59 protein-coding genes (1 of these 59 cut by a window edge) are annotated in these 54,412 nt (G+C 71.0%); 32 read left to right on the top strand and 27 right to left on the bottom strand.

What is annotated here, in order from left to right; translation table 11 throughout:
• Positions 1–1,073: the 3' portion of an asparagine synthase C-terminal domain-containing protein gene (locus DJ81_RS15240; protein ID WP_094590422.1), read on the top strand. Its footprint begins 121 nt before the window's first position; 1,073 of the gene's 1,194 nt are visible here — the last part of the coding sequence; its start codon lies off the left edge, out of view; the stop codon is at positions 1,071–1,073.
• A 404-nt stretch (positions 1,074–1,477) separates the two neighbouring features.
• Here the strand turns inward: DJ81_RS15240 and DJ81_RS15235 are convergent, their stop codons facing one another.
• The gene (locus DJ81_RS15235; protein WP_094590420.1) at positions 1,478–2,236 is read right to left on the bottom strand and encodes a uracil-DNA glycosylase family protein; all 759 of its coding nucleotides are present in this window, start codon (positions 2,234–2,236) and stop codon (positions 1,478–1,480) included.
• Between the two features lie 317 nt (positions 2,237–2,553).
• On the opposite strand from DJ81_RS15235, the gene DJ81_RS19350 reads away from it, so the two are divergent.
• Both DJ81_RS19350 and psmB read left to right on the top strand, forming a co-directional pair.
• A complete protein-coding gene (locus DJ81_RS19350) occupies positions 2,554–2,727 on the top strand; it encodes a hypothetical protein (protein WP_170938344.1) in 174 nt (57 codons plus the stop codon).
• Between the two features lie 248 nt (positions 2,728–2,975).
• On the top strand, positions 2,976–3,707 hold the full coding sequence (gene psmB / locus DJ81_RS15230) for an archaeal proteasome endopeptidase complex subunit beta (RefSeq protein WP_094524793.1): 732 nt from the start codon (positions 2,976–2,978) through the stop codon (positions 3,705–3,707).
• A gap of 127 nt (positions 3,708–3,834) precedes the next feature.
• Here psmB and DJ81_RS15225 read toward each other — a convergent pair whose 3' ends face one another.
• Both DJ81_RS15225 and DJ81_RS15220 read right to left on the bottom strand, forming a co-directional pair.
• A complete protein-coding gene (locus tag DJ81_RS15225; protein ID WP_094524792.1) occupies positions 3,835–4,587 on the bottom strand; it encodes a protein sorting system archaetidylserine synthase in 753 nt (250 codons plus the stop codon).
• Positions 4,588–4,689: 102 nt separating this feature from the next.
• On the bottom strand, positions 4,690–5,733 hold the full coding sequence (locus DJ81_RS15220; protein WP_094590418.1) for a Brp/Blh family beta-carotene 15,15'-dioxygenase: 1,044 nt from the start codon (positions 5,731–5,733) through the stop codon (positions 4,690–4,692).
• A 119-nt stretch (positions 5,734–5,852) separates the two neighbouring features.
• Here DJ81_RS15220 and DJ81_RS15215 point away from each other — a divergent pair, with 119 nt between their 5' ends.
• From DJ81_RS15215 to DJ81_RS15205, 3 genes are all read left to right on the top strand, one after another.
• Positions 5,853–7,856, top strand: coding sequence for a bacterio-opsin activator domain-containing protein (locus DJ81_RS15215; protein WP_094524790.1), 2,004 nt, complete (start codon positions 5,853–5,855; stop codon positions 7,854–7,856).
• 15 nt (positions 7,857–7,871) lie between these two features.
• Positions 7,872–8,312, top strand: coding sequence for an SRPBCC family protein (locus tag DJ81_RS15210; RefSeq protein ID WP_094524789.1), 441 nt, complete (start codon positions 7,872–7,874; stop codon positions 8,310–8,312).
• Positions 8,313–8,398: 86 nt separating this feature from the next.
• The gene (locus tag DJ81_RS15205) at positions 8,399–9,535 is read left to right on the top strand and encodes an SPFH domain-containing protein (protein ID WP_094526682.1); all 1,137 of its coding nucleotides are present in this window, start codon (positions 8,399–8,401) and stop codon (positions 9,533–9,535) included.
• A 132-nt stretch (positions 9,536–9,667) separates the two neighbouring features.
• Here DJ81_RS15205 and DJ81_RS15200 read toward each other — a convergent pair whose 3' ends face one another.
• Positions 9,668–10,912 carry an RNA-guided endonuclease TnpB family protein gene (locus DJ81_RS15200; protein ID WP_094590416.1) on the bottom strand — a complete coding sequence of 415 codons (1,245 nt, stop codon included), beginning with the start codon at positions 10,910–10,912 and terminating at the stop codon, positions 9,668–9,670.
• A 277-nt stretch (positions 10,913–11,189) separates the two neighbouring features.
• Here DJ81_RS15200 and DJ81_RS15195 point away from each other — a divergent pair, with 277 nt between their 5' ends.
• The gene (locus DJ81_RS15195) at positions 11,190–11,798 is read left to right on the top strand and encodes a MarR family transcriptional regulator (protein ID WP_094526680.1); all 609 of its coding nucleotides are present in this window, start codon (positions 11,190–11,192) and stop codon (positions 11,796–11,798) included.
• Between the two features lie 73 nt (positions 11,799–11,871).
• Here the strand turns inward: DJ81_RS15195 and DJ81_RS15190 are convergent, their stop codons facing one another.
• The 3 genes from DJ81_RS15190 to DJ81_RS15180 form a co-directional block, all read right to left on the bottom strand.
• Positions 11,872–12,126, bottom strand: a complete 255-nt coding sequence (locus tag DJ81_RS15190; RefSeq protein ID WP_094525324.1) for a hypothetical protein — start codon at positions 12,124–12,126, stop codon at positions 11,872–11,874.
• A 159-nt stretch (positions 12,127–12,285) separates the two neighbouring features.
• Positions 12,286–12,840 (bottom strand): DUF84 family protein, encoded by a 555-nt coding sequence (locus DJ81_RS15185; protein ID WP_094590414.1) that lies wholly within the window; start codon positions 12,838–12,840, stop codon positions 12,286–12,288.
• Positions 12,841–12,903: 63 nt separating this feature from the next.
• Complete coding sequence (locus DJ81_RS15180) at positions 12,904–13,686, bottom strand: cobalamin-binding protein (protein ID WP_094590412.1); 783 nt, start codon at positions 13,684–13,686, stop codon at positions 12,904–12,906.
• A 236-nt stretch (positions 13,687–13,922) separates the two neighbouring features.
• On the opposite strand from DJ81_RS15180, the gene DJ81_RS15175 reads away from it, so the two are divergent.
• The 6 genes from DJ81_RS15175 (at position 13,923) to DJ81_RS15150 (ending at position 18,933) form a co-directional block, all read left to right on the top strand.
• Positions 13,923–14,897, top strand: a complete 975-nt coding sequence (locus tag DJ81_RS15175) for a transcription initiation factor IIB family protein (protein ID WP_012659836.1) — start codon at positions 13,923–13,925, stop codon at positions 14,895–14,897.
• Positions 14,898–14,978: 81 nt separating this feature from the next.
• Positions 14,979–15,683 (top strand): type I 3-dehydroquinate dehydratase, encoded by a 705-nt coding sequence (locus DJ81_RS15170; RefSeq protein ID WP_094590410.1) that lies wholly within the window; start codon positions 14,979–14,981, stop codon positions 15,681–15,683.
• A 675-nt stretch (positions 15,684–16,358) separates the two neighbouring features.
• Entirely contained in the window at positions 16,359–17,321 is a 963-nt protein-coding gene (locus DJ81_RS15165; protein WP_094526676.1) for a rhomboid family intramembrane serine protease, read from the top strand.
• Positions 17,322–18,218 carry an endonuclease V gene (locus DJ81_RS15160; protein ID WP_094590408.1) on the top strand — a complete coding sequence of 299 codons (897 nt, stop codon included), beginning with the start codon at positions 17,322–17,324 and terminating at the stop codon, positions 18,216–18,218.
• 139 nt (positions 18,219–18,357) lie between these two features.
• Entirely contained in the window at positions 18,358–18,630 is a 273-nt protein-coding gene (locus DJ81_RS15155; protein ID WP_049906210.1) for a hypothetical protein, read from the top strand.
• 18 nt (positions 18,631–18,648) lie between these two features.
• Complete coding sequence (locus tag DJ81_RS15150; protein WP_094590406.1) at positions 18,649–18,933, top strand: hypothetical protein; 285 nt, start codon at positions 18,649–18,651, stop codon at positions 18,931–18,933.
• Positions 18,934–19,028: 95 nt separating this feature from the next.
• Here DJ81_RS15150 and DJ81_RS15145 read toward each other — a convergent pair whose 3' ends face one another.
• A complete protein-coding gene (locus DJ81_RS15145; RefSeq protein WP_094590404.1) occupies positions 19,029–20,363 on the bottom strand; it encodes a rhodanese-like domain-containing protein in 1,335 nt (444 codons plus the stop codon).
• A gap of 157 nt (positions 20,364–20,520) precedes the next feature.
• Here DJ81_RS15145 and DJ81_RS15140 point away from each other — a divergent pair, with 157 nt between their 5' ends.
• From DJ81_RS15140 to mfnA, 5 genes are all read left to right on the top strand, one after another.
• Positions 20,521–21,288, top strand: coding sequence for an AAA family ATPase (locus tag DJ81_RS15140; protein WP_094526673.1), 768 nt, complete (start codon positions 20,521–20,523; stop codon positions 21,286–21,288).
• Positions 21,285–21,953 (top strand): hypothetical protein, encoded by a 669-nt coding sequence (locus tag DJ81_RS15135; protein ID WP_094526672.1) that lies wholly within the window; start codon positions 21,285–21,287, stop codon positions 21,951–21,953. The genes DJ81_RS15140 and DJ81_RS15135 overlap by 4 nt, the downstream gene beginning before the upstream one ends.
• A 244-nt stretch (positions 21,954–22,197) precedes the next feature.
• Entirely contained in the window at positions 22,198–22,827 is a 630-nt protein-coding gene (locus DJ81_RS15130; protein WP_094525409.1) for a hypothetical protein, read from the top strand.
• Between the two features lie 318 nt (positions 22,828–23,145).
• Positions 23,146–25,497 carry a phosphoenolpyruvate synthase gene (ppsA, locus tag DJ81_RS15125; RefSeq protein WP_094590402.1) on the top strand — a complete coding sequence of 784 codons (2,352 nt, stop codon included), beginning with the start codon at positions 23,146–23,148 and terminating at the stop codon, positions 25,495–25,497.
• A gap of 132 nt (positions 25,498–25,629) precedes the next feature.
• Positions 25,630–26,697, top strand: coding sequence for a tyrosine decarboxylase MfnA (mfnA, locus tag DJ81_RS15120; protein WP_094590400.1), 1,068 nt, complete (start codon positions 25,630–25,632; stop codon positions 26,695–26,697).
• A 100-nt stretch (positions 26,698–26,797) separates the two neighbouring features.
• On the opposite strand, the gene DJ81_RS15115 is transcribed toward mfnA, so the two are convergent.
• From DJ81_RS15115 to DJ81_RS15090, 6 genes are all read right to left on the bottom strand, one after another.
• Positions 26,798–27,151, bottom strand: coding sequence for a nuclear transport factor 2 family protein (locus DJ81_RS15115; RefSeq protein ID WP_170938343.1), 354 nt, complete (start codon positions 27,149–27,151; stop codon positions 26,798–26,800).
• A complete protein-coding gene (locus DJ81_RS15110; RefSeq protein ID WP_094525336.1) occupies positions 27,148–28,353 on the bottom strand; it encodes a potassium channel family protein in 1,206 nt (401 codons plus the stop codon). Before DJ81_RS15110 ends, DJ81_RS15115 begins: the two co-directional genes overlap by 4 nt.
• Positions 28,354–28,423: 70 nt before the next feature.
• Complete coding sequence (locus DJ81_RS15105; RefSeq protein ID WP_094525337.1) at positions 28,424–28,972, bottom strand: hypothetical protein; 549 nt, start codon at positions 28,970–28,972, stop codon at positions 28,424–28,426.
• Between the two features lie 21 nt (positions 28,973–28,993).
• Positions 28,994–29,932, bottom strand: a complete 939-nt coding sequence (mch, locus tag DJ81_RS15100) for a methenyltetrahydromethanopterin cyclohydrolase (protein ID WP_094525338.1) — start codon at positions 29,930–29,932, stop codon at positions 28,994–28,996.
• 124 nt (positions 29,933–30,056) lie between these two features.
• Positions 30,057–30,386 carry a hypothetical protein gene (locus DJ81_RS15095; protein ID WP_094525339.1) on the bottom strand — a complete coding sequence of 110 codons (330 nt, stop codon included), beginning with the start codon at positions 30,384–30,386 and terminating at the stop codon, positions 30,057–30,059.
• Positions 30,387–30,468: 82 nt separating this feature from the next.
• On the bottom strand, positions 30,469–30,945 hold the full coding sequence (locus tag DJ81_RS15090) for a hypothetical protein (RefSeq protein ID WP_094590398.1): 477 nt from the start codon (positions 30,943–30,945) through the stop codon (positions 30,469–30,471).
• Positions 30,946–31,074: 129 nt separating this feature from the next.
• Here DJ81_RS15090 and DJ81_RS15085 point away from each other — a divergent pair, with 129 nt between their 5' ends.
• A complete protein-coding gene (locus tag DJ81_RS15085; RefSeq protein ID WP_094525341.1) occupies positions 31,075–31,713 on the top strand; it encodes a halocyanin domain-containing protein in 639 nt (212 codons plus the stop codon).
• 73 nt (positions 31,714–31,786) lie between these two features.
• Here the strand turns inward: DJ81_RS15085 and DJ81_RS15080 are convergent, their stop codons facing one another.
• The gene (locus DJ81_RS15080) at positions 31,787–32,833 is read right to left on the bottom strand and encodes a glycosyltransferase (protein ID WP_094526665.1); all 1,047 of its coding nucleotides are present in this window, start codon (positions 32,831–32,833) and stop codon (positions 31,787–31,789) included.
• A 142-nt stretch (positions 32,834–32,975) separates the two neighbouring features.
• Between DJ81_RS15080 and DJ81_RS15075 the strand changes: the two genes are divergently transcribed.
• Together DJ81_RS15075 and DJ81_RS15070 are read left to right on the top strand one after the other, a co-directional pair.
• Positions 32,976–34,853 carry a S9 family peptidase gene (locus tag DJ81_RS15075; protein ID WP_094525343.1) on the top strand — a complete coding sequence of 626 codons (1,878 nt, stop codon included), beginning with the start codon at positions 32,976–32,978 and terminating at the stop codon, positions 34,851–34,853.
• Positions 34,854–35,012: 159 nt separating this feature from the next.
• The gene (locus tag DJ81_RS15070; RefSeq protein WP_094525344.1) at positions 35,013–35,474 is read left to right on the top strand and encodes a pyridoxamine 5'-phosphate oxidase family protein; all 462 of its coding nucleotides are present in this window, start codon (positions 35,013–35,015) and stop codon (positions 35,472–35,474) included.
• Between the two features lie 57 nt (positions 35,475–35,531).
• Here DJ81_RS15070 and DJ81_RS15065 read toward each other — a convergent pair whose 3' ends face one another.
• Positions 35,532–36,317, bottom strand: a complete 786-nt coding sequence (locus DJ81_RS15065) for an aldo/keto reductase (protein ID WP_094590430.1) — start codon at positions 36,315–36,317, stop codon at positions 35,532–35,534.
• A 176-nt stretch (positions 36,318–36,493) separates the two neighbouring features.
• On the opposite strand from DJ81_RS15065, the gene DJ81_RS15060 reads away from it, so the two are divergent.
• Positions 36,494–36,736: a hypothetical protein gene (locus tag DJ81_RS15060; RefSeq protein ID WP_094590396.1), complete on the top strand. Its 243-nt coding sequence runs from the start codon at positions 36,494–36,496 to the stop codon at positions 36,734–36,736.
• Positions 36,737–36,756: 20 nt separating this feature from the next.
• Here DJ81_RS15060 and DJ81_RS15055 read toward each other — a convergent pair whose 3' ends face one another.
• From DJ81_RS15055 to DJ81_RS15040, 4 genes are all read right to left on the bottom strand, one after another.
• Positions 36,757–39,330, bottom strand: coding sequence for a cation-translocating P-type ATPase (locus DJ81_RS15055; protein WP_094590394.1), 2,574 nt, complete (start codon positions 39,328–39,330; stop codon positions 36,757–36,759).
• A 3-nt stretch (positions 39,331–39,333) separates the two neighbouring features.
• On the bottom strand, positions 39,334–40,176 hold the full coding sequence (locus DJ81_RS15050) for a sulfite exporter TauE/SafE family protein (RefSeq protein WP_094525347.1): 843 nt from the start codon (positions 40,174–40,176) through the stop codon (positions 39,334–39,336).
• A gap of 88 nt (positions 40,177–40,264) precedes the next feature.
• Positions 40,265–40,693: a plastocyanin/azurin family copper-binding protein gene (locus tag DJ81_RS15045; protein WP_094525348.1), complete on the bottom strand. Its 429-nt coding sequence runs from the start codon at positions 40,691–40,693 to the stop codon at positions 40,265–40,267.
• Positions 40,694–40,804: 111 nt separating this feature from the next.
• Entirely contained in the window at positions 40,805–41,536 is a 732-nt protein-coding gene (locus tag DJ81_RS15040) for a helix-turn-helix domain-containing protein (protein WP_094590392.1), read from the bottom strand.
• 136 nt (positions 41,537–41,672) lie between these two features.
• Between DJ81_RS15040 and DJ81_RS15035 the strand changes: the two genes are divergently transcribed.
• The 5 genes from DJ81_RS15035 (at position 41,673) to DJ81_RS15015 (ending at position 46,851) form a co-directional block, all read left to right on the top strand.
• A complete protein-coding gene (locus DJ81_RS15035; RefSeq protein ID WP_094526660.1) occupies positions 41,673–43,196 on the top strand; it encodes an NAD(P)/FAD-dependent oxidoreductase in 1,524 nt (507 codons plus the stop codon).
• 201 nt (positions 43,197–43,397) lie between these two features.
• Entirely contained in the window at positions 43,398–44,195 is a 798-nt protein-coding gene (locus DJ81_RS15030) for a bacteriorhodopsin (protein WP_094590428.1), read from the top strand.
• A 118-nt stretch (positions 44,196–44,313) separates the two neighbouring features.
• On the top strand, positions 44,314–44,652 hold the full coding sequence (gene pth2, locus DJ81_RS15025) for a peptidyl-tRNA hydrolase Pth2 (RefSeq protein WP_094525351.1): 339 nt from the start codon (positions 44,314–44,316) through the stop codon (positions 44,650–44,652).
• A complete protein-coding gene (gene truD / locus DJ81_RS15020) occupies positions 44,653–46,173 on the top strand; it encodes a tRNA pseudouridine(13) synthase TruD (RefSeq protein WP_094590390.1) in 1,521 nt (506 codons plus the stop codon).
• A gap of 123 nt (positions 46,174–46,296) precedes the next feature.
• On the top strand, positions 46,297–46,851 hold the full coding sequence (locus tag DJ81_RS15015) for a GMP synthase subunit A (RefSeq protein WP_094526658.1): 555 nt from the start codon (positions 46,297–46,299) through the stop codon (positions 46,849–46,851).
• Positions 46,852–46,876: 25 nt separating this feature from the next.
• Here the strand turns inward: DJ81_RS15015 and DJ81_RS15010 are convergent, their stop codons facing one another.
• The 7 genes from DJ81_RS15010 to DJ81_RS14980 all read right to left on the bottom strand — a co-directional run bounded on the left by DJ81_RS15010 (position 46,877) and on the right by DJ81_RS14980 (position 49,188).
• On the bottom strand, positions 46,877–47,302 hold the full coding sequence (locus tag DJ81_RS15010; RefSeq protein ID WP_094525354.1) for a universal stress protein: 426 nt from the start codon (positions 47,300–47,302) through the stop codon (positions 46,877–46,879).
• 24 nt (positions 47,303–47,326) lie between these two features.
• On the bottom strand, positions 47,327–47,524 hold the full coding sequence (locus DJ81_RS15005; RefSeq protein ID WP_094525355.1) for an HVO_0649 family zinc finger protein: 198 nt from the start codon (positions 47,522–47,524) through the stop codon (positions 47,327–47,329).
• Positions 47,525–47,734: 210 nt separating this feature from the next.
• Entirely contained in the window at positions 47,735–47,977 is a 243-nt protein-coding gene (locus DJ81_RS15000) for a DUF3194 domain-containing protein (RefSeq protein ID WP_094525356.1), read from the bottom strand.
• Between the two features lie 7 nt (positions 47,978–47,984).
• Positions 47,985–48,371, bottom strand: coding sequence for a prefoldin subunit beta (locus DJ81_RS14995; protein ID WP_094525412.1), 387 nt, complete (start codon positions 48,369–48,371; stop codon positions 47,985–47,987).
• Positions 48,372–48,499: 128 nt separating this feature from the next.
• Positions 48,500–48,763, bottom strand: a complete 264-nt coding sequence (locus DJ81_RS14990; RefSeq protein WP_094525357.1) for a KEOPS complex subunit Pcc1 — start codon at positions 48,761–48,763, stop codon at positions 48,500–48,502.
• 20 nt (positions 48,764–48,783) lie between these two features.
• Positions 48,784–48,918, bottom strand: coding sequence for a DNA-directed RNA polymerase subunit P (locus tag DJ81_RS14985; RefSeq protein WP_004049526.1), 135 nt, complete (start codon positions 48,916–48,918; stop codon positions 48,784–48,786).
• Between the two features lie 3 nt (positions 48,919–48,921).
• Positions 48,922–49,188, bottom strand: coding sequence for a 50S ribosomal protein L37ae (locus DJ81_RS14980; RefSeq protein ID WP_086220860.1), 267 nt, complete (start codon positions 49,186–49,188; stop codon positions 48,922–48,924).
• 482 nt (positions 49,189–49,670) lie between these two features.
• Between DJ81_RS14980 and DJ81_RS14975 the strand changes: the two genes are divergently transcribed.
• The 5 genes from DJ81_RS14975 (at position 49,671) to DJ81_RS14955 (ending at position 54,150) form a co-directional block, all read left to right on the top strand.
• Positions 49,671–50,606, top strand: a complete 936-nt coding sequence (locus tag DJ81_RS14975; RefSeq protein ID WP_094590388.1) for a thiazole biosynthesis protein — start codon at positions 49,671–49,673, stop codon at positions 50,604–50,606.
• Between the two features lie 105 nt (positions 50,607–50,711).
• A complete protein-coding gene (locus DJ81_RS14970) occupies positions 50,712–51,200 on the top strand; it encodes a metal-dependent hydrolase (protein WP_094590386.1) in 489 nt (162 codons plus the stop codon).
• A 103-nt stretch (positions 51,201–51,303) separates the two neighbouring features.
• Positions 51,304–53,061 (top strand): pyruvate kinase, encoded by a 1,758-nt coding sequence (pyk, locus tag DJ81_RS14965; RefSeq protein ID WP_094590384.1) that lies wholly within the window; start codon positions 51,304–51,306, stop codon positions 53,059–53,061.
• Positions 53,062–53,123: 62 nt separating this feature from the next.
• Positions 53,124–53,369, top strand: coding sequence for a hypothetical protein (locus DJ81_RS14960; RefSeq protein ID WP_094525361.1), 246 nt, complete (start codon positions 53,124–53,126; stop codon positions 53,367–53,369).
• A gap of 124 nt (positions 53,370–53,493) precedes the next feature.
• Positions 53,494–54,150, top strand: a complete 657-nt coding sequence (locus DJ81_RS14955) for an NfeD family protein (RefSeq protein ID WP_094526656.1) — start codon at positions 53,494–53,496, stop codon at positions 54,148–54,150.
• Positions 54,151–54,412: the final 262 nt, after the last annotated feature.

The raw sequence follows: 54,412 nt of genomic DNA, 5'->3' as shown, positions 1-54,412 counted from the left end.
CCGACCGCGACGGCCCGGTCCTCGTCCGCGACGTCCTCGGACGCCAGCCGCTGTTCGCCGAGCGCGAGGCGATCGGGGGCGACTCGGCCGCCGCGACCGATCGCGCGCCGACCGACCCGGACGCGTGGAGCTTCGACCGGGCCGCCCTCGACGACCCGGAGCGGGTCCCGGCGGGGAGCGTCGCGTCCGCGAGCGGGGTCGACCGCGTCTGGACGCTCCCCGTCGGACCGCCGGCCGAACCGGAGGCCGCGCAGGCGGCCGTCGACGCTGCGGTCGACGACGCGCTCGGCGGGCTCGCGGACGAGTCCGGCGGACCCGACGGACCCGGCCGGCTCGCCGTCGCCTTTTCCGGCGGCGTCGACTCCGGGCTTGTCGCGGCCGGCGCCCCGGACGCGCCCTGCTACGTCGCCGGCTTCGAGGGGTGTCACGACGTCGCGGCCGCACGCGAGGCGGCCGCGGCGATGGACCGCGAGCTCCGCGTCGTGGAAATCACGCACGAGGAGCTACTGCGCGCCGTCCGGGCGGTCGCCGGCGTCACGGGACGTCGCAACCCGATGGACCTCGCGATCGCGGTGCCGCTGTACCTCGCGGCCGAGGCGGCCGCGGCCGACGGGGTCGATCGGCTCGCGGTCGGGCAGGGCGCGGACGAGCTGTTCGGCGGCTACAGCAAGGTCGTCGAGCCGGCGACGGACGACCGCGTCGACGCGGACACAGTCCGTGGCGCCCGGACCGAGACCGTCCGGACGCTACCGGCCCAGCTCGAACGCGACGTGCTCGCGCTCCGCGCGGCGGGGGTCGAACCGGTCGCGCCGCTGCTCGACGACCGCGTCGTCTCGGCCGCCCTCGCGCTGCCGGGCGAACTGCTCGCGAGCGACGGGGAACGGAAGGTCGCGCTCCGTCGGGCGGCGGCCGGACGCGTGCCGGAGTCGGTCCGGACGGCCGACAAGAAGGCGGTCCAGTACGGGACCTACGTCTCTCGGGAACTCGACCGCCTCGCCCGGCGGGCCGGGTTCAAGCGGCGCATGGACGACCACGTCGGCCGGTACCTCGAGGACCTGTTGCCGGGCGACTGACGCCGCTCGCGTCGTCGCTAACGGGACGACTCGACGGCGCGGGCGCTCCGCGACTGAGTTATTTCGTCGGAAAACGGCCCGTGAGGGCCGCTGCTGACCAAGCCGCCGTATGGAGTACCAGTCCTACGGCCGACGCCCGATCGTTCGGGCGTCTGGTGACGAATAACGGGGACCGGTATAAAATTCGGGGAGTAGTGACAAATATGGCTGGCGCGGTAGAGGTATAGCTGACGATCGGGCACCGAATCGCCGCTCTCTATTCGGATGTGCCGATCCACACGTCGGAGGAGGGCCGAAACCGCACGCGTATCCGGCCGACGGTCGACGCGCGATCCGACGGTTGACGCGCGGTCCGACGGCCGACGCGCGATCCGATCGACTCCGCCTGGGTCGGCGCGACTCGCTCACCGAACGAGGTACGGGTCGCTCCCCGCGATGAAGCGTCCGAGGTCGCTCTCGCGACGGAAGTCCGTCGACCGCAGCTCCCGGAGGGCGTCGACGAGCCGTTCGGCGTCGCCCGCCGCCCACTCGGCCGGGTCCTTGACCGGGAGGACGAGCCACCCGGAGCCGAGGAGCTCCTCGCCGTGGAGCGCGTCCATGTCGATCTCGGTCTTCCACGCCCGCGCCGTGTACTGCTCGAGGACGTGTGCGGTCGCCCGGGCGCCGACCGGGAGGAGGACGTGCGCGGCTATCGCGCGGAGTTCGGCGTCGAAGAAGCGCTCCATGTCGTCGTACGACGCTTCGGTCGGCTCGCCGTCGGGCACGCACATGTGGAGGTACGAGAAGTACGTGCGCTCGGTGCGGAGCGGTTCGAACTCCGCGTCTCCGTCCGATCGCCCCCCGTTCGCCGCGATCTCGTTACTCGTCGCCGGCGCGGCTTCGTCGCTCGTCGCCGGCGCGGTCCCATCGGTCCCGCTCGTACCGTCCGGCGCCGCGCCCTCGGCGATCCCCGCGAGCAGTCCCCCCTCGGTCAGCGCCGAGAGGAACGCCGGCGACCACGGCTCGCCGGTGAACGGGATTCCCGTCTCGACGCCGCCGTGGATGTCAGGGTGGTCGCCGACGACGTGGAAGTCGGCGTTGGCGTCGCCGTAACCGGGGACGAACGACCGGCAGTCCGGGCGCATCCCGAAGGGGTTGCGCGTCCGGTCCGTAACGTTCTGCACGTCTCTCCGTACGCGACGCCCCGGATAAATCCCGTTCGGTCCGCGGCCGGAACGGGGTCCGCCGCCGCGTCTCGACGACGGTCGCGGGGACCCCTTCGCCCCCCGGATGCGAGGCGCACGAGGTGCGATGGTTACTCGTAACTTATGGAAACGAGCGGGGTTCACACCGCCGTGGATATGCCGATCGTGACAGTCCGCCGATTATATTTCATAATCGTTAATCTATGATACGAAAACGTATGACTGCGTCGGGGTAGCCGGTGAGCACGCGCCGGAAAGTATTTATATACAACTCCGTTCCGGTCGTTCGAAGACCCATGTTCGACCGCATCCGCTCGGCGGCCATCTTCGGGATCCACCAGGCGACCGTCGCGATTGGTATCTCGCTGTTCCCGGTGGCCGTCTTCGCCCGCACGCGCCTCGGTATCAACGTCCCCGTCGGCCGACTCGTTGAGACCACCGGCGAGGTGTACGAGCGCGTCGAGGAGTAGGCGACCGTTTTCGACCCGGACCGTCCGTTCCCATCGCCGAGCGACGGCGCTCGCGTCGGTTCGGCCGCCCGTTCGTCCCCGCTCGCTCTCCGTCTCACGTTCCGCGGAGCCGTGGCCTCGTCGCGACGATCGACCGACTCGACTGCGACGCGCGGGCCGCGACGGCCCGCGACGAATATGCCCGTCGGAACCGGCGGGCGGTCCCCGAAGGGTTGCCTTTATCTGCGCGCCGGGCCAACGAAGGCGTAATGCGAACACCGACTGGCGACCTCTCCGAGGGGACGGCCGACGAGCTGGGCCGCGACCAGCCCGTCTTCGGACCCGAGCTCGGCGAGTTCGAACACAGCGAGCGCCGCGCGGCGCAGGCCGACGGCGAGGGCGAGATGAAGACCGGAACGACGACCGTCGGCATCAGGACCGCGGACGGCGTCGTGATGGCGACCGACATGCGCGCCTCCCTCGGCGGCATGGTCTCCTCGAAGGACGTCCAGAAGGTCGAGGAGATCCACCCCCGCGGCGCCCTCACGATCGCCGGCTCCGTCTCCGCCGCACAGAACCTCATCTCCACGCTCAAGGCCGAGACGAGCCTCTACGAGACCCGTCGCGGCCAGGACATGTCGATGGAGGCGCTGTCGACGCTCACCGGGAACCTCCTCCGGACGGGCGCGTTCTTCATCGTCCAGCCGATCCTCGGCGGCGTCGACGACGAGGGCGCCCACATCTACTCCATCGACGCCCTCGGCGGCACCACCGAGGAGGAGTACACCGTCACCGGCTCCGGCTCCCAGTACGCCCTCGGTGTCCTCGAACAGGAGTACCACGACGACGTCACCGTCGACGAGGCGAAGACCATCGCCGCGAAGGCGATCCAGTCCGCCGTCGAGCGCGACCTCGCGTCCGGCAACGGCATCAACGTCGCCGTCGTTACCGAGGACGGCGTCGACATCACCCGACACAAGGACTTCGACGACCTGTTGTAAGCCGCTCCGACGCCGACGCCTCGACGCCGTTTTTCCGTTCCCCGATCCGCGTTCGCCGAGCCGCCGGCTCGGTACGCACTCCGCGTCGTCGGGCATCCGCCCCGGCGATCTCGCGGCCCGCCGCGGGTCAGACCCCGCGTTCGTCCGCGTCGTCGGGGGGTGATCGGATCCCGTCGCCCCAGTAGAACCGCGGGCCGAGGAGGAGGTAGCCGCACGCCAGGAAGAGGAGCGCGAACGCGAATCCCTCGCCGATCCACGCCGGGAGAGCGTCGGTCAACATGTGTCCGGCCGGAGTGAGGATGACGGCGGCCTGCACGACGCCCATCACGAGCGCGTCCTGCGCGTGGAGGTCCGGGTACGTGACCGTCGTCCCCATGAGGAGCGCGAACGCGGCGGTCGCCGCGATCAGGACGCTCGGGTCGGTGTAGCCGGCGATCACCGCCGCCGCGAGGATCGTCGCCGCCAGCGTGGTCGGCACGCCGACCGTCTCGCGGGCGTCGCTGTCGTACGCGGTGTACAGCCCGAGCCGGGCGACCGCCGTCGCGACGAACAGGGCGCCGGCGCCGACGCCGACGGCGACGAAGACGGGGTCGCTCGCGAACGACGCCGCGTCGAGGACGACGACCGCGACGAGGGTCGCCGGCGCGACGCCGAACGAGGCCACGTCGGCCAGCGAGTCGAGGTACGGCCCCGCGTCGGTCGAGCCGCGGTGTCTCGCGACCACCCCGTCGAGCCCGTCGGCGACGGCGGCGAGCAGCACCAGCCGGGCGGCGAGCTCGAGGTCGACGGCCGCCGCGACGACGGCGAGGAAGCCGACGGCCGCGTTCGCCACCGTCACCGCGTCCGCGAGCCCGAGCCGCTCGACGAACCGGAAACGCATACCGGATCGGTCGACGAGCCGGGTTTTAGTGCTTGTTATCTGTCGAGCGACCGGGCCGCAGACGCCGGGCCGCGGCCGGTCGAGACGCGTGCGGCCGTCGGCTCAGGGAACGTACCAGATCCCCCGTCCGAAGTCGAGCCACTCGCCGACGACGACGTGCGGGAGCGCGATGATGCAGACGAAGATCGTGTAGAAGGCGACCGCCCCCGGCAGCAGCGAGCCGCCGGCGAGCGGGTTCGGCGCGACCAGCCACAGCGCGCTCGCGACCGATGCGGTCACGAGCGCGCCGACCACGAGCACGCCCCACGCCATCACGACGGAGACGCCTTCGGTCCGACTCGGCCGCGCCTCCTCGACGACCATGCTCCGGGCGGACTGCCGCAGCGAGTACCACAGCGGGAAGTAGAGCCCGATGGCGATCACCACGGGCACGAAGACGAAGTAGCCGACGAGCAGCAGCGTCTCGGCGGCGTCGAGCACCCACGACCGCGTGACGCCCCCGCCCGTCGCGAGCCCGCCGCCGAGGTGGAGGAGGACGCCGAGCCCGTAGGCCGCGCCCAGCGCCGTGGTGAACGCCTCCGGCGAGCTCGCTGCGGGACCGACGAGCGACCCGTCGAACACGTTCAGCATGTAGCCGGTGAAGCCGTAGAACGTCTCCGTCCACGCGACGGCCGGGACGATCATCACGGCGCCGCCGCGGACGAGGGCGGCGAGCGCGCGCTGCGGCCGCGAGACGAGGTGGTCGGTGCCGACGAGCGCGTCCATCACGTGGAGGTCGCCGTTCCCCCCCTTCGCGACCGCCGTGCCGAACGCGAGCGCGAGCGCCGGCATCGGGGCGACGACGAACACCCCCACGAAGCCGACGACGAACGCGAGGTACAGCCCCACGTAGCGCGCGCCGAAGGGGAGCCCGCGGCGCCGGAGGTTCGAGAAGTGCTCGTACCCGCCGTGCGGGAGGTTCAGCGCGACCATCCCGACGAGGTACACGAGCATCTGCGTCCGGAGGCTCGGTTCGGTGCCGGTCGCGTACACGCCGGCGAACGCGACGGTGAGGACCAGTAGCGCGGCGCGCGAGGCGTCGATAGCGGTCCGTTCCGGTTCTCCGAAAAGTCGGCGACGGGCGCGGCTCACGGCTCGCGTGGACATGTCCGCATGTACGGGTCCGAGCGTGTTGTGTGCACGCCGAAATTATGGAGTCTTTTAAGTAACCCGGTCATCCTTCGCCGGTATCAAACCTTAATTCCTCGGCCGACGAAAGGCATCCTATGCCGGGTTCTCGGGCCCTTTTGGTCCATCCGGAGGAGGGGAGCGATCGAATCACGTCGGCGCTCGGCGCCGCGGGGTTCGACGTTACGACGGTCAACAACGCCACCGCCGCGGTGGCGAAGGTGACCACTGGCGAGTACGACTGCATCGTGAGCGAGTACTCCCTGCCGGGCGACGACGGTCTCGCGCTGGCGGAGGCGATCGAGGAGTCCGACGCTCGGATTCCGGTCGTGATGTTCTCCGCGGTGGAGGACGAGGAGGTGTTGGAGGCCGCCTTCGAGAGCGGCGTCGACGAGTTCCTCCACAAGAACGGCTCCGCGTCGATCGATCGCCTGGTGACCGACGTCTCGACGGTCTGCTCCGCGGAGGGCGCGCCGGGCGCCAAGCAGGACGTCTCGGGGCACGAGCCCAGCGTGGAGGAGGTCAGCCGCGCAGTGAGCGAGGCGCCCGTCGGGGTCAGTCTCAGCGACCCCGAACTGCCCGACTACCCGCTCGTGTACGTCAACGACGCGTGGGAAGATCACACGGGGTATCCGACCGAGGAGGCCATCGGTCGGAACCCCCGCTTCCTACAGGGTCCCGGGACGGACCCCGAGACGGTCGAACGGCTCTCGAGCGCGATCTCGGCGGAGGAGCAGATCACCGTCGAGATCCGGAACTACCGACGGGACGGAACCCCCTTCTGGAACGAGCTGACGGTCGCCCCGGTGTACGACGCCGACGGCGACCTGGCCCACTACGTCGGGTTCCAGAACGACGTCACCGACCGCAAGCGCGCGGAGCAGCTCGCGGAGGAGCGCGCGGAGAAGCTCGCCACGGAGCGACAGGCCCTCGACCGTGTCCTCGGCCGGGTGAACGGACTGCTCAGCGAAATCAGCAGGATACTCGTCGAGAGCCGGGACTCGGAGACGATCGCCGAGCGCGTCTGCGAGGAGATCGCCGACGAGCCGGGATACATGGGCGGCTGGATCGCGGAGGTCTCGTCGGCGACGGGGCGGCTGGACGTGACCGCGGCGAGCGGGATCTCGCTCGAGGCGGGAGCGTCGTTCTCCCTCGACGAGACGCCGCCGGAAGTCAGAGAGGCGATCGAGACCGAGGAGGTCCACGGGCGGGCCGCCGGGAGCGGCTCGGACGGCCGGCTCGCACCGAGCGCGGTCGGCGCGCCCCGTCTCCTCGTCGTCCCGATCACGTACGGCCACCGGCGGTACGGCCTCCTCGGCATCTACAGCAGCGAGGGGAACGCCCTCGACCGGCGCGAGCGGAAGGTGTGCGAGTCGGTCGGGAAGATGATCGCCAACGGGCTCCACTCGGTGGAGACGACCCGCATCCTCACGACCGACCGCGTCGTGGAGCTCCGGGTCGCGATCGGGGACCCCTCGTTCTCGCTCTCGCGGGTCGCCGCCGCGCTCGGCGGGGAGATCGAACACCTCGGCACCACGCGCCTCGACGACGACGCCTGCGAGCTGTACCTCAGGGCGTCGGACCCGACCGAGGACGTGAGCGAGGTCGAGGCGCTTCCGTTCGTCGAGTCGGCCCGGCTGGTTTCGGAGACGAACGGCGACGTCACGATCGCCGTGACCGCCACCCAGTCGCCGCCGCTGACGCGGCTCGCGGAGTACGGCGGCGTCGTCGTCGAGGCCACCGCCGACGCGACGAGCGCGAGCATCACCATCGAGGCGCCGCCCGAGCAGGACGTACGCGGGATGCTCGACGTGTTCCGCGCGGAGTACGAGAGCGTCGAGCTCCGCTCCCGCGTCGAGCGCGAGAGTCGCGACCGGAGCCTGACGGAGTTCGCGGCGGCCGTCGACGACCGCCTCACCGACCGCCAGCGGTCGGCGCTGAAGACGGCCGAGCTGAACGGGTACTTCGAGTGGCCCCGCCCGGTCGACGGCTCCGAGATCGCCGAGCGGATGGGGATCACCCGACAGACGTTCCACCAGCACCTCCGGGCGGCCGAGCGCAAGCTCGTCGAGGCGTACGTCGACCCGCGCTCGCGGAACTGAACACCGGTTCGCTCCATGTTCAGCGCACGCGACTCCGCCGATATCGACGCCGACCCGCAGTCCGTCTTCGACTTCCTCGACGACCCGCGCAACCACGCCGCCGTCACGCCCCGCCTCGAAGCCGTCAGGGACGTCGAGCGGCTCCCGAACGGCGGGAAGCGTCTGGCGTACACCTACCGGATGGCGGGCCTCGGAATCGACGGGGAGATCGTCCAGACGGTCCACGAACCGACCGAGCGAATGACATTCGAGCTCCGCGGTCGGCTGACGGGCGCGATCGACCTGACGTTCGAGCCGACGGACGGCGGGACGAGACTGACGTACGCGGCGGAGTACGACCTCCCGGAGAACGCGCTGACCGCCCTCGGAGAGCCCGTGGTCCGGCGGTTCAACGAGCGGCAGGTGCGGGCGACCCTCGACGCCGTCGCGGAGCGGTTCGAGGCGGACGGGGCGTGACCCGCGGCCGCGACTCGCGCCAGAATCGGCGGAACGAGCCCTCACGTGGGCGAAGTATTAAGAACGGGATGGCCTAAGTTCGGGGTATGGATCCGACTCCCCTCCAATCCGGTTTCGGCTTCGGCCTGGTGAGCATCGGCCTACTCTTCTTGTTGCTGGTGGTCATCACGCTCTGGCAGTCGTTCGAGATCGTCGACGCCTACGAGAAGAAGACGCTCACGGTGTTCGGCGAGTACCGGAAGCTGCTGGAACCGGGTATCAACCTCATCCCGCCGTTCGTCTCCCGGACGTACGCGTTCGACATGCGGACGCAGACGCTTGACGTTCCCCGCCAGGAGGCGATCACGCGGGACAACTCGCCGGTGACGGCGGACGCGGTCGTCTACATCAAGGTGATGGACGCGAAGAAGGCGTTCCTCGAGGTGGACGACTACAAGAAGGCGGTCTCGAACCTCGCGCAGACCACGCTCCGCGCCGTCCTCGGCGACATGGAGCTCGACGACACGCTGAACAAGCGCCAGGAGATCAACGCGAAGATCCGGAAGGAGCTGGACGAGCCGACCGACGAGTGGGGGATCCGCGTCGAGAGCGTCGAGGTCCGCGAGGTCAACCCCTCGAAGGACGTCCAGCAGGCGATGGAGCAGCAGACCTCCGCCGAGCGCCGCCGCCGCGCGATGATCCTCGAGGCGCAGGGGGAACGCCGCTCGGCGGTCGAGCAGGCCGAGGGTGACAAGCAGTCGAACATCATCCGGGCGCAGGGGGAAAAGCAGAGCCAGATCCTCGAGGCGCAGGGGGACGCGATCTCGACGGTCCTCCGGGCGCGGTCCGCGGAGTCGATGGGCGAGCGCGCCATCATCGAGCGCGGGATGGAGACGCTCGAGGAGATCGGCAAGGGCGAATCGACGACGTTCGTCCTCCCGCAGGAGCTCACCAGCCTCGTCGGCCGCTACGGCAAGGCGCTCTCCGGCTCCGACGTTCAGGACATGGAGGGGCTCGAGGGACAGGAGTTCGACGACGACACCCGCAAGATGCTCGGGCTCGACGACATCGACGAGATCCTCGGGCAGATCGAGGAGTCCGCCGAGATGGACGTCGAGGAGCTGGAGAAGGAGGCCGAAGCGGTCAAGGCCGGCGGCGCCGGCGCGGACATCAAGTCCGCGGACGAGGTCATTCAGGAGATGGACGAGGAGCCAGTCGACGAAGAGGTCGAGCGCGAGACGTAAACTACCCCACCCTACTCCCTCGGCGCTCCGCGCCTCGGTCCTTGAGGGTGTCGTCAGAACGTGCCGCGTTCTGACTGCTAACCAGAAATCAGAGATTTCTGGTGATGAGGCTTTGATGTAGACTCCCGGCAATCAGTCGCCAGCAATAGGCTGGTGACTCTCACCGTTCAACGTCCCACCATTCACACGCACGTCTACTTGTGCGTCTCCGCTCCCCGACTTGGGCGAGGAACGGAGTCTGTGTGTCCGCTTTCGAGCGTGCCGTAGCCCGATATTCTTTGCGCCGTTGTAATCCGCGTTCACCTCATACCCACACTTCTGGCATTCAAACTGTTCTCCATGGCGGTTATTCTCGTGCGTGAACCCACAGTCCGTCCGAGAACAGCGTTGGGATGTGTGGCTCGGCTCGACCTGTTCCACGGAGACACTCTGTTTAGGGGCTTTGTAGGAGACGTACTCAAACAAGCGTCGGAACGCCCAGACGTGGTGCCACTCTGCCTGTGGAAGTCGTTCTCGAATGTCGCTCAAGTCTTCGAACGCGATCACGTCGCAGTCGTGTTCGACGGCTTCCGAGACGAGTTCGTTGGCGATCGTGTGGATATACTGTTTGCGCCAGGCTTCTTCACGCTTCCCGAGGCGAAGCAGGGCCTTGTGTGCGGCCTGCGTGCCGCGCCGTTGCATCTCGCCACGTCGCTTCTCGAACTCACGACACCAGTGGTCGTAGTCGTCCCCCTGCCAAAACGTGCCGGTTGAGGACACGGCGAGGCTATTGACGCCGAGGTCGATACCGAGGACCGTTTGGTCGGAGTGCCCGGTATCTTCCGAAACCCCATCACCGTCTGTCCGTCGCATCGAAATGTTGAGATAGAACTCGTCAGTGGCCGTGTCGTACCGAAGCGTACTCTCGCGGAACTCGTAGTTCTCGGAGAGTACGTACCGCTCGTAGGGCGTCGGACTGTCTGCCGGGAGAACAAACGACGGTTCGACTCGGCCCTCAACAGTTGCCAGCGACACCTTGTTCCGGTAGAAGGTTGCGCTCCGGATGTCGTAGTCCATCGTTTCGGCGGTGAACGTCGGTTGAGAGACGCGCTGTCCCTTTTTCCACCGTTCGACACACGCTTTGACCGCTTCGACAGCGCGTTTGATAGCGGCTTGGACAAGTTGGGCCTGTAGGTCTGTCTCCTCTCGAAGTTCGGAATAGAGCGCGTCACGAACCTCTCGCTTGTTGGTCTTACACTCGGTGTAGGAGGTGTCGGACCAACAGTAGTCGGCGGTTCGGTTCGCGCAGTACAGGTATTGCTCGGCGGTTCGGTGGAGTGCGTCGCGTTGCTCGTCGGAAACGGCGAGTTTCACGACGGCGGTTCGACGCACATCCATGTTTTCAGAGGGTACCCGACGGTACTTATGGACACGGGAATCGGTCGGTCGCAGTGTGGCGGTTGTGTCGTACCATATCGGTTTCTTCCCCGACCTACTCGCTCACTCCGTTCGCTCCTTGAGGTCGGGGGCTCCACCTCGAAAATCCTTATCGGCCGCGACGCCGATACCGCCGTCGCCAGCGATACGTATCTCCCGTATCGCCGCCCGAACGACCGGATATTCTGACGCTGCCCCGAACGAAGTGCTTTTGTCGCGCGGCCGACTATCCTCTCGCGTGACTGATGGGTTCGACGGACGGAAGCGCGAGACGCTCCGGCGGTTCGCCGCCATCGGAGCCGCCGCGCCCTTCGTCGGGACCGCGAGCGCCGACGGCGGCGACGACGCCAACGAGACCCGCGAGGCGATCCGCGGCTACGTGCCGACGACCCCCGGCGCCCACTTCTCGAAGCTCCGCGACGACCTCAGGCTCGGGACCGGCGAGGCGCAGTACCACCTCCGGAAGCTGGAGGAGGCGGGCGAGATCGAGTCGACGAAGGACGCCGACTACCGCCGGTACTTCCCGTCGGGTCGGTTCGACGACCTCGACAAGCGAGCGCTCGGGTACCTCCGACGGGACACGCCCCGCGGGATGGTGCTCGCGCTGTTGCGCGACCCGGACGCGACGGGAGCGGAGCTCGCGGCCGCGCTGGACGTGTCGCGGCCGACGATCAGCGCCGCGGCCGGCGCGCTCGACGACGCCGGCTTGCTCGACCGGACCGACGGCTACGTGCTGACCGAGCCGGAACGGCTGCTCACGCTCGTGGTCCGATACGCCGACTCGTTCGACGCCGACGCCGTCGCGTTCGCCGACGACGCAGCCGAAATCGTCGCTTACGACCCGTAATCGACTGCCCGTAGTCGACGGGCTGTAGCCGACAACCGTAGCCGACGATGCTATTCTCCGACCCTTCCCGCCTCTACTCCGTCACCATCCACGTCGTGCCGGAGGAGTACCCCCACTTCTCGACATCGATGTCGGCGGCCGCCTCGGCGACGGCGCCCATGTTCGCGCCGACCTCCTTCGCGGAGAGGTCGAGGTCGTCGGCGATCAGCCGCGACTTGAAGTACGTCCGGTCGCCGGCGTTCTCGCGCAGGTAGCGCAGGATCCGCGCCTGCTTCGCGGAGAGGCCGGCGGGTTCGACGACGACGGCGTCCGATTGGACCGTGCTCATACCCGATACAGGCGACGTCCGCCCATAAGCGGGTTGGTAGACCCGGTTAACACGCCGCAGTCGGGTGATTCGTCCCCGAAAAAAGACCGTCGACCACCGGACCGGTCCCCGGTTTCGGTACGAAAACCGAACGCCGCGGGACCGAGACCCGTCGCCGACTCAGTACAGGTCGGACACGAACGGGCCGAGCGCCCCCGCCACCGCCGTCGCCAACGCGTCGGCGCGGTCGATCCGGCCGGCCGTCAGCGCCCCGGCGGCGCCGCCGCGTTTCGCGACGCCGGTCGTGTCGAGCACGTCGTCCATCACGGGACCGAGCTCCTCGCCGCCGGCTATCCGCGCGCTAACGTCCGCGGGGAGCGCGACGCTCGGTCCGCTCCCGCGGCCCATCTGCGACCCGTCGTCGATCGCCGCCCACATGACGAGGAACAGCTCCTCGGCGCCGTCGAACCGCGCTACGCCGCCCTCGATCCCGACGCCGAGGTCGTACCCGCCCGCGTCGAGGACCGTCTCGGCGCGGTTCTCCGCGCCGGCGATAGTCTCTGCGTGACCGGTCGGCTGCTCGCTCACTCCGGACGGAACGGGGACCGACTCGACCGCGACGGTCGTCGGGTCCGCGGAGCGCTCGGCGGCGAGGTCCCGCCCCCGCGACGACTCGAGGACCCGTTCGACCGCGCGCCGCTTCACCGGGTTGCCGCTGCCGACGCCGACTCGCATACCGGCGGTTGGGCGACGGAGTACGAATAGCCGTCGGGTCGGCGCCGCGGGTCGGTGCCGCGGCTACGACGTCGACCCCGGGAACGCCTCCGGGTGGAACAGTTCGGCCAGTCGCTCGACGCCGTCGATCAGCGCCGGGCTCGGCTGGTTCAGGAGGGAGTCGTCGATCACGTGAACGGGCGCGTCGACGGTCCAGTCGCGCTCCGCGACGCTCGCGGGGTCGACCCGGTCGCCGTGCCCGCAGACGTGGACGACGAGGTGGTCGGGATCGGCCGCCTCGACGCTCGCGAGAGTGACCTCGCGGGAGCGCTCGCCCGGGTCGACGAACGGGTAGCCGCCCCCCGCGGCGCGCACGGCGTCGGGCACCCAGTTGCCGGCGGCCATCGGCGGGTCCGACCACTCCTCGCAGTACACCGTCGGTCGGGGGCGGTCCGCGACCGCCTCGGCGACTCGATCGAGCCGCCCGCGGGCCTCCGCGGCGAGCCGCTCTCCCGCCTCCGGCCGCCCCACGTCGGCGCCGCGGGCGGCGAACGCCTCGACCGCCTCTCCGAGCGTCGCCGGCTCGCGGTGGCGGACGTCGAAGCCGCGCTCGCGACACGCGTCGGCGAGGTCGCTCTGAAGCCCGTCGCTCGTGAGGACGACGTCCGGATCGAGGTCGGCGACGCGGTCGAGGTCGGGGTTCAGCCACCCGCCGACGGCGAGCGGGGACTCCCTCCCGTGCGCCGACCCCGCATCCGCGGGCGGGTCGCAGTGGTGGGTGACGCCGACGAGCGCGTCGGCGGCGCCGAGAGCGGTCACGGTCGCGGTCGCGCTCGGGGCCAGCGAGACGACGCGGGGCGCGGTCATGGTCGCCGACTCGGGGCGCCGACGGCCCAAGCGTTTCGGTCGGTGCGAAGCCCGCGGTGCGTCGGCCGACGGTCGGTCAGGATCGGCGGTCGTGTCGCACCTCGAAAACACGTGATAGATCGTGTCCTTTCGTCGGGTTTCCGGCGACACGTTCCGGTCGTTTTAAGTTCGGTTCTACCGTCTATCGGGCAAGATCGCTCTCGGACCGTGTTCAGTTACCGAGAGAGAGTTTAGCCATGAGTGAACGATTACACACGCGGGGGAGTCGCTCCCGAACTGAGACCGACGAGAAGGAATCGGAACAGACCGACGAGACGCTGAGCTGTCCGGAGTGCGACGGCAACGTCATCAACGACGAGGAGCACGGCGAGAGCGTCTGCGCCGACTGCGGGCTCGTCGTGGAGGCCGACTCGGTGGACCGCGGGCCGGAGTGGCGCGCGTTCGACTCCCGCGAGAAGGACGAGAAGAGCCGCGTCGGCGCCCCGACGACCAACACGATGCACGACAAGGGGCTCTCGACGAACATCGACTGGCGCGACAAGGACGCGTACGGTCGGTCGCTCGGCGCGCGTCAGCGCCAGAAGATGCAGCGGCTCCGCAAGTGGAACGAGCGGTTCCGCACCCGCGACTCGAAGGAGCGCAACCTGAAGCAGGCGCTCGGCGAGATCGACCGCATGGCCAGCGCGCAGGGGCTCCCGGACAACGTCCGCGAGACCGCCTCCGTCATCTACCGCCGCGCGCTCGACGAGGACCTGCTCCCCGGCCGCTCCATCGAGGGCGTCTCCACCTCCTGCGTGTACGCCGCCGCCCGGATGGCCGGCGTCCCGCGCAGCCTCGACGAGATCGCCGACGTCTCCCGCGTCGAGAAGGCCGAGATCGCCCGGACGTACCGCTACGTCGTCCGCGAGCTCAAGCTCGAAGTGAAGCCCGCCGACCCCGAGCAGTACGTCCCCCGGTTCGCCTCCGACCTGGAGCTCTCCGAGGAGTCCGAGATGCGCGCGAAGAGCCTCCTGCGCAACGCCAAGGAGAAGGGCGTCCACTCCGGCAAGTCGCCGGTCGGCCTCGCGGCCGCCGCCGTCTACGCCGCCGCCCTCCTCACCAACGAGAAGACGACGCAGGCCGCCGTCAGCGAGGTCGCCGACATCAGCGAGGTCACCATCCGGAACCGGTACCACGAGCTGTTGGAGGCCGAGGACGGCCTCGTCGCGTAAGGCTCTCGCGTCCTCCGTTTCTGCGGCCCGTTCTCGACGCGCACGCACACAGCTAAGTCCCCGGCCGCGGAACGCCCTGGTATGTTCGAAGAGTTCGTCCTGACCGCGAGCACGGCCGACCTCTCCGAGGAGCCGCGCGCCCGCGAGCACGCCGACGCCGTGGAGTTCCGGATGGACCTCGCGGACGCCCCGCTCGTCCAGCTCGATGCCTACGACGGCGAGCTCCCGCTTCTCGTCACGAACCGCGCGTCGTGGGAGGGCGGCGAGGCAGAGGACGTGGCACGGTACGACGAGCTCTCGACCGCGCTCGGAGACGACGCGGTCGCCGCGGTCGACGTCGAGCTCGCGGCACTCCGCGGGAACGCGCCCCAGGGAGCGCAGTCGCACGCGACCGCGCTTCGCGACACGGCCCGCCAGGAGGGGGTCAGCGTCGTCGTCTCCGTCCACGACTTCGAGTCGACGCCGGAGCCGGCCGCGCTCGTCGACCTGCTCGGTGACGCGGCGAACGAGGGCGACGTCGGGAAGCTGGCAACGACCGCGACCGCCCCTCGGGACGCGCTCGCGATGATCGAGGCGACCCACGAGGCGACCGCGGCCGGCCACCGCGTCGCGACGATGTGCATGGGCGAGCCCGGCCGTCACACCCGCGCCGTCACCCCGATCTACGGCTCGAAGATCGGCTACGCGCCCGTCGACCCCGCGAACGCGACCGCGCCCGGGCAGTACCCGCTCGCGACGCTCCGCGGCCTCGTCGACGGACTGCGTGGCGACGACGTGGACGGGTAGATCACTCATAAACAGATCACTCATAAACCAACCAGCGGCGGCGCGTGCCGGCGAGCGCCCGACGGGCGCGAGTCGCACGCGCGAGGTCGCCGGCGGCGTCGCCACCGGCTGCCAGAGAGACCTCCGGTCTCTCGCTGGAGTCGGTCGCCCGAGCGAAGCGATGGGCGACCGACGAGGCTGGGGAGGCGTGAGGTGCGGTGCTGTGCGGGGCGGGACTCAAGCGGGCAGTCGCGAGGACGACGCCTGACGACGCAAGCACTGGAAGGAGCGAGCACCGCGAGCGACTGAAGCGCGTGGTTCGAAACGGCGGAGCCGTTTCGTCATCGCCGGAAATCAGAGATTCCCGGCTGGCAGTCAGAACGCAGGGCGTTCTGACGACATCACGAAAGGCGCTCCGCGCCTTTCGAACGACAGCGAGTCACGCGAGTCCTCGCGGCCGGGGCTTTGGAGGCGTTTGGTGTGGGGTCGTCGAAGACGTATCGCCGAGCGGCTCGGGCTTTGGAAGTGTCCACCGCGTCAGCGACGGTTTATATACAAACAGTCGGTACTAGGTCGGTGTTATCGGGTAAAACTCGTTCTCGTTCTTATAAATAGCCGTCCCGCTCACGAATCGTTTTCCCGCCCACCACGTCTGAGAGCCAAACCGCTTTAGGAAGGCCCCCGTAAGTAGAGGTAATGGCGACGTGCGACGTGTGTGGGGAGTACGAGAACCTCCCGTATCAGTGTAAGCGGTGCGGACAGACGTTCTGCGCCGAACACCGTCTGCCGGAGAACCACAACTGTCCGGGCCTCTCCGAGTGGAACGACCCGGGCGGGGTGTTCGACAGCGGCTTCGACGAGAGCGTCGAGGCCGGCGGATCGAGCGCCTCCGGCGGCGAGTCCGCGGGCGTCGCGGACCGCGTCAAGCGCCGCATCGACCGCGAGACGAGCACCGGCGGCCTGGTGAGCTACTTTCGGGGCAACGCCACGTACGCCCTGTTGGCGGCGATGTGGATCACCTTCCTCGCGCAGTGGGTCGTGACGCTCACCCTCGGCGACGCCGCCCACAGTCAGATCTTCGTCCTCCGGTCGGACGCGATCGGCCGCGTCTGGACGTGGGTGACGTCCGTGCTATCGCACTCCCGACTCCAGCTGTTCCACATCATCGGCAACAGCATCGTGATCCTGTTCTTCGGCCCGCTCGTCGAGCGCGCGGTCGGCTCGCGCCGCTTCGTGGCGTTCTTCTTCGGCGCGGGGATCCTCGCCGGCCTCGGCCACGTCCTGTTCGCGGTCGCGACCGGCGCGCCGACGACGGGCGTGCTCGGGGCCAGCGGCGCCGGCTTCGCAATCTTAGGCGTGCTCACCGTGTGGCGGCCGAACATGCAGGTGCTCCTCTTCTTCGTCATCCCGATGAAAATCAAGTACCTCACGTGGGGGATCGCCCTGATTTCGGCGGTGCTCGTGATCCAGAGCGGCACGGGCGGCGTCGGCGGCATCGCGCACCTCGCGCACCTGATCGGGTTCGCGATCGGCCTCGCGTTCGGGAAGCGCAACGAGAGCCTCGCGCGGTCCGCGGGCGGTCCCGGCGGGACGAACATGGGAGGCGTGCGCGGCCCGCGCGGTCCCGGTGGTCCGGGCGGTCCCGGCGGGCGATTTTAAATGGCCCCACCGGAGCGGTCGCCGGTCGATCCCGACGCCGTCGCGCGCCCTGAGTTCCTCCCGGACCCCGCGCTCTCCCGGGCCGAGATGGAGTCGCTCCAGCGCGACCTGGCCGCGACGGCGACGTTCGCGGACGACCACGGCATCGACCCGACCGCGGTCGCGATCGACGAGCCCGCGGATCTGACCGAGGGGCTTCCGGACGCGCGCCAGGAGTCGCTCCCGGGTACGCACCGAGACGCCGGCGATCCCGACGCGCCGGTCGTCGTCGGCGTCGATCAGGCGTTCCTGACCCCGGACGACGGCGAGGACAGAGCGGTCTCGGCCGCGGTCGCGATCCGTGACGGCGCCGTGATCGAGTACGCGAGCGCGACCACGCCGCTCTCGATCCCGTACGTTCCGGGTCTCCTCGCGTTTCGCGAGGGGGAGCCGATGCTGGCCGCGCTCGACGCGTTAGACGCCGAGCCGGACCTGTTGGTCTGCGACGGCTCCGGCCGGATCCACTTCCGGGAGGCCGGCATCGCGACCCACGTCGGCGTCCTGCTCGACGTCCCGAGCGTCGGCGTCGCGAAGCGCCTGCTGTGCGGCGAGCCCGAATCGACGACCGAGGAGCGGCCCGAGGGGTGGCGGACGCCGATCCGCGCGGACGACTCGGTGGAGACGATCGAGAGGGGCGCCGACGCGGGCGACGTCGCCCCCGTTATCGGTCACGCATTTCAGTCGCGGCAGTACCCGAACAGCCGCCGCGTGAATCCCCTGTACGTGAGCTCCGGACACCGGGTCTCGGCCGAGACGACCGTCGAACTCGTCGACGCGCTGTGCGCGGGGTACAAGCTCCCCGAGCCGACCCGGCTCGCGGACGCGTACGCGGACGCCGTAAAGAGCGAGTCCGACTGATCAAACAGCGAGTCCGACTGACCCGCGAGGCTGATCGGCTTGCGAATCCCTTCGACTCCCCGAGCGACCGGCGCGCCGGCCATGTTATCGGTTGTCACGGACCGCCGGTTTATATATCGTGGCCCGCGAACGTCAAGACATGGGAGACGAGGACACGGACGGACCGATGTCTGCCGAGGAGTTTCGCTCGCTGCGCGACGGGTTAGTGCGCCAGAGCTCCGGCGGGGGGACGACCGTTTACAAGAACGCCGCCGGCGTCGGCTGCCCGAATCCGGACTGCGACCGCGGCGTGTTCCAGACGCTGTTCGTCAGCGACCACGGCTGGCAGCAGATCGGCGCGACCCGCGACGGGATCGACCTCTGCCTGTGTAACACCGAGACGAAGCGGCTCGTGTTCATCCACGACGAGTGACGTGACAGTGACGGAACCGTGAGCGACGAGTTCGACCCGGCCGCGGCGCTGTACGAGCACCTCGCGGCCACCGAGGAGCTACCCGTGGAGCGCGAGGCCGGCTGGCGACTCGGGGAGGCACAGGCGCTGGCCGCGGAGATCGCCGACGGCGGCCTCGACGACGCGACCGTCGCCAGGCGAGCCGACGAGATCCGAACGCTGCTCGCGGAGGTCGACGGTACCGGTGACCCGGACGCCGACGACCGCGTCGCCGCCGCGCGCGAGGTCGCGACCCGGATCGCGAACCGGTCGGACGACGGATGACCGCGAGCGGGTGACCGCGGCGCTCGAACCGGAGCGCGCGTCGCGATACCGTGGAGGATCGATCAGCGACGGGCGGCGCCTCGACCACCGCCGACTCAGTCGTCCGCCGTCGACTCCCCGCCCGCGTCCGCCGCACACCGGTTCGGACCCAGCTCCAGCTCGATCGCCGCGGTCTCGTCCGGCGGCGACTCCACGCCGCGGTTCGCCGCGATGACGCGCTCGTAGTTCGGCGGCTTCTCCGGGAGCGTCGCCGTGATCCGGTCGACGAACGCCTCGCGGTCGAGTCCGAGCACGTCGAGCTCCCGGCGCGCCGCGCCCACCGTCGTCGTCACCGGCTCGCCGGGCTCGACGTCGCCGGTCGTCCCGTCGTTCCCGACCGCGAAGTGGCCGGGACAGACGACGACGCCGTCCGGCTCCGCGAGCAGGGTCGCGTGGAGCGAGTCGTAGAGCCGTTCGGCACCGGTCGCGGCGCCCGCGGACTCGCTTCCGCCGCCGGCCGCGTCGTCGCCGCCCGCCGCGAACTGCAGCTCCGTCCGACCGACGCTGTCGGTGAACAGCGTGTCGCCGGTGAGAACCGCCGACCGCCCGACGAGGTAGCTCGCGCCGTCATCGGTGTGGCCGGGGGTCGCGAGCGCCTTCACCGCCACGCCGCCGACGTCGAGCGTCTCGTTGCGCGCGAGGGGTTCGAACGCGTAGGCGACGTCGCGCTCGGCGGCCGCCGCGGGGAGGTAGTACGGGACGCCGAGCTCGTCGGCCAGCGCCCGACCACCGGAGAGGTGGTCGGCGTGGACGTGCGTGTCGAGGACCGCCCCTATCGACGCGTCGCGTTCGGCGGCCGCCGCCCGCCACTCGTCGCCGTGGCGCGAGACGTCGACAGCGACGGCGACGCGGTCGGAGCCGTCGGAATCAGCGACGGCGACGCGGTCGGAGCCGTCGGAATCAGCGACGGCGACGCGGTCGGAGCCGTCCCGTTCAGCGTCGCCGTCCGCCGGCCGGTCGCCTACCACGAGGTACCCGAGACACCCCTTCGCGCGCCGCTGGATCTGGACGACGTCGAGCGGGTCGTCGCCCGCGTCCGGGAGCGGGACCTCGGTCCGGTCGTACACGCCCGACCAGCCCCGCATCCCGTCCGCGACGACGGTCACGTCGTCGTAGCCCGCCGCTTCGAGCTCCTCGGCGAAGTCGAGCGAGGCCTTTCCCTTCGCGCAGACGGTGACGATCGCGTCGTCCGCGTCGACCCCGGTCTCGGCCTCGAAGTCGTCGACGTCGAACTCGTGGAACGGCTTGTAGAAGTAGTGGACCGAGTCGGCGATCCGCCAGCTCTCGTAGCTCCCTCGGGGCCGCGTGTCGACGAGCGTGAACGGCCGCTCGCCGCGTCGGCGCTCGTCGATCGCGTCGCGGAACGCGTCGGCGTCGATGACGGTTGGCATGGTCGGGGATTGGCGCCGAACGGCAAAACGCTGTCCGGTGGGGTTCGGCCCGCGCCCGCGGCCGCGTCCGGCCCACGGCGGCGTCCGGTCCGCGGTCGCCCGCTCGCTCGCACTCGCGATGGACAGCCTTTAGCCGAGCGACCGGACAGGTGTGCGCATGGTCGAGGCGTTCGCGGTCGCCAGCGGGAAGGGCGGCACGGGCAAGACGACGAGCACGCTCGCGCTCGGGATGGCGCTGGCCGACGAACACGACGTCACCGTCGTGGACGCCGACACGGGGATGGCGAACCTCCTCTTTCACGCCGGGCTCGACGACGCGGCGGTCACCCTCCACGACCTGCTCGTCGAGGGGACCGCGACCGGCGTTACGGAGGCGACGTACGAACGGTTCGGCCTCTCCGTCGTCCCCTGCGGCACGTCGCTCGCGGGGTTCGAGGCGGCCGAGCCCGAGCGGCTCCGCGACGTCGTCGCCGAGCTCGCGAGCGACACCGACGTGCTCCTGCTCGACTCGCCGGCCGCGCTCGGCTCGAAGTCGGCGGTGCTTCCGGTCGTCCTCGCGGACCGGGTCGTCGTCGTCGTCGAGCCGACGATTCCCGCGCTCTCGGACGGACTGAAGGTTCAGGAGTACGCCCGCTCGTACGGGACGGAGACTGCGGGCGTTCTCTTCAACAAGGTCCGGGAAGACGCCGCCGACGTGGCCGAGCAGGCCGAGCGCCACTTCGGGGGGCCGGTGCTCGCCCGCGTCCCCGACAGCGACGTGGTCCGGGACGCGCGCCGCGCCGGAGAGCCCCTCGTCGCGCACGCGCCGGAGAGCGACGCGGCGGCCGGCTACCGACGGGCCGCGGCCCGACTCGACGTGCGCGACGGCGACGGCGACGCGGTCGCCGACCGGTTCCGGAGCGCGGTCGTGCCGGACACGCCATGACGGGGTCCGCAGACGGACCGACGGGGCCCGGGGAGTCGAACGAGGCCCCGGAGCTTCGGATCCCCCGCGGGACCCTCCTCCGGTCGCGCGTCGTCTCCGACGTGGCCACGACGCTCTCGCGGGCGCTGGACCGCGGTCTGACGGGCTACGCGACGATCGTCCCGCAGGAGACGCTCCTCCTGGAGGGGGACGCGCGCGGCGTTCTCACCTTCGCGGACGGGGTTCCCGTGCTCGCGTACAACACCGTCACCGACAGCGGCGGTCCCGACGCCCTCGCGGAGCTCGCGGTGCCCGGCCCGTACCGCGTCGAACTGTACGCGGTCGACGGCGGCGGGCTCGACGCGGCCCACGAGGCAGACGCGCTCCGCGTCGCCCCGGGCGCGGCGGCGACGGAGCTCGCGGACGACCCGGCGCTCGCCGACCGCACCCGCGACGCGGCACCCGACGAGCGGCTGGACGACCCGGGGGCGGACGACGCCGACGCCGTCGCGGCGTTCCTCGCGGACGACGACCGGATCGAGGCGATACGCGAGCAGGCGCGGGCGGAGGCGGCAGAGCGCGCCGACGAGTGGGGGCTCGACGCGGCGCTCGCGGACGAGCACCCCGGGGGCGACGACCCCAACGCCGACCTCGCGACCGCGAGCGAGTCCGGACCGGAGCGCTGATCGAGACGGGGCGAGACGGGACGGAACAGACGGGGCGAGACGGGACGGAACAGACGGGACGAGACGGAACGGGACAGGGCGGAATGAGACGGAACGGGACGGGGCGACGGGGCGGAGCGGTTTTGTCGGCCGCGGCCGTAACCGACGCATCACGGTCCTCCGACTCCTCCGCTTGACGGCGCCCGCCGACTTCGCCGACTGGTACGCGGCGAGCCGCGCGTACACCCGCCACGTCGCCGACGGCATGGGGTTCGCGGGAGCCGACGCGGTCGACGGCGCGCGGGTCGTCGAGCGGCTCCGGACCGATCACACGACGCTGTCGCCCGCCGAGGCGCGGTCGGTCGCGGCGACGCTGCTCGCCGACGGCGCCTTCTCCGAACCGTACTGCGAGTGGCTGCCGACGTGGTACGAGCTCGCGCTGATCGCTCCGGTTCGGTACGGCGACTGGCGCCTTCGGCGCGTCGCCGCGGCGGTCGCGGGAGCCGCCGGCGTGACGGTGGCCGCCCCGCGGTTCTCCCGCCCGCGGGACGTGACCGTCGACGGCCGACCCGCGCTCGCGGGGGTCTCGGGGTTCCGCGACCGCTTCCTGCTGGCCGACGCGCTGTTACACTTGGAGTGGTTCAACCACGCCGCCGCGGCCGACGGGATCGGCGTCCCGCCCGACCTCGTCGAGCGGACTCGCGAGGAGACGGTGTCGTACTACGGGGGCGACCGGGCGTCGCTCTCGCCGCCCGTCCGTCGGTTCCAACGCCTCCTGTTCGCCGATGACGCGTGGGTCCGCCGAGTGAACGATCGGTACGACCTGAACAGCCGGCTGTTCGGCGTCTGGGAGCGGATCCTGAGCGCGGAGCGCGAGCGGCTCGCCGACGAGTGACCGTTCCGGGCGAGATGTTACAACACCTGTAACACGTTACGGGTGCTGACTCTCTTGACGGGGGGTAAGTATACGATAAACGGGGATGAAAAACGGGTACGGACCGACGGACGGTTCGTCGTTCCCTGACTGCTTCGGCCCTCTCTCGTTCGCCCGCTTCGGCCCACCTCCCCGCGTTCGATCCGTTGACCGACCGTGACGTCCGGTTTCGGTCGCCGCCCTCGGCGCACCCGTAACTCGCGACTGAGTAATCTTTTATTCACCGAAGTGTCGGCCGGAAGCTTCATAGGTCGGCTCGCGGATCCTCCGGGTACACGAATGGCAGTACTCTGGCTGGAGGACGTTGACGCCGACGACGTCGGGACCGTCGGCGGGAAGGCCGCGTCGCTCGGTGAACTCATCGGCGCCGGACTCCCGGTTCCCCCGGGATTCGCCGTCACCGCGGGCACGTACCGGACCTTCATCGAGGAGGCGGGGATCGACGAGGAGCTGTTCTCGGCCGTCGACGTCGATCCCGAGGACTCCGCCGCGCTCCGCGCGGCCGAGGAGCGGGCGGAAGAGCTCATCCTCGACACGCCGTTCCCCGAGGAGGTCCGCGAGGAGATCCTGGAACGGTACCGCTCGATGGGCGGCGAGGAGGAGGCGTTCGTCGCCGTGCGGTCCTCGGCGACCGCCGAGGACCTCCCGGACTCCTCGTTCGCCGGGCAACAGGAGACGTTCCTCAACGTCCGCGAGGACGACCTGCTCCGCCGAGTGAAGGAGTGCTGGGCCTCCCTCTTCACCCAGCGAGCGATCTACTACCGGCAGCAGCGGGGGTTCCCGCACGCCGACGTCGACATCGCGGTCGTCGTCCAGCGGATGGTCGACGCCGAGAAGTCCGGCGTGATGTTCACCAGCCACCCCTCGACCGGCGACCCGCAGATCACCATCGAGGCCGCGTGGGGGCTCGGCGAGGCGGTCGTCTCCGGCACGGTGTCGCCCGACAACTACGTGTACGACCGCGAGCGCGGCGCCGTCGATCAGGTCACCGTCGCGGACAAGAAGGTGGAGATGGTGAAGGACGCCGAGACCGGCGAGACGGTCCAGCTCGACGTCGACGAGGAGCGCCGCACCGCGCGGGTCCTCTCCGACGCGGAGATCGGGGATCTGGTCGCGCTCGGCGAGCGCGTCGAGGACCACTACGGGACGCCGCAAGACGTCGAGTGGGCGATCCGCGACGGCGAGATATACATGCTCCAGTCGCGACCGATCACGACGATTCAGGAGGACGAGAGCGACGAGGGCGGCGCGGACGCGGGCGGGACCGGCGGAGAGACCCCGAAGAAGTCCACCGTCGGGGGCGCGTCGGGCCGGCCCGGCGCGGCCAACGGCGGATCCGCCGGCGCGGACGAGGACGTCCTCGCCGACGGGCTCGGCGCGAGCCCGGGGGTCGTCTCCGGCGCGGTCCGGATCGTCCACAAGCTCGACCACCTCGACCAGGTCCAGGAGGGCGACGTGATGGTCACGGAGATGACGATGCCGGACATGGTCCCGGCGATGAAGCGCGCCGCGGGGATCGTCACCGACGAGGGCGGCATGACGAGCCACGCCGCGATCATCTCCCGCGAGCTCGGCGTCCCGGCCGTCGTCGGGACGGGTAACGGGACGCGACTGCTCGAGGACGGCCAGGAGGTCACCCTCGACGGCGACAAGGGCACCGTCCGCGCCGGCGTCGACGAGGAGGCCGAGCCCGGCGAGGAGTTCGAGCCCGTGGAGGCGGCCCGCCCCGAGACGCCGGTAAAGCCGATGACGGCGACGGAGGTGAAGGTGAACGTCTCGATCCCCGAGGCGGCCGAACGCGCGGCCGCGACGGGCGCCGACGGGGTCGGACTCCTCCGGATCGAGCACATGGTGCTCTCGCTCGGGAAGACCCCCGAGAAGTACATCAACGACCACGGCGCCCGCGCGTACCAGGACGAGCTGATCGAGGGCGTGCGCCGCGTCGCCGACGAGTTCTACCCGCGGCCGGTCCGCGTGCGTACCATCGACGCGCCGACCGACGAGTTCCGCGAACTGGAGGGCGGCGAGGGGGAGCCCAACGAGCACAACCCGATGCTCGGGTGGCGCGGGATCCGGCGGAGCCTCGACAAGCCCGACCCGTTCCGGCAGGAGCTCGCCGCGTTCGCGCGCCTCTTCGACATGGGGTACGACAACTTGGAGGTGATGTTCCCCCTCGTCAACGACGCGACCGACGTCGAAGCGATAACGGGACACATGCGCGACGCCGGCATCGACCCCGAGACGCACCGGTGGGGCGTGATGATCGAGACGCCGGCGAGCGCGCTGCAGATCGGGGAGCTGGCCGCCGCCGGTATCGACTTCGCCTCTTTCGGCACCAACGACCTCACGCAGTACACGCTGGCGGTCGACCGCAACAACGAGCACGTCGCCGGCCGGTTCGACGAGCTCCACCCCGCGGTGCTCCAGCTGATCGGCGACACGATCGAGACGTGCCGCGAGCTCGGCGTCGACACGAGCATCTGCGGGCAGGCCGGCTCCAAGTCGGAGATGGTCGACTTCCTCGTCGAGGAGGGGGTCTCCTCTATCTCGGCGAACATCGACGCCGTCCGCGACGTCCAACACGAGGTGAAGCGGACCGAACAGCGGCTCCTCCTCGACTCGGTGCGCTGAGGCCGTGCTGAACCGGATTTTGTCTCTCGGAGCCGAGAACGGAACGGTTGACATCCTCCCCGCGCTGAAGCGCGAGGTTTTCTCCTCACTTTTTCGGAACGGGTAAGACCCTCCGCGGTAACGGTTTCTTGAATGCAGCAGCCCGAGCCGCAGTCGTTCGACCGGGTGCTCTCCTCGATGTGTACCGAACCGCACCCCGCGGCCCGGGAGGCGGCCGAGCGCTACCTCGCGACGAACCCCGGCGACCCGGCCACCTACGAGGCGGTCGCGTCGCTGGAGACGCGCGCGGTCGAGCTGCTCGCGACGCTCGCGGCCCACCCCGAGCCGACCGACGCGGCGGGCTACGTCACCGCCGGCGGGACCGAGGCGAACGTGCAGGCGGTCCGCTCCGCGCGGAACCGACACGACGCGAGCGACGCGAACGTCGTCGTCCCCGAGAGCGGCCACTTCTCGTTCCACAAGGCCGCGGAGCTGCTCGACCTCGAACTGCGGACGGTCCCCGTCGACGACGACTACCGGGCCCGGACCGACGCGGTCGCGGCCGCCGTCGACGACGCCACCGCGCTGGTCGTCGGCGTCGCCGGCAGCACGGAGTACGGGCGCGTGGACCCGATCCCGGCGCTGACCGAGATCGCCCACGACGCCGGCGCGCTGATGCACGTCGACGCCGCGTGGGGCGGGTTCGTCCTTCCGTTCGCCGACCGCGCGTGGTCGTTCGGCGACGCCCCGATCGACACGCTGACGATCGACCCCCACAAGTTCGGACAGGCCCCCGTTCCCGCCGGCGGGCTCCTCGCCCGGGAACCGGCCGCGATGAACGCGCTCGCGGTCGACACGCCCTACTTGGAGACGCGGTCGCAGGCGACCCTGACCGGCACCCGGAGCGGCGCTGGCGTCGCCGGCGCGGTCGCCGCGATGGAGGCGCTGTGGCCCGACGGGTACCGCGAAGCGAGCGAGCGCGCGACCGACGACGCCGCGTGGCTCGCCGAGGCCCTCGCCGAGCGCGGCTACGACGTCGTCGAGCCGACGCTCCCGCTCGTCGCCGCGGCGCTCCCCGAGGCCGAGTTCGACGCGCTCCGGGATGCCGGCTGGAAGGTGTCGCGGACGGCCGCGGGCGAGCTCCGCGTCGTCTGCATGCCCCACGTGACGCGCGACGCGCTCCGGGCGTTCGTCGCCGACCTCGACCGGATCCGCGCGTGAGCGACGCCCGACTCGGCGCGCCCGCTCCGTCGCCGCCGAGTTCGGTTCACTCCCCGTCGCCGCCGAGTTCGGTTCACCCCCCGCCGCCGCCGAGTTCGAATCACTCCCCGTCGCCGGCGTACGTCTCCAGCGAGGCGAGCCTCCCGTCCGAGACGTCGAAGACGTCGACGAACGCGAACACCTCGTCGCCGTCGGCGTCCAGCAGTCGTCCCCGAACGGCGACGCCGGGGCCGGACGGGTACACCGCGTCGACGGCGTGGGTCGTGTCCGTCATCGGCCGCTCGTCGCGCATGAACGCCACGAAGCGGTCGCGCCCCTCAAAGGTGCGGTCCGGGCGTCGCTGGGCGAAGTCCGGGGCGAGCAGCCCTCGGAGCCGCTCGTAGTCGCCGGCGTCGAGCGCGTCGTAGTAGGCGCGGGCGAGGCCCTCGGGGTCCGCGGTCGGCGGGGCGGTCACGACGCGAGCGCCTCGAACTCCTCGGCGGAGGTGCGAGTCCCCTTCGAGATGACGGCGTCGCCGGCGCGCAGCACCGTGTCGATGTCGTGACCGATCAGCCACCCCTCGTCCGGGCGGCGGATCGCGATCACGCTCGTGGAGACGTCGGTCGTGGGGATCCCGTTCGTCACGCTCGTGCCCGCGAGGTCGCTCCCCTCCCGGACCACGGTCCGCGTGATGATCTCGTCCGACTCCTGGACCGCCATCTCCACGACGGGGTGGACGCCCAAGTTGCGCCTGACGCCTTCGGTGATCTTCACCGCGGCGTCCGAGATCTCCTCGGTGGCGACGCCGAGGTGGATCAGCCCGCGGAGCGAGACGGGGTCGTCGGCCTCTCGCGCGGCGCGGAGGGTCCACGCCTCGAACCGCGACTGGAGCGCGTCGACCTCGATCTCCAGGTTGGACACCTCCTCCGCGAGCTCCTCGTTGTTGAACAGGATCGAGCCGTACGCCAGGTCGACCGCGAGCTCGGAGAGGTTCTTCATCAGCACGATCGAGTCGACCGCGCGTTCCAGGTCGTCGATCGCGGGCTCGACCGGCTCCGCCGGCTCGAACGGCTCGCCCGCCAGCTCGGGGTACGCCTCGACGACGCCCGTCTCCGGGCCGCGGAGGAGCGTCACGTCGCCGACCTCGATCCGCGTCTTCGGTCCGGGGTTGAGGATCCAGTCGTCGTCGCGCCGGATCGCGATGACTCGGACCCCCGTCTTCGACTCCAAGTCGATGTCCTTGAGCGTGCGACCGGCGTAGCCGGAGTCCGACGCGACGGTGCCGCGGACGAGCGTCTCGACGCCGCCCGTGAGCGCGCCGCGCATCGCGTCGGGGAGGCCGATCTCATCGGTGATGATCTTCGCGATGTCGCCCGCGGCGTCGGAGATCTTGTCCGCCGCGCCGACCACGCCGAGCACCGGCGCGAGCGTCTCGGCCTCGTCGGGGCTCCGCGCCGCGAGCATGAGGCTCATCCGCGCGCGCATCTGGAGGACGTCCATCCGGTGTTCGAGCTCGACGACCTCCTCGGCGATCGTCGGGCTCCCGTGGAGCACCGCCGAGTACGACAGATCGATCAGCAGCTCCGCGGTGTCTTTCATCTCCACGAGCAGGTCCTTCACGCTCGTCGGCTCGTACGTGACCGACAGCGGCGACTCCCGCCGGTCGAATCGTCCCATGCGAACACCCTCTCCGGCGCCGACTAAAAGGCTTGTCGCGGGGCGCTCACGCCGATTGCGCGCGGGGCGCTCAGGGAGACGTCTCCGCCTCGTCGCCGGCGACGTAGGCGGGAGTCCCCCCCGCGTCGCCGTCTCTCTCCCCGTCGTTCGACACCCGCCGGGCGAGGTCGACGAGCGCGAGCCACGCCAGCAGCCGGGCCGCCCGGTCGCGCCACGTCGCCTCCCACTCCGGGTCGCGAGCGCGGTCGTGTCGCGGGACCGACTCGCGGGTCGCCTCGAACAGCGCCTCGGGCGTGACCGGGTCCTCGGGCGTGGCCTCCCGGAGAGCGGCCAGCGCCTCCGGCGCGAGCAGGACGCCCTCGCGGAGTCCCTCGCGGACCAGCTCCGGGGTCGGCTCCGCGTCGGTCCGCACGAACCCCCGCGACGTCTCCCGGACGAGTCCGAGCGCGCGGAGGAACGCGAGCCAGTCGTTCGCGACCCGCCGGTCGGCGAGCCCGCACCGGTCGCGGAGGCGGGCGCAGCAGTCGTCGGTGCTGCCGGGGACGAGCGGCACCGCGCGCTGGAGCTCGCGGAGGTCGTCGACGGCGGCCGGGGGGTCGGGGACGGGCTTGATTCGCATCGACGTCGATCCGCGACCGTCTCAGCGGTAGTCGAACGACTCGGCGAGCAGCTCCTCGTCCGTCTCGCCGACGGCGTAGACGGGGCCGTCGACGACGTCGACGGTGACCTTCGCCGGCGCGAAGACGCGCTCGTCGACCTCGTAGAAGTCCCAGCCCGCGTCCTCGAACACCTCGACGAAGGGGGTGCCGTACTCCTCGCGGGCGGTCGAGACGATCTGGTCGAAGCGGTCGTCGTCGCGCGCGACCTGCAGGTGGACCTCGCCGCCGTACGCGAGGGCGTCGTTCGTCCGGCCCATCGCGAGGTCCTCGTCGCGGGTCACCGGCGCCATCGGCGCGGCGCCGGACGCGTGGAGCACGTCGGTCGGCTCGTAGCCGAGCTCCAGCAGGCGGAAGACGGCGAGCTCCGCCGCGCGGGCCGCGGTGGCGACCGAGCCGGCGGTCGAGCCGGTCGCGTACGCCGGGAGGAAGACGCCCTCGGGGTCGACCTCGGCGAGGTCGGCGACGTGCTCGGCGACCTCCTCGGTCGGGAGCGCGGTCGACTCGACGGTGAGCGTGGCGAACTCGGAGGAGTCGTAGTAGCCGACGCGCTCGAACTCCGCCTCCTGCCCGACGAGCGCGCGGGCGGGACCCGAGCCGAGCCCCTCGTAACCGGACTCGAAGTCGAGCTCCCAGCCGGCCTTCTGCGAACAGAGCAGCGCGATCGCGGGGTGGTCCGTCGACAGCTCCACGTACTGGCGGGGCGCGCCGGCGACCTCGCCCACGCGAGTGCGGAGGTTCGCGAGGCCGGCGGTCTGGATCTCGGCGAGCAGGAGCCCGGCCTCGACGCCGCCGGCGGCGTCGATCCCGAAGTCGACGACGGTGGCGCCGTTCTCCAGCTCGTAGCCGACGACGTCGAGCTCACCGGCGAAGTCGAGCGCCTCGTCGACGAGCTCGATCGCGGTCCGATTGATGCTTTCCATGCTCGATACTTTTCGCTCCCCGGTTAAGGGGTTTGTCTGTTGGCACCGCCGTCCGCGTCGCGCGCCCGTCGGCTCCGCTCAGTCGCCGTGGACTCCCGGGTTCAGCCGCCGTGGACTCCCGGGCTCAGTCGCCGTCGCCCGTCGAGATCGGTTCGACGCGGAAGACGTACCCCTCGTACGCGCTGTCCAGATTGGCCGGCCCTTCCGCGGCCGTGTGGTCCACGCAGAGGAGGGCGGTCGCCTCCACGGCGCCGGTTCCGGTCTCTTCCTGATACCGCTCGGTGACCTCGAACGCGGCCGGCTCGTCGCAGCCGCGTCGGTAACACTCCTCCGGGCCGTCGTCCGACGGTTCCGCCTCGTCGCCGCGCTCGCGGGCCTCCGAGATGTCGCGCTCGATCCGTCGGCGCTCCTCGTCGCGGGCCTGCTTGTCGCGCCCCGATTTGGTGTCCGGCATACCTGCCTCGTCACGCCTCACGGTGATAATTGTACGGTCGATCGTGACGGATCGGCGTCCGGAGTCGGTCCGCGGTTTCGCGCTACCAGAACCCGCCGTCGGAGTCGCCGTCGTCTCCGACGCCGCCCGGCCCGCTCGGCCCGCGCGGTCCGCTCGGCCGCGGGTCGGGGTCGATCTCGACCAGCTCGCTCTCGGCGCGCGGGTCGATCTCGCGTCCCTCGTCGTACCGGACGAACGAGAGGTAGAACGGCTCGCCGCAGCCGGGGTCGTCGACTTCGCTTTCCCGCTCGTCCCCGCCCTCTCCGTCGCTGGCGACCGCCCCGCCGACGTCCGGCCCGCGAACCCCGTCGTGCGGGTCCCAGACGACCCCGTCGCTCTCGCCGCAGACGAATCTGACGCCGTCGACGCCGTCCCGATCCTCGAACGGCTCCGCGGGGGCGACGTACGTCCACCCCTCGAGGGGGTACGGCGTCACGGCCTTGTCCGCGAGGTAGCCGTCGCGTTCGAGCTCGACGAGCGTCCCGCAGTGCGGACAGTAGTAGGTGACCGGATAGCTCATGGCCGACGTACGGGCGCCGTTTTTATACGCCCGTCGCCGACGCGTCGGCCTTCGCCGGCGGGGCCGGACGCCGATCCCGCCCGCGTCCGGATCAACATATTCACTACAACCCGTCACGAACCGGGTGATATGAGCTCGGACGACGTCTCCCGGCGCGCGTTCATGCGGACCGCGGGCGGCGCGACCGCTGCCGCCGGGGCGGCGACGGCGACGGCGGGGACCGCGGCGGCACAGGAGGAACAGCCGGTCTGGCCGAGCGGGGCCAGCAGCGGGAACGTCGGGTCGTATCAGGACGCCCGCGGCGAGAGCGAGGTGACCGTCTCCGTCGGCGCGGGCGACAGCGGTCTCGCCTTCGACCCGACCCTCCTGTGGGTCGACCCGGGAACGACCATCACCTTCGAATGGACGGGGAACGGCGGCGCCCACAACGTCCAGACCGTCGAGGGCGGCGGCCCGGCCAGCCTCGACAGCGGCGACCCGGTCGGCGAGGAGGGGTACACCTACGAGTACGAGACGAGCGAGGAGGACGTCGGCATCACGCACTACCACTGCGTTCCCCACACCGCGGTCGGGATGCACGCCGGCCTCGCCGTCGGCGGGGACATCGAGACCGAGTCGACGGGCGGCGGCGGCGGATCGAACGCCGTCTTCGTCCCGCAGGGCGCCCGCGCGCTCGGCATCGCCACGTTCATCGCGATGGTGAGCACGCTCGGGCTGGCGTTCGTCTTCATGAAGTACGGCGGGACGATAACCGGCGACGAGGAGTAGTCGGCGTTCGGCGCGACCGCGCGGCGGTCGGCGGGCGCGTCGCCGATCCGAGATTTCGACCCGCCTTTTCAGTTCACTCGCCGAGGAGCCCGCGGTACGTCTCGACGTACCGGTCTAACACCGCGTCGCGGTCGTAGCTCGCGAACTCCCGCTCGATCGGCTTCCGTTCGAGGTCGCCGACGGCGACGAACTCGTCCGCGAGCTCGGCCGGGCTCGTGACGAGGCGGCCGCGCTCGCGACCCTCCACGAGCTCGTGGGCGCTGGAGTCGGCCTGGTACTCGACGAGGGCGACGCAGCCGCATGCGAGGGCCCACAACAGCTCGGTCGCGAACGTCTCCCACGTCGCCGTCGCGGCGACGACGTGGGTCCCCTTGTACAGCTCGACGCGCTCGCGGCGCGGGAGGTCGCCGAGGAACGACACCCGGTCGTCGATCCGGAGGTCGCGCGCGGTCGCCTCGATCCGCTCCCGCTCGGGGCCGTCGCCGACGACGGCGGCGGTCCAGTCGCGTCCGCGGAGCTCCGCGAGTCCGAGCAGGAACGTCTCGACGTTCGCGTGGCGGTCCAACCGTCGGGCGTACACCGCGTCGAACCGGTCGTCGACGCCGGCCGACTCGACGAGTTCGAAGTCGACGCTCTCGGGGACCACCCGCACGTCGTCGCCGTCGGCCCCGTGTTCGCGGACCCGCGTCTTCGTCGTCCGCGAGGGGGCGGTGACCGCGTCTGCGCCCCGGGCGAGGAAGCGGTACCGCCGGGCGGCGTCCGCGGGGTGGTCGCGCCACCAGTCGACGACGACCGGCGTCCTCGTCAGCGTCCCCGCGACCGTCGCGCCGAGCCCCGGCGTCGGCGGGCTGTTGACCGCGTGGACGACGTCGGGATCGACGCGGCGGAGCGCGACGGGGAGCCGCGCCGCGAACGCCGTGGGCGACGGGTCCGTCGTCACCGACCGGTACTCGATCCCGTCCTCCTCGAAGGCGTCGAGGTCGCCGCCCCACCAGCGCGAACAGAGCCAGACGACCTCGTGGCCGCGGTCGGCGAGTCCGCGGGCGACTCGTCGCGTCCGCTCCCGGGCCGGCGTGTCGCCGTGACCCGGGGCGAAAAGCGAGGCGAACGCGACGCGCATACGGCGACCGGACGACGGGCCCGAATAAAAAGACACGGCATCGGGGCGGCGTCGGGCGGACGTCGTCGGGCGCACGGGAACGGTCCGAAACCGCCCCTCCGCCACCCGAAACGGTTTCCCACCGCGGGCGGAACCGGACCCCATGCACCGGTACGACATCGAACGGTACCTCAACGTGCGGAACGCCGGCGGAGCGGACCTGGGGCCCGACGGTCGGCTCTCCTTCCTGCTGAACACGACCGGCACCGGCCAGGTGTGGTCTCTCGACGAGCCGCTGGGGTGGCCCGAACAGCACACGTTCTTCGAGGAGGCGGTCTCGTTCGTCGACTCGTCGCCCGAGCGCGCCGAGGCCGTCTTCGGGATGGACGAGGGCGGCAACGAGCGCGCGCAGCTCTACCGGCTCAACTACGAGTCCGGCGAGATCGTCGACCTCACCGAGCGCCCCGAGGCGAAGCACCGCTGGGGCGGCTGGGACTCCGAGGGCGACCGCTTCGCGTTCGCCTCCAACCGGCGCGACGAGTCCGTGTTCGACGTGTACGTGCAGGACCGCGACGCGACCGGCGACGACGCCGAGCTGGTGTGCGAGGGCGACGGCTGGCTCTCCGTCGCGGGCTGGTCGCCGAGCGACGACCGGCTGATCGTCCACGAGGCGCACTCCTCGTTCGATCACGACGTGTACACTCTCGACGTCGCGAGCGGCGACCTGACGCATCACACGCCTCACGAGGGCGACGTCCGGTACGGCAGTCCGGAGTGGGGCCCGGAAGGCGAGTCGCTGTACCTCGTCACCGACCGCGACAGCGACACGCTCCGCTTGGAGCGGCTCGAGCTCGCGACCGGCGACTTCACCGTGGTCGCGTCCGGCGAGGGGTCGGCCCTCGAGGGCGGCGCCGGCGCCGACGAGTCGGACGACGCCCCAGAGAAGCCGGGCGGCGACGACGGCTGGAACGTCGACGGCGTCGCGGTCGACGAGGAGTCCCGCCGCGTCGTCTACTCGCGGAACGTCGACGGCTACACCGAGCTGACGGTCGGGGAGCTCGTCGACCCCGACCGGATCGACCCGTTCCCGGCCCCGGACCTCCCGAGGGGCGTCGCCGGCGGCGTGAGCTTCGGGCCGGACGGCGACCGCTTCGCGGTCACCGCGACCGGGAGCACCCACAACGCGAACGCCTACGTCGTCGACGCGACCACCGGCGAGACGGAGCGCTGGACCGCCGCCTCGACCGCCGGGATCCCGCCGGACACGTTCGTCGAGCCCGAGCTCGTCCACTACCCGACCTTCGACGGCCGGGAGATCCCCGCCTTCTTCTCCGTCCCGGAGACGGAGCCGCCCGAGGGCGGCTACCCCGTCGTCGTCGACATCCACGGCGGGCCGGAGTCGCAGCGCCGCCCCTCGTTCGCCTCGGTGAAGCAGTACCTGCTGAACAACGGCTACGCCGTCTTCGAACCGAACGTCCGCGGCTCCTCCGGGTACGGGAAGGCCTACTCCGCGCTCGACGACGTGGAGAAGCGGATGGACTCGGTGGCCGACGTCGAGGCCGGCGTCGAGTGGCTCCACGACCACCCCGAGGTCGATCCCGACCGCGTCGTCGCGATGGGCGGCTCCTACGGCGGCTTCATGGTGCTCGCCGCGCTCACCGAGTACCCCGAGCTGTGGGCCGCCGGCGTCGACATCGTCGGCATCGCGAACTTCGTCACCTTCCTGGAGAACACCGGCGACTGGCGCCGCGAGCTCCGCGAGGCCGAGTACGGCTCGCTCGACGAGGACCGGGAGTTCCTGGCGTCGATCTCGCCGATCAACAACATCGAGGCCATCGACTCCCCCCTGTTCGTCCTCCACGGCGCGAACGACCCGCGGGTGCCCGTGGACGAGGCCGAACAGATCGTCGAGGAGGCGCGCGAGCAGGGCGTCCCGGTGCGCAAGCTGATCTTCGACGACGAGGGGCACGGCTTCGCGAAGCTGGAGAACCGCATCGAGGCGTACCGCGAAGTCGTCGACTTCCTCGCCGAGCACGTCTGAGTCGACGCGTCTGAGATGGAGATCGGACGCGGGGTGAAGTGCGGAGCCGGCGCGGGACCGACGCCCGGGATATCGCGTCGAGCGCCCCGGGATTCGGCTCGTCGACGGGACGGTGAGGGGTCGCAGTAGTCTTATGCTGTACGACAAACATTATCTATCATGGGCATCGACGCAATCGCCGAGTCCACGGCGGCCTCGATGAGCGAGGGCCAGATGGGGGAGCTCCTCGAAGCGGAGGGGGTCGGAACGCTCGGGCTCCCGACCGACGACCTCCCGTATCTCCTCCCGATCTCGTTCGGCTTCGACGGGGACGCGACGCTGTATTTCGTCTTCTTGCTGTTCGGGTCCGAGAGCCGGAAGGAGACGCTCGTGACCGAGGCGGGACGGGCTCAGTTCCTGGTCTACCGCGCCGAGTCCATGTACGACTGGCAGAGCGTCTCGCTGACCGGCCGAATCACCGCCGTCGAGGAGGGGGAGTGGGACGAGCTCCGGAGCGCGATGGAGAACGCGTGGCACCCGAACGTCTTCTCGTCCGCGCATCCGATGCGCGGCGTCCGCGGCTACCGCTTCGAGATCGACGAGTGGACCGGGCTCCAACAACGGGACGTCGGCGGAAAATGAGGGGCGCGACGCGCGCCGTCACCGGTCCCTAACGGGGCCGCGCCGTCATTGGTCCGACTACCAGTCCGGGCCGAAGTCCGGGTTCAGCTGGCGGTCGGTCCGACCGAGGGTGTCGATCTCCTCGACGTCCTCGTCGTCCAGTTCGAGCCCGATGCTCGCCCAGTTGTCGACGATGTGATCCTCTCCCGTCGCCTTCGGGATGGCGGTGACGCCCTTCTCGCGGAGCCACGCGAGGCTCACCTGCGCGGCGCTGACGCCGTGCTTCTCGGCGATGTGAGTGATCGCCGGGTCGTCGAGCACGACCCCGCGGGCGAGGGGAGAGTAGGCGACGAGCTCGACGCCGTTGGCGTCGGCGTACTCGCGCAACTCCTCCTGCCGGAGCAGCGGGTGCATCTCCACCTGGTTCGCGAACGGCGCCTCGCCGAGCGCGTCGGTCGCGGCGTCGAGGTGGTGCGGCTCGAAGTTCGAGACGCCGATCCGGTCGATCAGGCCGTCGTCGCGGAGCTCGGCGAACGCGGGCAGCGTCTCTTCGGGGTCGTACGCGCCCGCCGGCCAGTGGACGTACAGCAGGTCGACGTACTCCGTGCCGAGCTTCTCGAGGCTCTCGCGGGTGGACGCGGCCACGTCCTCGGGAGCGAGCTGGTCGATCCACACCTTCGTGGCGAGGAACACGTCGTCGCGGTCGATGTCGGCCGCGGCGATTCCGTCGCCGACGGCCGCCTCGTTGCCGTATATCTGGGCGGTGTCGACGTGGCGGTAGCCGGTCTCCAGCGCGGTCTTCACCGACTCGGTGCACTGCGCCGGCTCGTCGTTCTCCCACGTGCCGAGCCCGAGCACGGGCATCCCGTCGCGGGTCGGTACGTCGAAGGACCGCTGTCGCTGTGACATGGCTCCGGGTAGTCGTGTGAGGGGAAAGTCGGTTGCGGTTCCGGTCATCCGTCGGCCCGCGCCCTCGGTTATCGGCTCGCGGGAAGCGACGAGCGATACTTGGCAACTGAGTCACAAGTATCGACGAGGGAATGGCGAGCTACTACGACTGGCTGCTCGCGGTGATCGCGGCCGCGATGATCGCCGGTGCCGGGGCGAGCGTCCACTCCGCGGTGGCCCTTCACCAGGGGCTCGCCGGCGGGAGCCTCGTGTCCACGCTCGTCCTCTACGAGATTCTCTTCCGAAACCCGCCGACCGAACCGACCCGGTCGCCGACCGCCGCGTCGGTCGCCGTCGGGGTCGGATGGCTCCTCACCGCCGTGCTGATGTACTGAGCGCGGCCTCCCGCCGCCCGTCACTCCAGCAGCGCCCGCGAGGAGTTCGTCACGACGAGCAGGCTCGACGCGCCCATCGCGACCGCGGCGAACAGGGGGTTGAGCAGGCCGGTGACCGCGAGCGGGATCGCGACCGCGTTGTACAGGAACGCCCAGCCGATGTTCCCCTTCACGCGCCGGCCGGCCGCCCGCGACAGCTCGAAGACGGTCGCGACCGAGCCGAGGTCGTCGTCGACGATCGCCACGTCGGCGGCGTCGGCCGCCATCGCCGTGCCGCCGCCGAGCGCGATCCCGAGGTCCGCGGCGGCGAGCGCCGGCGCGTCGTTGGTCCCGTCGCCGACCATCACCGTGAGCCCGCTCGCCTTCAGCCGCGTTATCGTCTCGGCTTTCCCCTCCGGCGGGACGCCCGCGAAGACCGAGGAGACCGCCTCGTGCTCCTCGAAGACGGTCGCCGCGCGCTCGTCGTCGCCCGTCAGCACGACCACGTCGACGCCCTCGTCGGCGAGCGCGGTCACCGTCTCCTCCCACCCCTCGCGCAGCTCGTCGCCGACCACGACGACGCCCTCGGCGGCGCCGTCGCGCCCCACCGCGACGGGGACGCGACCCACGTCGCGCGCCTCGGCGACCGCCCGCCGGATCTCGTCGGGGACGGTCCAGCCGCGCTCGTCGAACAGGGCGGGGTGGCCCACGACCACGTCGGTCCCGTCGACCGTCCCGGAGACCCCGCGGGCGTGGCTCTCGAAGCCCTCGACCGCGAGCGCGTCGGTCGCGCCTCCGGCGTCGCCGCCGGCGGTCGCGCCGGCTCCGTCGTCGGGCGACGCCGACTCGGTCGTCCCGCCGTCGGCGACCGCCGCGGGGGCGGGCGACGCGTCCGGGTCTCCGCGAGCGTCTCCGCGCGCTCGCGCCGCGGCGATGGCCCGGCCGACCGGGTGGGCCGACCGCTCCTCCAACGCGGCCGCGAGCCGGAGGAGGTCGTCGTCGACGTCGGCGGCGATCACCTCCATCTCGCCGGTGGTGAGCGTCCCCGTCTTGTCGAAGACGACGGTGGTCGCGTCGCGGACCCGCTCGAAGACGGTGTCGTCGAAGATCACGATGGACCGCTCGAGCGCGTCGCGGATCCCGGCGGCGACCGCGAGCGGGGTCGCGAGCCCGAGCGCACAGGGGCACGAGACGATGAGCACCGTGAGCCCGACGAGCATCGCCTCGGTGACGCCGTTGCCGAGCGCGAGGTTCGCGGCGGCGGCGACGACGGCCACCGCGAGGACGACCGGGACGAAGACCGTCGCGAGCCGGTCGGCGAGCTTCTGGACGCCGTGGTTCCCGCTCTGGAGGTCCCAGACGAGCTCCGCGACGCGGTCGAGGCTGGAGCTCGCGTCGGGACCGACCGCGATCGTCAGCGAACCGTCGGCGACCACGGAGCCGCCGACCACGTCGTCGCCGGCGGTCTTCCGGACCGGCATCGACTCGCCGGTGACGACCGACTCGTCGACCGCGGCGTCGCCGGCGACGACCTCGCCGTCCACCGGGGCGCGCTCGCCCGCCCGCACGAGCAGGCGATCCTCGGGTTCGAGCGCGTCGATGGCGACTTCCTCCGTCTGGGTGACGGCCCCCGCATCGGCCGCATCGGAGCCGCCGGAGGCGTCGCCGGTCCCGACGACCCGCCGAGCGCTGTCGACCTGCACCGCGGTGAGGTCCGAGAGGAGCTCCGTCGCGCGCTTCTTGATCGAGTCCTCGTAGCTGTTGCCGACGGTGACGATCACGATGATCGCGACCGTCACGTCGTAGTAGATCGACGGCGACTCGACGAATATCACCGCGAGCGTGCTGTAGACGTACGCGCTCACCGCCGCGATGGCGACGAGGAGGTCCATGTTCGGCGACCGCGTCTTCGCGCTGACGTAGGCGCCCCGCAGTATCGGCTTCCCGGTGAACAGGAGGACGACGGTCGTCAGGACCGCGATCACGATGAAGAAGTACGTCCCCGACGTCGACGACATCGCCTGGTCGAGGTACTCCAGGGTGCGCTCGTTGTAGAAGGGGAACGCGAAGTAGGTCGGATAGATGATGACGATGTACTGCAGCATGACGGCCATCCCGACGAGCACGCCGGCCGCGAGCCGGGCCGTCGCCATGTTGTCGGCCTGCCGGCGCGCGAAGGCGTCGTCGCGGGGGTACGCGCTGTAGCCGAGCCCGCTCACCGCCTCCGAGAGGTCGTCGGTCGAGACGCCGTCCGGGTCGTGGTCGATCCGGACGGTGTCCGTGACGTAGCTGGCGCTCGCGGCGCTGACCCCCTCCGTCCGGGTCGCGACCGTCTCGATGAACGCCTCGCAGGTCGCGCAGTGCATCCCGTCGACCTCGAGGAACGTCGCCTCGTGGTCGGCCGGGACGTCGTCGCCGGCCTCATCGCCCCCGGCCTCCCCGCCTTCGTCGCCCGCGCGTCGACGCTCCCGAACCGCGTCGGCGTCGACGTCGACGTCGCCGAGGGCCGCGTACACGTCTCGACAGCCGGGACAGCAGAACTCGTTGCCCGCGTCGTCGGTCACGTCGACGCCGTCGGTCGGGAGTTCACAGAGGGTGCAGTCGGGCGCGCTCATCGGTCACATCCCCCCCATCGTCCCGGCGTCGAGCGGGTTCCAGAACGGGAGCCGCGGGTGCGGCACGGAGATTCCGACCGACATCAGTCCGTGCGCGAACAGGACGTAGCCGAGCGCGACGAAGGCGACGCCGAGCAGCCGGTGGATCCGGCGCCGGTGGACGGCGTCGACGCTCTCGATCACGGTGCCGTAGAGGAAGACGGCGGGCATCGTTCCGATCCCGAGCGCCGCGAGCGCGATTCCGCCGCTGACCGCCGAGCCGCTGGCGAACGCGTAGAGGTACGCCGGGTAGAGGATCGGGCAGGGGAGGAGGCCGTGGACCGCGCCGAGCCCGACGATGCCGGGGCCGTTCGCGAGCCGGTCGACGTGGCCGGTGAGCCAGCCGGTGACTCGTTCGAGTCCCGGGAGGTGGATCCCCCCGGTCGCGCCGCCGAGCGCGTACCGAACGCCGACGAGTATCACGGCCGCGCCGACGCCGAGGCCGACGACGCCCCGGACGAGCTCCGCCGCGCCGGTCAGCGTCGCCGTCGTGACGAGGACGACCCCGCCGAGCGCGCCGAGCGCCGCGCCGATGGTCGCGTAGCTCGCCGCGCGGCCGAGGTTGAACAGCGCGTGCTGGCGGACCTCGTAGGTCGTGAGGTGGCTCCCGCGACCGTCGGAGGCCGCGGACGCGGCGGCCCCGCCGCTCGCCGCGCCCCCGCCGTCGGTCCGGCCGTCCCCCTCGCGCATCCGGCCGGCGTACACCGTCACGAGCGGGCCGCACATGCCGATGCAGTGGGCGCCGCCGAGCAGCCCGATGGCCAGGAACAGCAGGACGTCGGTCCCCAGAAGCGTCGAGATGTCCATGGGCGTGTGTTACCGCGTCTTGGCGTCGCGGGCGGTAATGGGTTTCGTCGGGGACGAGACCGACGGTCCGCGACGGCTGCGGCGCACGTCACTCCTCCGCGAAGACGGTCGCGTACATCCCCCCGGTCTCGTGCGGGATGCAGACGTAGTCGTAGCGCCCGGCGACCTCGAAGGTGTGCGAGAAGCGGTCGCCGTTCTCCAGTCCGCCGCCGAAGTCGGACGCCCACGCCTCGCGGGCGGTCTCCTCGTCCTCGTAGCCGCCGGAGGCGAAGTACTCCGCCGCGTCGGGGATCGCCGCCTCGTAGGCGGTCACCGTGTGCGCCCGCGAGCTCGTGTTCTCCCAGACGACCGTGTCCCCGACGGACACGGTCAGCTCGGCGGGGCGGTACCCGGACGCGACCATCCCGACGTCGTAGTCCGGCTCGCCGCCGACGCCGGCGCAGCCGGCGAGGGACGCGGTCGCCCCGGTGCCGACGCCGGCCGCCCCGATCCGCCGGAGGAACCGTCTGCGATGCATACCCGTCCTCGGGGTTTCAGTCGTTTCAATATCGCGGTTCGCCCCACCGCGTGGGAACCGTCGCGGGCCTCGGGAAGCGGCGGACCGCTCCGTCCGACGGCTCGGCTCCCGTCACGGGTCCACGAGCTCGTCGAACACCCGCCGCTGCGCGGCCGCGAGGTGCTCGGCGAACGTCGACCGGGCGATCCCCACGGCCGCCGCGACCGCCTCCGCGTCGGCCTCGCGCGGGTACTCGAAGTACCCGAGCCGGTGGGCGGTCCGGACGACCTCGCGCTGTCGGTCGGTGAGCCGGTCCCGATCGACGACGACCGGGTCGCAGTCGCCCGACGCGCCGGACCGGGTGAGCCGTTCGAGCGTGACCGACGCCCCCGTGGCCTCGACGGTCTCGACGATGTCGCCGATCGGGTCGCCGGTGGGCAACGAGAGCGTGAGCAGGATCCGGTCGGGGCCCGTCCGGACCGTGACGTCGGAGACCGGGTGGCCGAGCGACTCGATCGACCGGCAGGGGTACGGCTCCGTCGGAGGGCTCCGGATCCGGTAGACGTACTCGCCGTCGGCCGCGAACACGGGATCCGCGTCGATCGGCCGCTCTGTGCGGAACTCCGAGACGACGGCGTCGTCGAGGCGGACGCGTTCCACGCCGGTGGCGACCGTCCCGTCGGGGAGCGCCTCGGCGACCGGCGCGTGCGGCGGGTCCCGGACGGCGAGGCGAGCGCGGACGCCCCGCGACCCGCCGGCGGGCTCGTCGGGTATCGGGCTGTCGCGGTCGTCGTCGGGGGGATCGTCGGCGTGGGGGTCGGTCGAACCGTCGGCGGACGACGAGCGACGTGACCCCCGCGACATGTTCGAATTAAGCCGACGGACCGGTAAAAGAACGGTCCCGAACGAGTACGTCCGTCGACCGAGCCGCGCGTGGAATTTATAAAACCCCGTCGTGGGACGGACACGACTCTCCCGGCCGGAAACCGTTCTATCGACGATGACAGCGCGCGGGCTCGACGGGGTCTCGATCGGTATCGTGGGCGGCGGCGTCGGCGGGCTCTCGGCGGCCGCGCACCTCGCCGACGCCGGGGCCGAGGTGACGCTCTACGAGCGCCGCGAGCGCGTGGGCGGGGTGGCCGGCCGGCTGGAACGCGACGGGTTCCGGTTCGACACCGGTCCCTCGTGGTACCTCATGCCGGACGTGTTCGAACGCTTCTTCGAGCGATTCGGCCGCGATCCGGAGGACTTCTACGAGCTGGAGCGGCTCGACCCGCACTACCGCGTGTTCTGGGACGACGGGGACCGGGTCGACGTCCCCGCGGACCCGGACGCGGCCGCGGCGCTGTTCGACTCGTACGAGGCCGGCGCGGGCGACGCGTTTCGCCGGTACCTCGACGACGCCGAGACGGCCTACGAGGTCGGGATGGACAGCTTCGTGCGGCCGGGGCGGTCGCGGTTCCGCGACTACCTCTCGACCGACGTCCTCGCCGGCGGCCGCAAGCTCAACCTGTTCGACACGCTCGACGAACACGTCGCGTCGTACGTCGAGCACCCGAAGCTCCGCCAGCTGCTCCAGTACACCCTCGTCTTCCTCGGCGGGTCGCCGTACAACACCCCCGCCCTGTACCAGCTGATGAGCCACGTGGACTTCGGGCACGGCGTCTACTACCCGCTCGGCGGGATGTACGAGGTGATCGAGGCGATCGAGGCGGTCGCGACGGCGCAGGGCGCGGACGTCCACACGGGGGTCGGCGTCACCGGAATCGAGCCGGGGCCCGACGAGGTCGCCGTCGAGCTGGGCGGCGACCGCTACGTCCACGACCGGGTCGTCTGTAACGCGCCGCCCGAGCACGTCGAGCGCGAGCTGCTCCCCGAGGGCGCGGTGCCCCGTTTCGGCGACTACTGGGACCGGCGGACGTACGGCCCGAGCGCCTTCCTGCTCTACCTCGGCGTGGAGGGGTCCCTCGACTCGCTGGCGCACCACACGCTGGCGCTGCCGACCGACTGGAAGCCCCACTTCGACGCCATCTTCGAGTCGCCCGCGTGGCCCGAGAACCCGACGATATACGTGAACGTGCCCTCGCGCACCGACCCGTCGGTCGCGCCGGAGGGCCACGAGACGGTCGTGACGCTCGTCCCGATCGCGCCAGGCTTGGACGACGGCCCCGACCGCCGGGCCGCGTTCCGCGAGCGCGTCCTCGACGCGGTCGCGTCGTACACCGGGACCGACCTCCGCGACCGGATCGTCGTCGAGGAGTCGGCGTCCGTCTCCGACTTCGCCGACCGGTTCGACCGACCGGGCGGGAGCGCGCTCGGGCTCGCGCACACGATGAGACAGACGGGACCGCTCCGCCCCGGCCCGCGGGTCCGGGGGGTCGACCGGCTCTACTACGTCGGCGGGAGCAGCAACCCCGGGATCGGCGTCCCGATGTGCCTGCTGAGCGGGGAGCACTGCGCCGACGCGGTCGCGGCGGACGTCGCCGGCGGTCCTTTCGACCGGATTCCGCTGATCGGGCGATGAACGGGAGACTTTGGATCGACCGTTCATTATCGGGCCGCAGAAGCTGAGGTTTTCGAACTATTCCGGCCGAGACCGGAATCCGTTGAGAAACCCTTACCTGTCAGGTTGGTCCATTTAATTGTCCCGCGACGTAAGGAGGTACGTCGCATGATCGAAACAGCAGCGGCCGACCTACTCGCGCAGGGAATCGTCCCGCTCGAAATGACTCAAACCGACGTGTTCCAAGCGATTCAGAGCGATCAGCTCCTGAGCGCGTCGCTCTGGATAAACATCGCCCTCGCGGGCCTGTCCATCCTCCTGTTCGTGTACATGGGCCGGAACGTGGAGGACCCCCGCGCTCAGCTGATCTTCGTCGCCACGCTGATGGTACCGCTGGTGTCGATATCGAGCTACACCGGACTCGTCTCCGGACTCACGGTCAGCTTCCTCGAGATGCCGGCCGGACACGCGCTGGCCGGTCAGGAGGTGCTCACTCCGTGGGGCCGGTATCTCACGTGGGCGCTGTCGACGCCGATGATCCTCATCGCGCTCGGCCTGCTCGCCGGCTCGAACATGACGAAGCTGTTCACGGCCGTCGTGGCCGACATCGGGATGTGCGTCACCGGTCTCGCGGCCGCGCTGACCACGTCCTCATACATGCTACGCTGGGTCTGGTACGTCATCAGCTGCGCCTTCTTCGCCGTCGTCCTCTACATCCTGCTCGCCGAGTGGGCACGGGACGCCGAGGTCGCCGGCACCGCCGAGATCTTCAACACGCTGAAGGTGCTCACCGTGGTCCTGTGGCTCGGCTACCCGATCTTCTGGGCGCTCGGCGCCGAGGGGCTCGCGGTGCTCGACGTCGCGATCACCTCGTGGGCGTACAGCGGGATGGACATCATCGCGAAGTACCTCTTCGCGTTCCTCCTCCTGCGGTGGGTCGTCGACAACGAGAGCGCGGTCGCCAAGATGGCCTCGGGCCTCGGCTCCGCCTCCGGCGGCGCCTCGCCCGCCGACGACTGAGGCCGGCCGACCGCCTCGCGGTTCCACTCTTCTTTTTTGCCATCGCTCCGTCCAGCCGGTCGGCCGCCGGTCCGGCCGAGAGCAAAGCGCTAAACCCGCGGCGGCGGTGGAACGGGACATGAAGCAGGCCATCGTCGCCCGCACGGACATCGGCATGGGCGAGGGGAAGCTCGCCGCGCAGGTCGCGCACGCGTCGCTGTCGGCGTACCAGGACGCGGGGCGCCGCGCCCGCAAGAAGTGGCAGGGCGACGGACAGAAGAAGGTCGTGCTGAAGGGCGACTCCGAGAGCCAGCTGTTCGCGCTGGCCGACAAGGCGGAGACGGAGGGGATCCCGTACGCCATCGTCCGAGACGCGGGCCACACCCAACTGGAGCCGGGGACCGTCACCGCGCTCGCCGTCGGGCCCGCCCGCGACGACACCGTCGACCGCGTGACCGGCGACCTCTCGCTGTACTAGATGGCCTCCGAACGCGACCTCCGCGAGGCGCACCCGACCGAGCGCGCGGTCGGCATGGACTACTACGTCAGTGACGCCGACGGGATCGGCGGCCGGCTCCGGGAGTCTCCCGAGGACTTCCGCGTCCGCGAACTGGAGGCGTTCGAGCCGGAGCCGCTCGGCGCAGACCGCGGGAGCTACCCCGAACTTGTCGTCCGCGTCACGCTGCGCGACTGGGACACGAACGACTTCGCGCGCCGGATCTCCGACGCGCTCGGGATCAGCCGCGAGCGCGTCTCGTGGGCCGGCACGAAGGACAAGCGCGCGGTCACGACGCAGCTGTTCACGCTCCGCGAGGTCGACCCCGACGACCTCCCCGCGATCCGCGGCGCCGAGATCGAGGCGCTCGGTCGGGCCGGCCGGCGGCTCTCCTTCGGCGATCTGGCCGGCAACGCCTTCGAGATCCGGGTCGCCGACGCGGTGGGGGAGGCGCCCGGCCGCGTCGCCGACGCGGTGCGCGACCTCCGTGGGTTCGCGGGCGACGAGAGCGACTCGGCCGACGCCGCGAGCGCCGACGCCGACCTCGCGAGCGGCGCGACCGTCGGCGTCCCGAACTACTTCGGCCAACAGCGGTTCGGAAGCCGGCGGCCCGTCACCCACGTCGTGGGGCTCGCGATCGCCCGGAACGACCCGCGCGAGGCGGTCCGGCTGTACGCGGGTAACCCCGCCGAGACGGAGCCTGACGACACGCGGGCCGCGCGCGACCGCGTCGACGCGGCGTTCGGCGTGAACCCCGAGGTCGCCGGGGAGGGTATCGCGGGCGGGGCGGCCGCCGCCGACGTCGCCGACGCCGAGCGCTCCGCCGCCGACGGTACCGGCGACGGCGACTGGGGCGCCTGCCTCGACGCGATCCCGGGCAAGCTCCGGTTCGAGCGCTCGATGGTCCACCGGCTCGCCGACCGCGGCGTCGCCCCCGACGCGCCGCCAGACGACGAGGACTGGTGGCACGCGCTGGAGGCGGTGCCGTCGAACCTCCAGCGCCTGTTCGTCAACGCGGCCCAGTCGTTCCTCTTCAACCGGATCGCGAGCGAGCGGCTCCGGCGCGGCCTCCCGTTCGATCGCCCCGTCGCCGGCGACGTGGTCTGCTTCGCCGACGGCGACGCCCCCGACGAGCTGTACGCCCCCGATACAGACCGACTCCAGCGGGTCGACGCCGACCGCGTGTCGGTCGTCTCCCGGCACTGCGAGCGCGGCCGGGCGTTCGTGACGGCTCCGCTCGTCGGGACCGAGACCGAACTCGGCGACGGCGAGCCCGGCGAGATCGAGCGCGAGGTCCTCGCCGACGCCGGGATCGAGCCCGGCGACTTCGCGCTCCCCGGCGAGTTCGACTCCGCGGGCACGCGCCGGGCGCTCCTCCTGCGCACCGACCTCGACGTGGCGTTCTCGGACGGAGACCCCCGGTTCGCGTTCGCGCTCCCGAGCGGATCGTACGCGACCGTGCTGCTCCGGGAGTTCACGAAGAGCGGGCCGCTCGACCTCTGAGCGGGGTGCGGACCCTCGACCGATCCTCGTTCGTGCATTACCGAGGCGTCGAGAGCGTCGAAAACACCACGATACTGCGGCCCGTTCCGAGCCGTTTTTGTGCGGGAGCCGTCAATCGGGGCCATGACCCGGATCGTCGTCATCGACCTCCACGGCCAGTTCACGCACCTCGAGCGGCGGGCGCTCCGCGACATCGGCGTCGACACCGAGATTGTCTCGGCCGAGGAGCCGGCCGACGAGGTGGAGGCGGACGGGGTCGTCCTCTCCGGCGGCCCCGACATGGACCGCGTCGGCAACGCGCCGGACTACCTCGATCTGGACGTCCCTGTCTTCGGTATCTGCCTCGGGATGCAGCTGATCGCGGCCGAGCTCGACGGCGAGGTCGGCGGCGGCGACTACGGCGGCTACGCCGACGTCGACGTGGAGATCGTCGACGACGAGGACCCGCTCGTCGGGTCGCTCTCGCCCGACACCCGCGTGTGGGCCTCGCACGCCGACGAAGTGAAGTCGCTCCCGGAGGGGTTCGCCCGGACCGCCACCTCCGACGTCTGCGGCATCGAGGCGATGTCGAACCCGGAGGCCGACCTGTACGGCGTCCAGTGGCACCCGGAGGTCGCCCACACCGAGCGCGGCGACGAGGTGTTCGAGAACTTCGTTTCGATCTGCGAGTCGGCGTAGACGCTCCCCCCGTTTTCGGCCCCGCTCACTCTTCCACCCGCGCGGTCAGTACCGGCGCCTCGCTGTGTCGCACGACCCGCTCGGCGACCGACCCGGCCGCGATGAACCGGCCGACCCCGGTCCGACCGTGCGTCCCCATCACGATCAGGTCGGCCCCGTAGTCGTCCGCGGCGTCGAGGATCGCCTCGTGCGGCCGGCCGCGCCGGAGGTGCCTCTCGACCGGAACGCCGCGCTCCGCGCCGGCCGCGGCGACGGCGTCGAGCGCGCGCTCGCCGCGCTCCTCCTCGCGCTCGACGACCACGTCCCAGCGGTCGGCGCCGGCGATCGTCTCGTCGACCACGAACAGCGCGTGGATCCGCGCGCCGGCCAACTCGGCGATGCTGCCCGCGTGTTCGACGGCGTCATCGCTCCCGGGACTCCCGTCGGTCGCACAGAGGATCTCGTCGTACATCGCGGCCGAGTCTTCCCCCGCGGCTCAGAGTCGGTACCGGTGGACGTGTTCGGTCCCGCAGCTCGGGCACTCACGTCGGTACTCGACGGTCCCGCCGGTGGTGACCGCCTCCCACTCGCCCTCGTCGTCGACGAACCCGCACTCCTCGCAGGCGAGGGCGCTTCCGTCGAGCCGAGCACGGAGCCGATCGAACGCCGACGTGCCGCCGTAGCTCGATGACATGCGGTAACAGTTCACAATACTTCGATTAATAGCTGTCGGTGAGGGTCCCGTGGGGACCGCGCCGCTCCCGTGCGTCGCTCTCGGACCCGTGACGCGCGTCGAGGCCGCGACGGTCGGACCCGTCGTCGGGATAGTCGGACCCGTCGTCAGCGTAGTCGGACCCGTCGCCAGGTTCGTCGGACTCGTCGAAAAGCGGGAGGAAACGACCGCTTACTCCGCGAACAGCTCATCGACCGCCTCGCCGGCGGTCTCGGCCGCCTCGCGGGCGACCGCGTCGGGGTCGGGGTCCTCCGGGGCGTTCAGGTAGACGTCGACGTCGAGCACGCCCTCCTCGAACGTCACCGTGACGTCGAGGTCGGTCACCGCCGACTGGTCGTAGTGGGCGAAAATGACGCCCTCCGCGGCCTCGGCCGCGGTGCGGACCACTTCGTCGTCCGACGGCTCGTCGCTCATCGAACGCTTACGCGCCGCCCGCGCCCGGACCGCCCGGGCCCATCGGACCGCCGCCGCCGGCGCCGCCCTGAAGCATCTGCTGGAGCTCGCCCTGCAGGTCGTCGAACTGCTCCTCGACGCGCTCCTCCTGCTTCTGGAGCTGCTCGACGCGGACCTCGAGCGAGTCGACCTTGTTCTCGAGGTCGTCGTAGGCGGACTCGTAGTCCGTCTCGACGAGGACCTCGCCGATCTCGCGGTACATTCCGGCGTCCTCGTCGACGTCTTCGAGGGCGTCGAGCGCCGTCTTCGACTCGTTGAGCGCGGTCTGCGCCTGCTCCCTCTGCTCGGCGACCTGCTGTGCGGTCTCCTGCAGTTCCTGAAGCTCCTCGATCTTCTCCTGTGCCTCGGGCGGCATGTTCCCTTGCATAGGCGAAGCGAGGCGGTCCGGACGGAAAAACCCACGTCTTCGTCCCCATCGGCCGTACCGCCGGAGAGGGACCGTGAGCGGGCGGACAGCGGGGGATCTCCGAATCGGGTCGGCGGTTACCCGCGACCGGACGCGGCCTCGACCCGCTCCGCGACCTCGACGAGTCGGGACCAGCTGTTGATCCCGGCGCGGAGGGCGACGAGGTCGTCCGCGGCGACCCGGACCCGAACCGCGTCGCCGTCGCGGGAGACGGTCGCGGCCGAGCGCGCGTCGTCGATCTCGCCGACCTCGGGGGCGAGCGCGTCGGCGACGAGCCGTGCGCGCCGCTCGGAGGGGTAGGCGAACGAGAGGACCGCCTCGTGTGCGCGGGACGCCGTCACGGTCGGATCGGCCCGGACGGTTACTCGACGTTCACTTCCTTCACGTCGCCGCCGCGCTCCTTCAGGAGGACGCGGTGGCCGCAGTACGGGCAGCGCACGCCGCCGTACTCGTCGAGGGTGACGTCTCGCTTACAGCGGGAGCACTTGTAGCTCATTACCTATTCCTCGTCGGCGAGCGCGGCGCGGATGGAGCGGCGGACGGTGCGGCCGCCGGGCGTCTCGGGGCGGTACGCGCCGCCCGTGAACGTCTCGCCGGTCTCCTCGTTCACCCAGATGCCGGTGCCCTTGCGCGTGACGTCGTCGCCGTCGACGGTCGCGTTGCGCATCTCCTCTTCGATGTCCTGGACCCGCTTGCGGGAGACCCGGCCGTAGCGAGCGCCGAATCGGCCCGCACTACCGGTGCTTCGTGCCTTGTCCTCAGCCATAGTGAGTCCGTCTACCGCCAGCGCGGGTAAAAAGGCTACGAGTCGGGGGCGCCGCGGGGGACGGGCCGACCGAGCCAGAGATGCGGAGATATCGACGCTTCGACCCCGCTGCGGGCGCTCGATTCGCGAGTCTGACATCGGTGGTCAACTGAGACACTGAAGCGGCGGCGCGCCGCCGAGCGGTCGCCATCGGCGACCGCGAGGGGTCCGCGAGGGACGCGGTGAGCGCTCGGAGAGCGCGAACCGCGAGGCTGGGGAGGCGTGAGGCGTATCACGGTGCGGTCGGACGGGACTCAAAGGGGCTTTGGAGGCGTTCGGTTTCGATCCGTTGTCGACCACGTCTAGCCGAGTGGCCGGGGCTTCGGAGGCGTTCGCTGCCGTTCCAGCGGTTACTGTTTATAAGCAATCGACCGTATCGCCGGGTCCGTACTCCGCGTATCGACCGCAACGCCTTTCACAACTAAGTAATATCACTAAGTTGTATGCAAGGATTCGACGGCTTCAGCGACGTGAGCGAGACCGACGTGACGAAGGCGATCGGCAACGAGTGGACCGACGGCTTCCTCGAGTTCACCGACTCCGAGGTCATCGTCCTCGGCGGCGGTCCGTCCGGATTGATGGCGGCCAAGGAGCTGGCCGAGCGCGGCGTGAAGGTCATGATCGTCGAGAAGAACAACTACCTCGGCGGCGGCTTCTGGCTCGGCGGGTTCTTGATGAACACCGTCACCGTCCGGGACCCCGCCCAAGAGATCCTCGATGACCTCGACGTCGACTACGAGCCGGTCGAGGACGTCGACGGCCTCTACACGGCGGCCGGCCCCGAGGCCTGTTCCGGGCTGATCAAGGCCGCCTGCGACGCCGGCGCGCGCGTCCAGAACATGACGGAGTTCACCGACCTCGTCGTCCGCGAGGACCACCGCGTCGGCGGGATCGTGATGAACTGGACGCCCGTCCACGCGCTCCCGCGCGAGATAACCTGCGTCGACCCCATCGCGGTCGAGTCCGACCTCGTGATCGACGCGACCGGCCACGACGCGGTCGCGATCAGCAAGCTCGACGAGCGCGGCGTCCTCTCGGCGCCCGGCATCGAGCACGCGAAGGAGCACAACACCGGGATGGACCAGACCGGCGACGGCGAGTACGGCGCCCCCGGCCACGACTCGCCCGGCCACGACTCCATGTGGGTCGGCGAGAGCGAGGACCGAGTCGTCGAGCACACCGGCGTCGTCCACGACGGGCTGATCGCGTCCGGCATGGCGGTCGCGACCGCTCACGGCCTCCCCCGGATGGGCCCGACGTTCGGCGCGATGCTCGTCTCCGGGAAGCGCGCCGCGCAGTCCGCGCTCGACGAACTCGGCGTCGACGGCCCCGACGTCCGTCTCTCCGCGGGCGACGCGCCCGCGCCGGCCGACGACTGAGGCGCGGTCCGAGACGCGAACACCTCCCCCCGCCAACGCTCAGCGCCCCGCTGACGACGCTCCTCCCCCGACGGATTTATTGTCGGTATCCGCAGAGCGACACCCATGTACTGGCGGGGCCACGTCGGCATCGCGCTGCTCGCGTACGCGCCGGTCGCGGGGGCGGTCCGGGTCGCCGGCGAGCCCGGACTGGCGGTCCTCGGCGCGGCGGTCGCCGTCGCGTGCTCGACGCTCCCCGACCTCGACCACCGACTGCCGGTCGCGCACCGCGGCCCGACGCACACGGTCGCGTTCGCCGTCGCCGCGGGGGCGTTCGCGGCGCTCGCGGCCGGGATCGCCCTCCCTGCGGGCGCGCCGACCGGGGTCGCCCTCCCGCCGTGGACCCCGGCCTTCGTCGGCGGCGTCGCGACCCTCTCGCTCTGTTCGCACGTCGCCGGCGACGCGATCACGCCGATGGGGATCCGGCCGTTTCGCCCCCTCTCGGCGTGGCACGTCACGCTCGACCTGACGCCGGCGGCGAACCCGCGAGCGAACCGGCTGTTCCTCGGGGTCGGCGCCGCCGCCCTCGCGCTGTCGGTCGGACTCACTCCCTGACCGAACGCGTGACCGCGTCCGACGCCCGGCGAACGTCACGAACGTTCACTCGCTCCCGACTCAACCGTGTGCCTTTTTGCGGGCGTGCGCCGAACCCGGCGGTATGCGCAACGCAAAGATCGTCTGTACGATCGGTCCCGCGTCGGACGACCGGGACGCGATCCGCGCCCTCGCCGACGCGGGGATGTCCGTCGTCCGGCTGAACGCCAGCCACGGGACGACGGCCCACCGCGAGAAGGTCATCGAGCGGGCCCGCGCGGTCGACGACGCGATCGATGACCCGCTCGCGGTGATGGTCGACCTGAAGGGTCCGGAGGTCCGCACCGCGGAGCTCGACGAGCCGATCCGGCTCGCGACGGGCTCCGAGGTGACGTTCGCGGAGGGCGACGGCGCCACTCCCGAGCGCGTGGGGCTCACGCACTCCATCGCGGCCGCCGGCCCGAGCGACACGGTCCTCCTCGACGACGGCCGGATCGAGTGCCGCGTCGAGCGGGTCGACGGCGACGCCGTCGTCGCCACCGTCGTCTCCGGCGGGGAGCTCAGTTCGCGGAAGGGCGTCAACCTCCCCGGCGTCGCCATCGACGTCGACCTGATCACGCCCGAGGACGAAGACGAGCTCGACCTGGCCGTCCGGACGAACGCCGACTTCGTCGCGGCCTCCTTCGTGCGGAACGCCGCCGACGTCTACGAGATCGCCGACGAGCTCGAGGAGCGCGGCGGCGACGACATCCCGGTCGTCGCGAAGATCGAGCGGGCCGGCGCGGTCGAGAACCTCGACGGCATCGTCGACGCCGCGGACGGCGTGATGGTCGCGCGCGGCGACCTCGGCGTGGAGTGCCCGCTGGAGGACGTCCCCGTCATTCAAAAGCGGATCATCCGGAAGTGCGTCAACGCGGGCGTCCCCGTCATCACCGCGACGGAGATGCTCGACTCGATGGTCCACTCGCGCCGGCCGACCCGCGCGGAGGCCTCGGACGTCGCCAACGCGGTCCTCGACGGCACCGACGCGGTGATGCTCTCGGGCGAGACCGCCATCGGCGACGACCCCGTCAACGTCGTGGAGACGATGGACCGCATCGTCCGCGAGGTCGAGTCCAGCGACGAGTACGCCGAGACGCGCGAGCAGCGCGTCCCGGCCGCCGCGGAGGGCTCGCGAACCGAGGCGCTGGCGCGCTCGGCCCGCTACCTCGCCCGCGACATCGGCGCGTCCACCGTCGTCGCGGTGTCGGAGTCCGGCTTCACGGCCCGTAAGACCGCGATGTTCCGGCCGGGCGTCCCCGTGGTCGCGACGACCCCGAACGACCGGGTCCGGCGACAGCTCGCGCTCTCGTGGGGGGTCAGACCCGTCCTGACCGGGTACGCCAGCGACATGGAGGCGATCCTCGACAACGCGGTCGACGCCGCGCTCGACACCGGCGGCGCCTCGTCCGGGGACACGCTCGTGGTGCTCTCCGGGATGCTGACCGAGTTCGAGGGGACGAACACGACGAACACGCTGAAGGTCCACGTCGCGGCCGAGACGCTGGTGACCGGGAAGGCGGCGGTCGCGGGCCGCGTCGCCGCGCCCGTCCACCGGACCGACGACGGCGACCTGAGCGAGGTTCCCGCGGGCTCCATCGTCGCGCTCGGCCCCGGCTTCGAGGGCGAGTTCTCGGGTGACCTCGACGCGCTCGTCGGGATCATCGACGCCCGCGAGGGGATGACCGGCTACCCCGCCGTCGTCGCCCGCGAGCTCGGCGTCCCGATGGTCGCCGGCGCGACGCTCCCCGAGAGCGTCGCCGACGGGAGCGTGGTCACGCTCGACGGCGAGCGCGGCGTCATCTACGACGGCGACGTGATCGCGGCGGCGCGCAATCGATAGCCGGCCTCCCTCGCCGACCCGTACCCGCCAGCCATTTATCACCGACGCGCCTATCACCGGGTATGTCCAGCGACGAGGACGCCGACGGCGACACGCGGAGCCGGGCGAACGAGGCCCGGGACACCGACGGCGCCGGCGAGCGCCAGTGGCGGTTCGCCGTCGACGACGTCGGCCCGGACGGCGTCACGGAGGACACCGGCACTCCCGAAGAGGAGCCGATCGAACCCGGACCCATCGACGTCGAGAACGCCGTGTTCGTCGCGCTCGGGGTCGCGATCACGGTCGGCGTGCTGGTGTTCGGGTTCTGAGGCACCTCGTCGACGGCGCGCGTCTTCCCCGGTTCTCAGCCGACGGCGCGCGTTCCCGCGTTTTCGCCGCTGACGGCCCGGCCCTCGTACTACCACTTATACCGCCGCGGCCGTACGTCCGGACATGGATCTGATCACGGGCGCCGGATCGCTCCTCCAGTCCGGACTGATCGGGCCGGACACGCTCCCCCTCCTGCTGTTGACGGCCGGCCTGCTGCTCTCTATGGCGGAGGCGCTCGCGCCGGGCGCGAACTTCATCGTCGTCGGTATCGCGCTGATCGGCGCGGGGCTCGGCGGGCTCCTGCTGACGTCGCTCGGTATCGCGGGCGCGGGCCTCACGCTCGTCATGGCGCTGCTGACGCTCCTCTTCGGCGCGGCCGCCTTCTACGGCTACCACGAGTTCGACCTGTACGGCGGGAAGGGCCAGCAACAGACCAGCGACAGCGACTCGCTGAAAGGGAAGACCGGCACCGTCACCGAGGCCGTGACGACCTCCGGCGGCGAGGTGAAGCTCTCCGGCGGCGGCTTCAACCCTTACTACTCCGCGCGCTCGATCGAGGGCACGATCGAGGAGGGCGAGGAGGTGATGGTCGTCGATCCCGGCGGCGGCAACGTCGTCACCGTCGAGTCGATGGGATACGTCGAGGACGACATCGACAAAGAGCTCGCGGCGGACCGCGCCCGGAAGGAGGCCGCCGAGGCCGCGGGCGGGGACGACTTGGAAGCGGAGACCGACGGGGAACGCGAGGCCGACGCCGAGACCGAGACCGAACGCGAGTGATCCCCCCGGGGCCGCTCGGGACTCGGGTGGACAAGACACTTGTCCGGCCTCGCGGATACCCCGGTTATACAGACTGGAAGGCGAATACACCCGCCTTTAGGCGGGTGATGAAGCCGACATGGTGGGAAGCAATCCACTGGCCGAACGTCTGTACCGAGTTTCATATACCGAGGTTTAACTGACAGGCCGCTCTATACGTAGTTAGGAATCGGTCGGAACGGAGCGGATTCCGAACCGTCCTTCAGAGGCGGCCTGTCCGCCC

Origin of the sequence: Halorubrum sp. Hd13, from assembly GCF_002252755.1 — an archaeon.
Classification (GTDB): Archaea; Halobacteriota; Halobacteria; order Halobacteriales; family Haloferacaceae; genus Halorubrum.
The sequence above is the reverse complement of the archived record's forward strand: the minus strand, read 5'-3'. Positions and strand labels throughout refer to the sequence as shown.

Bases quoted from the DNA above. Each gene is read 5' to 3' on its own strand.
- DJ81_RS15135 (WP_094526672.1), top strand. From the start codon at position 21,285: ATGACGGGGTCCGCAGACGGACCGACGGGGCCCGGGGAGTCGAACGAG.
- DJ81_RS15000 (WP_094525356.1), bottom strand. From the start codon at position 47,977: ATGAGCGACGAGCCGTCGGACGACGAAGTGGTCCGCACCGCGGCCGAG.
- DJ81_RS15010 (WP_094525354.1), bottom strand. From the start codon at position 47,302: ATGTACGACGAGATCCTCTGTGCGACCGACGGGAGTCCCGGGAGCGAT.
- DJ81_RS15085 (WP_094525341.1), top strand. From the start codon at position 31,075: ATGAGCTCGGACGACGTCTCCCGGCGCGCGTTCATGCGGACCGCGGGC.
- DJ81_RS15225 (WP_094524792.1), bottom strand. From the start codon at position 4,587: ATGCGTTTCCGGTTCGTCGAGCGGCTCGGGCTCGCGGACGCGGTGACG.
- DJ81_RS15015 (WP_094526658.1), top strand. From the start codon at position 46,297: ATGACCCGGATCGTCGTCATCGACCTCCACGGCCAGTTCACGCACCTC.
- DJ81_RS15140 (WP_094526673.1), top strand. From the start codon at position 20,521: ATGGTCGAGGCGTTCGCGGTCGCCAGCGGGAAGGGCGGCACGGGCAAG.
- DJ81_RS15080 (WP_094526665.1), bottom strand. From the start codon at position 32,833: ATGCGCGTCGCGTTCGCCTCGCTTTTCGCCCCGGGTCACGGCGACACG.
- DJ81_RS14955 (WP_094526656.1), top strand. From the start codon at position 53,494: ATGGATCTGATCACGGGCGCCGGATCGCTCCTCCAGTCCGGACTGATC.
- DJ81_RS15075 (WP_094525343.1), top strand. From the start codon at position 32,976: ATGCACCGGTACGACATCGAACGGTACCTCAACGTGCGGAACGCCGGC.
- DJ81_RS19350 (WP_170938344.1), top strand. From the start codon at position 2,554: ATGTTCGACCGCATCCGCTCGGCGGCCATCTTCGGGATCCACCAGGCG.
- mfnA (WP_094590400.1), top strand. From the start codon at position 25,630: ATGCAGCAGCCCGAGCCGCAGTCGTTCGACCGGGTGCTCTCCTCGATG.
- DJ81_RS15160 (WP_094590408.1), top strand. From the start codon at position 17,322: ATGGCCCCACCGGAGCGGTCGCCGGTCGATCCCGACGCCGTCGCGCGC.
- DJ81_RS15180 (WP_094590412.1), bottom strand. From the start codon at position 13,686: ATGACCGCGCCCCGCGTCGTCTCGCTGGCCCCGAGCGCGACCGCGACC.
- DJ81_RS15175 (WP_012659836.1), top strand. From the start codon at position 13,923: ATGAGTGAACGATTACACACGCGGGGGAGTCGCTCCCGAACTGAGACC.
- DJ81_RS15060 (WP_094590396.1), top strand. From the start codon at position 36,494: ATGGCGAGCTACTACGACTGGCTGCTCGCGGTGATCGCGGCCGCGATG.
- pyk (WP_094590384.1), top strand. From the start codon at position 51,304: ATGCGCAACGCAAAGATCGTCTGTACGATCGGTCCCGCGTCGGACGAC.
- DJ81_RS15155 (WP_049906210.1), top strand. From the start codon at position 18,358: ATGGGAGACGAGGACACGGACGGACCGATGTCTGCCGAGGAGTTTCGC.
- psmB (WP_094524793.1), top strand. From the start codon at position 2,976: ATGCGAACACCGACTGGCGACCTCTCCGAGGGGACGGCCGACGAGCTG.
- DJ81_RS15190 (WP_094525324.1), bottom strand. From the start codon at position 12,126: ATGAGCACGGTCCAATCGGACGCCGTCGTCGTCGAACCCGCCGGCCTC.
- DJ81_RS14975 (WP_094590388.1), top strand. From the start codon at position 49,671: ATGCAAGGATTCGACGGCTTCAGCGACGTGAGCGAGACCGACGTGACG.
- DJ81_RS15220 (WP_094590418.1), bottom strand. From the start codon at position 5,733: ATGTCCACGCGAGCCGTGAGCCGCGCCCGTCGCCGACTTTTCGGAGAA.
- DJ81_RS15110 (WP_094525336.1), bottom strand. From the start codon at position 28,353: ATGGGACGATTCGACCGGCGGGAGTCGCCGCTGTCGGTCACGTACGAG.
- DJ81_RS15205 (WP_094526682.1), top strand. From the start codon at position 8,399: ATGGATCCGACTCCCCTCCAATCCGGTTTCGGCTTCGGCCTGGTGAGC.
- DJ81_RS14995 (WP_094525412.1), bottom strand. From the start codon at position 48,371: ATGCCGCCCGAGGCACAGGAGAAGATCGAGGAGCTTCAGGAACTGCAG.
- mch (WP_094525338.1), bottom strand. From the start codon at position 29,932: ATGGAAAGCATCAATCGGACCGCGATCGAGCTCGTCGACGAGGCGCTC.
- truD (WP_094590390.1), top strand. From the start codon at position 44,653: ATGGCCTCCGAACGCGACCTCCGCGAGGCGCACCCGACCGAGCGCGCG.
- DJ81_RS15050 (WP_094525347.1), bottom strand. From the start codon at position 40,176: ATGGACATCTCGACGCTTCTGGGGACCGACGTCCTGCTGTTCCTGGCC.
- DJ81_RS15070 (WP_094525344.1), top strand. From the start codon at position 35,013: ATGGGCATCGACGCAATCGCCGAGTCCACGGCGGCCTCGATGAGCGAG.
- DJ81_RS15210 (WP_094524789.1), top strand. From the start codon at position 7,872: ATGTTCAGCGCACGCGACTCCGCCGATATCGACGCCGACCCGCAGTCC.
- DJ81_RS15065 (WP_094590430.1), bottom strand. From the start codon at position 36,317: ATGCCCGTGCTCGGGCTCGGCACGTGGGAGAACGACGAGCCGGCGCAG.
- DJ81_RS15005 (WP_094525355.1), bottom strand. From the start codon at position 47,524: ATGTCATCGAGCTACGGCGGCACGTCGGCGTTCGATCGGCTCCGTGCT.
- DJ81_RS15130 (WP_094525409.1), top strand. From the start codon at position 22,198: ATGGGGTTCGCGGGAGCCGACGCGGTCGACGGCGCGCGGGTCGTCGAG.
- DJ81_RS15145 (WP_094590404.1), bottom strand. From the start codon at position 20,363: ATGCCAACCGTCATCGACGCCGACGCGTTCCGCGACGCGATCGACGAG.
- DJ81_RS15105 (WP_094525337.1), bottom strand. From the start codon at position 28,972: ATGCGAATCAAGCCCGTCCCCGACCCCCCGGCCGCCGTCGACGACCTC.
- DJ81_RS14985 (WP_004049526.1), bottom strand. From the start codon at position 48,918: ATGAGCTACAAGTGCTCCCGCTGTAAGCGAGACGTCACCCTCGACGAG.
- ppsA (WP_094590402.1), top strand. From the start codon at position 23,146: ATGGCAGTACTCTGGCTGGAGGACGTTGACGCCGACGACGTCGGGACC.
- DJ81_RS15165 (WP_094526676.1), top strand. From the start codon at position 16,359: ATGGCGACGTGCGACGTGTGTGGGGAGTACGAGAACCTCCCGTATCAG.
- DJ81_RS14970 (WP_094590386.1), top strand. From the start codon at position 50,712: ATGTACTGGCGGGGCCACGTCGGCATCGCGCTGCTCGCGTACGCGCCG.
- DJ81_RS15045 (WP_094525348.1), bottom strand. From the start codon at position 40,693: ATGCATCGCAGACGGTTCCTCCGGCGGATCGGGGCGGCCGGCGTCGGC.
- DJ81_RS15055 (WP_094590394.1), bottom strand. From the start codon at position 39,330: ATGAGCGCGCCCGACTGCACCCTCTGTGAACTCCCGACCGACGGCGTC.
- DJ81_RS14980 (WP_086220860.1), bottom strand. From the start codon at position 49,188: ATGGCTGAGGACAAGGCACGAAGCACCGGTAGTGCGGGCCGATTCGGC.
- DJ81_RS15090 (WP_094590398.1), bottom strand. From the start codon at position 30,945: ATGAGCTATCCGGTCACCTACTACTGTCCGCACTGCGGGACGCTCGTC.
- DJ81_RS15170 (WP_094590410.1), top strand. From the start codon at position 14,979: ATGTTCGAAGAGTTCGTCCTGACCGCGAGCACGGCCGACCTCTCCGAG.
- DJ81_RS15200 (WP_094590416.1), bottom strand. From the start codon at position 10,912: ATGGATGTGCGTCGAACCGCCGTCGTGAAACTCGCCGTTTCCGACGAG.
- DJ81_RS14960 (WP_094525361.1), top strand. From the start codon at position 53,124: ATGTCCAGCGACGAGGACGCCGACGGCGACACGCGGAGCCGGGCGAAC.
- DJ81_RS15035 (WP_094526660.1), top strand. From the start codon at position 41,673: ATGACAGCGCGCGGGCTCGACGGGGTCTCGATCGGTATCGTGGGCGGC.
- DJ81_RS15030 (WP_094590428.1), top strand. From the start codon at position 43,398: ATGACTCAAACCGACGTGTTCCAAGCGATTCAGAGCGATCAGCTCCTG.
- DJ81_RS15095 (WP_094525339.1), bottom strand. From the start codon at position 30,386: ATGCCGGACACCAAATCGGGGCGCGACAAGCAGGCCCGCGACGAGGAG.
- DJ81_RS15185 (WP_094590414.1), bottom strand. From the start codon at position 12,840: ATGCGAGTCGGCGTCGGCAGCGGCAACCCGGTGAAGCGGCGCGCGGTC.
- pth2 (WP_094525351.1), top strand. From the start codon at position 44,314: ATGAAGCAGGCCATCGTCGCCCGCACGGACATCGGCATGGGCGAGGGG.
- DJ81_RS15040 (WP_094590392.1), bottom strand. From the start codon at position 41,536: ATGTCGCGGGGGTCACGTCGCTCGTCGTCCGCCGACGGTTCGACCGAC.
- DJ81_RS15215 (WP_094524790.1), top strand. From the start codon at position 5,853: ATGCCGGGTTCTCGGGCCCTTTTGGTCCATCCGGAGGAGGGGAGCGAT.